The sequence below is a fragment of the Winogradskyella sp. genome (genome assembly GCF_028282165.1).
Taxonomy (GTDB): Bacteria; Bacteroidota; Bacteroidia; order Flavobacteriales; family Flavobacteriaceae; genus Winogradskyella.
The window spans coordinates 57,672-98,316 of the sequence record NZ_JANQIM010000037.1 but is presented as its reverse complement, the minus strand read 5'-3'; the positions used below and the strand labels follow the sequence as shown (position 1 = coordinate 98,316).

At 34.7% G+C, this 40,645-nt stretch carries 38 protein-coding genes (1 of these 38 running past the window's edge); 27 read left to right on the top strand and 11 right to left on the bottom strand.

Annotation, left to right across the window (positions count from 1 at the left end; all coding sequences use genetic code 11):
- The 4 genes from Q0972_RS15340 to Q0972_RS15325 form a co-directional block, all read right to left on the bottom strand.
- The coding region (locus Q0972_RS15340) for a DUF3857 domain-containing protein (RefSeq protein WP_299367290.1) at positions 1–1,041 on the bottom strand (1,041 nt) is incomplete at its 3' end.
- Positions 1,042–1,043: 2 nt separating this feature from the next.
- Complete coding sequence (locus Q0972_RS15335; protein ID WP_299367287.1) at positions 1,044–2,951, bottom strand: DUF3857 domain-containing protein; 1,908 nt, start codon at positions 2,949–2,951, stop codon at positions 1,044–1,046.
- 227 nt (positions 2,952–3,178) lie between these two features.
- A complete protein-coding gene (locus Q0972_RS15330; protein ID WP_299367285.1) occupies positions 3,179–4,453 on the bottom strand; it encodes a nitrate/nitrite transporter in 1,275 nt (424 codons plus the stop codon).
- Positions 4,453–6,096 carry an acyl-CoA carboxylase subunit beta gene (locus Q0972_RS15325; protein ID WP_299367282.1) on the bottom strand — a complete coding sequence of 548 codons (1,644 nt, stop codon included), beginning with the start codon at positions 6,094–6,096 and terminating at the stop codon, positions 4,453–4,455. Before Q0972_RS15325 ends, Q0972_RS15330 begins: the two co-directional genes overlap by 1 nt.
- A gap of 161 nt (positions 6,097–6,257) precedes the next feature.
- Between Q0972_RS15325 and Q0972_RS15320 the strand changes: the two genes are divergently transcribed.
- Genes Q0972_RS15320 through Q0972_RS15305 form a run of 4 tightly spaced genes read left to right on the top strand, consistent with a single transcriptional unit; the run spans position 6,258 to position 8,486 of the window.
- Positions 6,258–6,788 (top strand): NADPH-dependent FMN reductase, encoded by a 531-nt coding sequence (locus Q0972_RS15320; protein WP_299367280.1) that lies wholly within the window; start codon positions 6,258–6,260, stop codon positions 6,786–6,788.
- Between the two features lie 2 nt (positions 6,789–6,790).
- Positions 6,791–7,072 (top strand): GNAT family N-acetyltransferase, encoded by a 282-nt coding sequence (locus Q0972_RS15315; protein WP_299367277.1) that lies wholly within the window; start codon positions 6,791–6,793, stop codon positions 7,070–7,072.
- 48 nt (positions 7,073–7,120) lie between these two features.
- A complete protein-coding gene (locus Q0972_RS15310) occupies positions 7,121–7,558 on the top strand; it encodes a MarR family winged helix-turn-helix transcriptional regulator (protein WP_299367275.1) in 438 nt (145 codons plus the stop codon).
- Between the two features lie 55 nt (positions 7,559–7,613).
- The gene (locus Q0972_RS15305; RefSeq protein ID WP_299367272.1) at positions 7,614–8,486 is read left to right on the top strand and encodes a pirin family protein; all 873 of its coding nucleotides are present in this window, start codon (positions 7,614–7,616) and stop codon (positions 8,484–8,486) included.
- A 125-nt stretch (positions 8,487–8,611) separates the two neighbouring features.
- Here Q0972_RS15305 and Q0972_RS15300 read toward each other — a convergent pair whose 3' ends face one another.
- Together Q0972_RS15300 and Q0972_RS15295 are read right to left on the bottom strand one after the other, a co-directional pair.
- A complete protein-coding gene (locus Q0972_RS15300; RefSeq protein WP_299367269.1) occupies positions 8,612–10,015 on the bottom strand; it encodes a serine hydrolase in 1,404 nt (467 codons plus the stop codon).
- Between the two features lie 11 nt (positions 10,016–10,026).
- Complete coding sequence (locus Q0972_RS15295) at positions 10,027–10,992, bottom strand: ankyrin repeat domain-containing protein (RefSeq protein ID WP_299367267.1); 966 nt, start codon at positions 10,990–10,992, stop codon at positions 10,027–10,029.
- 205 nt (positions 10,993–11,197) lie between these two features.
- Between Q0972_RS15295 and Q0972_RS15290 the strand changes: the two genes are divergently transcribed.
- From Q0972_RS15290 to ettA, 5 genes are all read left to right on the top strand, one after another.
- Positions 11,198–12,271: a sensor histidine kinase gene (locus tag Q0972_RS15290; RefSeq protein ID WP_299367264.1), complete on the top strand. Its 1,074-nt coding sequence runs from the start codon at positions 11,198–11,200 to the stop codon at positions 12,269–12,271.
- 1 nt (position 12,272) lies between these two features.
- Entirely contained in the window at positions 12,273–12,974 is a 702-nt protein-coding gene (locus Q0972_RS15285) for a LytTR family DNA-binding domain-containing protein (protein WP_299367262.1), read from the top strand.
- 127 nt (positions 12,975–13,101) lie between these two features.
- A complete protein-coding gene (locus tag Q0972_RS15280; RefSeq protein WP_111683044.1) occupies positions 13,102–13,284 on the top strand; it encodes a CAL67264 family membrane protein in 183 nt (60 codons plus the stop codon).
- Positions 13,285–13,311: 27 nt separating this feature from the next.
- The gene (locus tag Q0972_RS15275; protein WP_299367258.1) at positions 13,312–13,563 is read left to right on the top strand and encodes a four helix bundle protein; all 252 of its coding nucleotides are present in this window, start codon (positions 13,312–13,314) and stop codon (positions 13,561–13,563) included.
- A 167-nt stretch (positions 13,564–13,730) separates the two neighbouring features.
- The gene (ettA, locus tag Q0972_RS15270) at positions 13,731–15,422 is read left to right on the top strand and encodes an energy-dependent translational throttle protein EttA (protein WP_299367255.1); all 1,692 of its coding nucleotides are present in this window, start codon (positions 13,731–13,733) and stop codon (positions 15,420–15,422) included.
- 65 nt (positions 15,423–15,487) lie between these two features.
- On the opposite strand, the gene Q0972_RS15265 is transcribed toward ettA, so the two are convergent.
- Complete coding sequence (locus Q0972_RS15265) at positions 15,488–15,712, bottom strand: hypothetical protein (RefSeq protein WP_299367252.1); 225 nt, start codon at positions 15,710–15,712, stop codon at positions 15,488–15,490.
- 502 nt (positions 15,713–16,214) lie between these two features.
- Here Q0972_RS15265 and Q0972_RS15260 point away from each other — a divergent pair.
- From Q0972_RS15260 to Q0972_RS15205, 12 genes are all read left to right on the top strand, one after another.
- A complete protein-coding gene (locus tag Q0972_RS15260) occupies positions 16,215–17,558 on the top strand; it encodes a microtubule-binding protein (protein WP_299367250.1) in 1,344 nt (447 codons plus the stop codon).
- Between the two features lie 78 nt (positions 17,559–17,636).
- On the top strand, positions 17,637–18,683 hold the full coding sequence (locus Q0972_RS15255) for a hypothetical protein (protein ID WP_299367247.1): 1,047 nt from the start codon (positions 17,637–17,639) through the stop codon (positions 18,681–18,683).
- Between the two features lie 53 nt (positions 18,684–18,736).
- Positions 18,737–19,096, top strand: a complete 360-nt coding sequence (locus Q0972_RS15250; protein WP_299367244.1) for a four helix bundle protein — start codon at positions 18,737–18,739, stop codon at positions 19,094–19,096.
- 45 nt (positions 19,097–19,141) lie between these two features.
- Complete coding sequence (locus Q0972_RS15245; RefSeq protein ID WP_299367241.1) at positions 19,142–21,103, top strand: AAA family ATPase; 1,962 nt, start codon at positions 19,142–19,144, stop codon at positions 21,101–21,103.
- A 4-nt stretch (positions 21,104–21,107) separates the two neighbouring features.
- On the top strand, positions 21,108–21,686 hold the full coding sequence (locus Q0972_RS15240; RefSeq protein ID WP_299367238.1) for an NUDIX domain-containing protein: 579 nt from the start codon (positions 21,108–21,110) through the stop codon (positions 21,684–21,686).
- 2 nt (positions 21,687–21,688) lie between these two features.
- A complete protein-coding gene (locus Q0972_RS15235; RefSeq protein WP_299367236.1) occupies positions 21,689–22,984 on the top strand; it encodes a DUF6638 family protein in 1,296 nt (431 codons plus the stop codon).
- 213 nt (positions 22,985–23,197) lie between these two features.
- Positions 23,198–23,554, top strand: a complete 357-nt coding sequence (locus Q0972_RS15230; RefSeq protein WP_299367233.1) for a four helix bundle protein — start codon at positions 23,198–23,200, stop codon at positions 23,552–23,554.
- 54 nt (positions 23,555–23,608) lie between these two features.
- On the top strand, positions 23,609–24,157 hold the full coding sequence (locus Q0972_RS15225) for a hypothetical protein (protein ID WP_299367230.1): 549 nt from the start codon (positions 23,609–23,611) through the stop codon (positions 24,155–24,157).
- A 114-nt stretch (positions 24,158–24,271) separates the two neighbouring features.
- A complete protein-coding gene (locus Q0972_RS15220) occupies positions 24,272–25,966 on the top strand; it encodes a hypothetical protein (protein ID WP_299367227.1) in 1,695 nt (564 codons plus the stop codon).
- A gap of 10 nt (positions 25,967–25,976) precedes the next feature.
- Entirely contained in the window at positions 25,977–26,738 is a 762-nt protein-coding gene (locus tag Q0972_RS15215; RefSeq protein WP_299367224.1) for a hypothetical protein, read from the top strand.
- Between the two features lie 206 nt (positions 26,739–26,944).
- Positions 26,945–27,457: a phosphoribosyl-AMP cyclohydrolase gene (locus Q0972_RS15210; RefSeq protein ID WP_299367221.1), complete on the top strand. Its 513-nt coding sequence runs from the start codon at positions 26,945–26,947 to the stop codon at positions 27,455–27,457.
- A 134-nt stretch (positions 27,458–27,591) separates the two neighbouring features.
- Positions 27,592–29,247 (top strand): SulP family inorganic anion transporter, encoded by a 1,656-nt coding sequence (locus Q0972_RS15205; RefSeq protein ID WP_299367218.1) that lies wholly within the window; start codon positions 27,592–27,594, stop codon positions 29,245–29,247.
- Here the strand turns inward: Q0972_RS15205 and Q0972_RS17930 are convergent.
- Both Q0972_RS17930 and Q0972_RS15190 read right to left on the bottom strand, forming a co-directional pair.
- Entirely contained in the window at positions 29,237–30,193 is a 957-nt protein-coding gene (locus tag Q0972_RS17930; RefSeq protein ID WP_367182408.1) for a GNAT family N-acetyltransferase, read from the bottom strand. The genes Q0972_RS15205 and Q0972_RS17930 overlap by 11 nt on opposite strands.
- A gap of 74 nt (positions 30,194–30,267) precedes the next feature.
- Complete coding sequence (locus tag Q0972_RS15190) at positions 30,268–31,281, bottom strand: formimidoylglutamase (RefSeq protein ID WP_299367215.1); 1,014 nt, start codon at positions 31,279–31,281, stop codon at positions 30,268–30,270.
- 110 nt (positions 31,282–31,391) lie between these two features.
- Here Q0972_RS15190 and Q0972_RS15185 point away from each other — a divergent pair, with 110 nt between their 5' ends.
- Entirely contained in the window at positions 31,392–32,279 is an 888-nt protein-coding gene (locus tag Q0972_RS15185) for a chromosome partitioning protein ParA (protein WP_299367212.1), read from the top strand.
- 26 nt (positions 32,280–32,305) lie between these two features.
- Here Q0972_RS15185 and hutI read toward each other — a convergent pair whose 3' ends face one another.
- Positions 32,306–33,574 (bottom strand): imidazolonepropionase, encoded by a 1,269-nt coding sequence (gene hutI / locus Q0972_RS15180; RefSeq protein ID WP_299367209.1) that lies wholly within the window; start codon positions 33,572–33,574, stop codon positions 32,306–32,308.
- A 93-nt stretch (positions 33,575–33,667) separates the two neighbouring features.
- Complete coding sequence (gene fumC / locus Q0972_RS15175; RefSeq protein WP_299367206.1) at positions 33,668–35,065, bottom strand: class II fumarate hydratase; 1,398 nt, start codon at positions 35,063–35,065, stop codon at positions 33,668–33,670.
- A 446-nt stretch (positions 35,066–35,511) separates the two neighbouring features.
- On the opposite strand from fumC, the gene Q0972_RS15170 reads away from it, so the two are divergent.
- From Q0972_RS15170 to Q0972_RS15150, 5 genes are all read left to right on the top strand, one after another.
- Positions 35,512–35,979, top strand: a complete 468-nt coding sequence (locus Q0972_RS15170) for a hypothetical protein (protein ID WP_299367203.1) — start codon at positions 35,512–35,514, stop codon at positions 35,977–35,979.
- Positions 35,980–36,104: 125 nt separating this feature from the next.
- Positions 36,105–37,070, top strand: a complete 966-nt coding sequence (locus Q0972_RS15165) for a hypothetical protein (protein WP_299367201.1) — start codon at positions 36,105–36,107, stop codon at positions 37,068–37,070.
- A gap of 105 nt (positions 37,071–37,175) precedes the next feature.
- The gene (locus tag Q0972_RS15160) at positions 37,176–38,978 is read left to right on the top strand and encodes an AAA family ATPase (RefSeq protein ID WP_299367197.1); all 1,803 of its coding nucleotides are present in this window, start codon (positions 37,176–37,178) and stop codon (positions 38,976–38,978) included.
- A 181-nt stretch (positions 38,979–39,159) separates the two neighbouring features.
- The gene (locus tag Q0972_RS15155; protein ID WP_299367194.1) at positions 39,160–39,810 is read left to right on the top strand and encodes a hypothetical protein; all 651 of its coding nucleotides are present in this window, start codon (positions 39,160–39,162) and stop codon (positions 39,808–39,810) included.
- A gap of 110 nt (positions 39,811–39,920) precedes the next feature.
- Positions 39,921–40,645 carry the 5' portion of a hypothetical protein gene (locus Q0972_RS15150; protein WP_299367191.1) on the top strand. The gene runs 238 nt beyond the window's last position, so the window shows 725 of its 963 coding nt (coding positions 1–725); the start codon lies at positions 39,921–39,923; its stop codon lies beyond the right edge, outside the window.

Here is a 40,645-nt window from a genome sequence, read left to right as displayed (position 1 = left end):
ATAATTGATATCTTCATGGTTAAAAAGACAGCTATATACTTTTGTGATTCCAATTTCCGAAGCTTGCTTTGTCCTAGAAATATAATTTAGTTCTGATAGCTGTTCGTCTCTTTTACGAATGATATTAAAATTTGAGGTGACATATTCACAAATATTGTTGATAATCTGTGCTTGGGTATCGGCAGGCTTTCCTTTTGCAAATTTTTGGTAATCCTTGATCAAGCTGCTATATTTTTTTGGTTTTATATCAATATAATTATCGATTAAGTTAGTTTCTAACCTGTCCCACATTTCAGAAGTAGATCCAAAACCACCAGCTGCGACTTGGTAAAACATCTTCATTCGGTTTGCTGTTGGGCTAGCAGACATCTCATCGGTCATAGCATCGATGTTGGTAATTGTAGCCGTTAAGGCCTCTTTGTTGCCTTCAACAGTCTTTGTTACCATTTTTGGGAAACCATTGTACTCTTTTACGCGGTAACTTAAAACACGTGGCTTTCTTAAAATGACTTCAGCCTCTTTAACCTCATAATTTTTTTGTACTACAACAGAACCTATACTCCTTATATGTTTTTCAAGCGTGTAAATAAATTCTAGTTGCGAGTCTTTTGTAACCCCTTCAATCGCAAATATTTTAAAATTCCCGTAGTTCTTTACATTTTCTAGTTCTTTAATGTTGTTTTTATTAAGCACCTTTACTCGGCCATCTTTTTGAGTAACCCTGGCTTTGATATCGATTACCTTTTTAACATTGCGCATTGGAATATAAACCCTATTGTGCGTTTTTATACCTTTATCTGTATTTACTCTTATGATACTATGAATGGTCTCATAAAGTTTGAATTTTGATGATATGGCTATGGCAGGTTGGTAATATTGAATAAGATATTTTTCTTTTATAGCTATTGATGGCAATTGTTGTTCAGTCTCTGAAAGCTCATAAAACTCCTGATTTTTTTTCCAATCGTGCTTTTTGTAGAGCTGAGCTGATGCTGTATAACTTAATAGCAGAACTAGGATTGTATTAAAAAAATATTTCATAGTTATTGTTTTTCAAGTATTATAGAGTGTTTACTCACTTTATTGAGGCCTTTGATAAACTTATTCCATTTATCCATTTTGACCACACTAACTTTTAAGGTATTTACCATTATCTGCTTGTTTATGACAATAGTATTTTGACCTGATAGTGCATACGTGATCTTAAAATTAAATTGAGGATTTTCAAACGTAACATCTTTAGGTAAACTATTGATTTTTAGGTTTTCTGGAATTTTTATTGTGGTAATGAAATTCTTTTGAAATTTATGTTCAATCTTTTTATCAAACTTCTTTTTCTCTGCTTTAACCACTTCCGATTTTAGGTTGTAATCTAGGTGGGGTTTTAAATAGATCAAATTATCAATCTCTTTTACGTAATCGTAAGTTTTAGAATTAAAAGCAATTTGAAGGGTATCGTTAATCAACTTAAGGTTTTGGTATGCAATTTCAGAGATTTTAGTTCTCTTTTTTCCAAATTTTAAGGCAGATTGTAAAAAGTCTAAGTCATCGTCATCTTTACGTTGGAGTTTATGTAACATATTTAGTTTTTCAAACCCTGTGAATTCTGCTTCATGATATCCTAAAAGTGCCTTATCCTCTATCTGTAAGTTGGAATGTATAGTAGTAACATTCTTTTCTGGGTCTATTTCTGGAACTTTAATGATTTTATATTCACTATCTGAGATGCCAATTAACGCCTCTTTGCCTTGAATGAAGGGCGATGGATAGCCAAATCCGAGGTACTTAGCCGTAGCATCTAAAAATAGATATTCATCGTTAAGCTTTACTGTGGTAATCATATGATTATCTACCATAGGAGTAGGTAATTCACTATAGGTAAAAGGTCTATTTCTTGTGCCGATCCATGTTAAGTACGAAGTAATGCCTGCATACTTTAGCATTTCATTTAAAATATTAGCCATATCCTTACAATCGCCATATTTATTGGTGTAAATATTTTTGGCATCTCTGGGGATAAACCCATTAAGGCCATCTTCAAAGGCGATGTAATTAATTTCATTTTGTATGAAATAGTAAATGGCCTTAATTTTTTCTTCATCGGACTTTAGACCTTTGATTAAGCGATGGGTCAATGTCTCTAGTTCTGTTTGGTCGGTTTTATTAATATCCTTTATTAATGAATTGTACCATAAATAGAGATCTTTAGGATTTGATAAAACGGATTTCTCTTTCCCTTTATAGTTATACGACTCTATGCGTATAAACACTTGGGGTAAATAGTATATTGGATTAAAATCATAATTTCTGTTAATCTTCGGAACAGATCTCAATATCCATTTATAAGTGGTGTGTTTGTCAGTCTTTGACGTTTTAAAATCTACATCAACACTGTCTAAATTGAATGTAGAATATGCTACTTTTACCGTATTTGGAAAACTTACACTAAGCTCTACAGATTTGATGGGAAAAGATTTACCAATAACAAATGATGGTAAAAAATGTGGGTCTTTTATTTTTTTCTTGTATTCTAGAAAAGTTGTGGATCCCTTAGTTACATTAGGAAATGAAAAACTCTTCTTTTTTCTGTCATTGAAAAAGATACCTCTAATTAAAACATCTTTGTCTTCAAATTCCTTTACAAATTGCTTAGTTGTTTTTCCATTTGCGATGGAACTTGTGTATGCATTTACTTGTTCGATAGATTCAAAAGAATCGTAATCAATGCTTTCGTTTGCATACGATAATCTATTGCTAGTAAGATAAAAATCCTTTTTTGTAAATGTTTCTGTAATGTTGAGCTTCCCACGAGATTCAGTAATGTCTAAATGTCTGGTTAAAGCCAAGGTTACTACATCATCCTTAGGGTACTCTAACTTTAAGGAATTTAAAGTTTGGGCTATATTAGCTTGTATTATGAATACTGATAAATAGGCAAAAACAAGTCTCAATAAAGTAGGTTTTTAAATAATGGTAAATGTAAAAAAATCTTACAATCACATGATGCTTTTGATCTAAATTTTGACAAAAATGACATTAAAACTATTAAGTGTTGTAAAAATCTTTATAGTTAGGCTTAAGCGGTATATGTCACTCACAACTAAACTTTTTTGTGGGTTATAGTTTTAGAAAGTTTAGTATAATTAAGAGCTACTAAAGTGAAGCTAGATTAAGACGATCAATTTGCTCTTTTTTGATGTTTATAGAATAAGTAGGATGCAACTAAACCAACAAATGCAAACAAGCCCATAACTCCGAAGGCATGCTGCAAACCTAACGCGCCTTCATTTGCGTCTAAAAAGTAACCCATCAATAAACCTGCAAAAATATCAGGAGTATAACCGACTACTGAAATAAAGCCAACAACAGTTCCTGTTATGGCAATTGGTATTTTGACTTCTTCAAGTGTGGCAAAATACAATACCCTTGCGGAATACACACCAAGTGCCATAGTTCCGATCGAAAAGGTAAAGAACAGTGTTTTGGAGTCATCAATAATTCCTAGGTAAAAAATGAGGCTTGTTAAAGTCATTAATAAAAAACCGATAATAATCCACAGTGAAGCCCGAGTTCTATCAGCAAGCAGACCGATAACAACACCAATTATAGGTCTCATGTACAACAGGTAAGTTCCGATTTTGGCAGCTTCGATTTTATTGTATAGCATCACTTCTTCAGCATATTGACTAAAAAGGTCAGTCATTTTGTAGCCATAATAGGCGCAAAGAATAATAATCATAATCAGCCAAACCGCACGATATTCAATAACATTTCTAAAATTGTTCAGAGTCAATAATTTAACAGGCTTTTGAGAAGAATCTGTTGTTGATTTCTCAAATCTTAAAAAGAAATACACAATAATACCAATAACCAGAACCGCCAAAGATGAGTAGCGGATCACTTCCTTGAAGGCTATTTGACGCTCTACTCGAGACGTTAATTCAATATCTTTTGTTATGAATAATGAAAATATAATGACACCTGCAGACCCAAAAAGAGCAGCCACCAAACCACGCCCGCCGTCTAAAAAACCAAAAGCAATACCTTGTTTATCAGACCCTCCCCAAATTCGGGTGGCCTTTATCATAGCTGCCCAAAACAGGAAAATGGTTGTAAATCCCCAAAAACCATATAGTAAGTGCAGATTAATAAGAGAAGGGTAGGTAGATAAGTAAAATCCACCCATCGCTGTCAGAATTAATGCAGAAGACATTAATACATTAGACTTAAAACGATCAGCTAATGGTCCGCCAAACAAATAGGATACCAAGGCCACAATGCCATAGACAGAAAAACAACTTCCTAATTGAGTTTGGGAAATAGAAAACGATTCTAAAAAGGTCGTTCTAAAAATACGCTGTAAAACAAAAGGCAAAATAAAAATAGCCTCAGCTGCCAAAATCAATAATAATATGACATACAAAGGCTGTTTCTTATTTTCTTTATGCAGCATTAAACCTGTAAAACACCTAAATTAAAAGGTTTTTCAATAGGAGCATGATTTGCAGCCTCAATGCCCATACTTATCCAAGTTCTGGTATCTAGAGGATCAATTATGGCATCTGTCCAAAGTCTTGCGGCTGCATAATATGGCGATACTTGGTTGTCATATCGCGATTTTATTTTATTAAATAAAGCTTCTTCTTTTTCTTTTGTAATGGTTTCGCCTTTCTTTTTTAGGGAAGCTGTTTCAATTTGCAATAAAACCTTTGCTGCGGATTTACCACTCATCACGGCCAACTCAGCACTTGGCCAAGCCACAATCAATCTTGGGTCGTAAGCCTTGCCGCACATGGCATAGTTTCCTGCACCATAACTGTTGCCAATAACAATAGTGAATTTTGGTACAACAGAATTACTAACAGCGTTTACCATTTTGGCACCATCTTTAATAATACCACCATGTTCGGATTTACTGCCCACCATAAAACCAGTAACATCCTGTAAAAATACCAGTGGAATTTTCTTCTGGTTACAATTGGCTATAAAACGTGTAGCCTTGTCTGCCGAATCATTATAAATAACACCACCAAACTGCATTTCGCTAGGTTTGGTTTTGGCGCCTTTGGTTTTTACTATTTGTCTTTGGTTAGCCACAATACCAACGGCCCAACCATCAATGCGAGCATATCCGGTAATAATAGTTTGTCCATAACCAGCTTTATATTCTTCAAATTCTGAGTTATCGACCAATCGCTTAATGATCTCATTCATATCGTATTGATCGGCTCGACTATTGGGTAAGATACCGTAGATGTCTTCTTGATTTTCTTTGGGCTTAACCGCTTTTATTCGGTTAAAACCAGCTTTTTCAAAATCACCAATTTTGTCCACGATATTCTTAATGGTATCCAAAGCATCTTTGTCGTACTTTGCTTTGTAATCCGTAACTCCTGAGATTTCGCAATGCGTAGTAGCACCACCAAGCGTTTCGTTGTCTATGGTTTCGCCAATCGCTGCTTTAACCAAATAGCTTCCTGCTAAAAATATGCTCCCAGTTTTATCGACAATAAGAGCTTCATCACTCATAATAGGTAAGTAAGCACCACCAGCAACACAGCTACCCATAACAGCCGCGATTTGGGTAATTCCCATACTGCTCATCACGGCATTATTTCTAAATATGCGACCAAAATGCTCTTTATCTGGAAAGATTTCATCCTGCATCGGTAAAAATACACCTGCACTATCAACAAGGTAGATAATAGGTAATCGATTTTCGATGGCTATTTCCTGAGCTCTAAGATTCTTTTTCCCGGTAATTGGAAACCAGGCACCAGCTTTTACGGTGGCGTCATTTGCAACAACCATACATTGTTTTCCTTTTATATAGCCTATTTTCACAACGACGCCACCAGACGGGCAGCCACCATAATCCTTGTACATGTCTTCGCCAGCAAAAGCTCCAATTTCAATAGATTTCGATTTGGGGTCCAGTAGATAATCAATACGCTCTCTGGCTGTCATTTTTCCTTTACTATGATGCTTTTCTATGCTTTTTTCTCCGCCACCAAGCCTAACTTTAGCCAATCGTTTTTTTAAATCTGAAAGTAATAGTTTATTGTGATCTTCGTTTTTATTGAATTTAATATCCATCAATACATTTTTATTTGCTACGAATTTACAAAACAATACCTTTAATTGTTGAAGCTATTTTCTAAATGAAACGTTAAAAATATATAACACGGAAATATATTCCTTGGAAAATAAAATTAAATATCATAGTTTTGTACTGAGAACAAAAAGAAATCCAAAAAATGAAGAAAATTATAGCATTAGCTGGAAGCAACAGCAGTACATCAATAAACAAGCAATTGGCTACTTATGCGGCAAGTCTAGTAAATAACGTGCAGGTTAAGGTTTTAGACTTGAATGACTTTGAGATGTCTATTTATAGCTCGGATAGGGAAAAGGAATCTGGTCATCCAAAAGAGGCAGTTGCTTTTGTAGACGAAATACGACAAGCAGACGGTATTGTAATTTCTTTAGCCGAACACAACGGTGCTTATTCTGGTGCTTTCAAAAATATATTCGATTGGGCAACAAGAGTAGAGCAGAAAACCTTTTTAGGAAAATCCATGTTGCTCATGGCGACCTCTCCTGGAGGCAGAGGAGGAGCTTCTGTTTTAGAGATGGCATCTAATCGTTTTCCAAGACACAATGCTAACATAGTCGGTAAGTTTTCATTGCCATCATTCCATAGTAATTTTACAGATGGAAAGATTATCAATGAAGAATTGAACAATGAATTATTGGAAGAAGTCAAACAATTTGAAGAAAGTTTATAGTTATGAATATTCAACAGATAGAAAATGAAAAGAAAGGTGAATTCTACTATGAGGTAGATGGTAACCAACTAGGTATAATGACCTATACTTATGCTGGAGCAGACAAAATCATTATTGACCACACTGAAGTCGATGAGTCTTTAAAAGGTCAAGGTGTTGGTTATGAGTTGGTTGAAGCTGCAGTCAACTTTGCTAGAGAAAATAACTTAAAAGTTATGCCACTTTGCCCTTTCGCAAATGCAGTATTTAAGAAGAGAACAGAATACAAAGACGTACTTTTCTAGAATAAGATTGAATAGAATACTGTGACTAAAAACTCAGTACAAATGCATATGGGAGACTTAGCAAAGGATATTAATTCAAAGTTCGAGAATAATAGAGTAAAAGCCTTGCTCAATATTATTTACACAGCTAATTGGATTAATAGTTGCCAAAATGAATTCTTTAAGGATTATGGTATTTCACCGCAGCAATACAATATTCTCAGAATTTTAAAAGGTGCAGGCGAACCCTTAAAAGTTCAAACGATAAAGGACCGAATGTTAGAGCGCTCACCTAATGCAACACGACTTATGGATAAACTTTGTGCCAAAAACTATATTGAACGCTTACCATCCGAACACGATAGACGTGTGGTGAAAATAGTAATTACTGAAGAAGGCAAAAAGCTATTAAGATCAATCCCCAAAAATTTAAATAAAGAGCTGCTTAAGAATTTAAACGAAGAAGAAGCAGAACAATTAAGTAATCTCTTAGACAAAATGCGATAGTGCAATTTTTTTAACCAAATATTTTCCATGGAAAATATAAAATAAAAGATTAAACATGAAAACAAACACCATAAAACAAATAGGACGTAGTGATTTTGTAAATATGGGGCCAATACGACTGCGTCAACCGCTACCAACACAACAAATAGAAATGATAGACCCATTTATATTGCTACATCATTATGGGCCTTATACTATAAGCCCAGAAAGTAATCCTTTTGATCTAGGGCCACACCCGCACAGAGGGTTCGAACCTATAACCTTTTTGGTACAAGGAGAGCAATTGCATCGCGATTCGCTTGGTCAAGAAAGTATAGTGAAAGCTGGCGACGTACAGTGGACAACCGCTGGGCGAGGGATTATCCACGCCGAGGGGCCAACCAAGGAGTTTGTAAGTAAAGGAGGTACTATTGAGGGTATTCAGTTATGGTTGAATTTACCTGCTGAGAAGAAAATGATACAGCCTAATTATCAGCATGCTAAAAGCGAAGAGTTTGAAGTGGTTAATTCGGCAGATCATAAGGTGAAAACTAAAATCGTAGCAGGTTTCTTAAATGAAAAACAAGGCAAGATTGTTACCCAAACTTCGGTCAATGCATTTATGATTGAAGCTAAAGAAGGTGGAGGAGAAACCATAAGTTTCCCGAGTTCACAACAGGGTATGTTGTACTTGCTGAAAGGAAAAGTAAAAGTGAACGATGAAACAACACTTCAGTTAAATGAGAACCAGTTGATTTATTTTAATCAGGATGGTGATGGCTTTACAATCGAAGCCGAAAGCGACAGTTTACTATTATTTCTGTCCGGAGAACCATTTAATGAAGAGGTGGCCACTTATGGGCCATATGTAATGAATACACAAACGGAGTTACTCGAAGCTATGCGCGATTACCAGATGGGTAAAATGGGATTTCTTCCTGTAAGTTAAAAACAAATAAATACTATAATAACATAGTTGCTATTTTGTTAATTATCGAAGTCCCGATGAATTAGAGTATTTCTCAATGAATTGTAATAGCAAGTATCCTATTTTCAAGGATACTTGCTATTTAGTTATTCGATGGTTACTATGGGTTGATCTTTTTGAGGGTTTTTAGAAAGTCTGTTGTAATATGCATACACATTTCCTAAATATTCACTTTCAGAATTAATATTTAAGTATAAGAGTCCATACGCAGTTGCCATGCAATAATCATTTTTACCGTTTAAACGAAAAATAGGATTCGATTTTAAAAATCCATCGTTCTGTGATGTTAAAAAACCACCTTCAGAATCCAAGGATAATTCACCATTATAGGTCTCCTTTTCTTCACCATTGAATGTTACTTTAACAGGAATTCTATCTAATTTAATTTGGTCTCTATTGATTGTTTCATTTAAAAAGATATTTGCAAATATATGCGCTGTTTCTTCAATTAGTAATTGACAACTGGCATTTATCATTATAGAGATACTCAAATTGTGTTCAGGGTAGTACGAGATAACGGTTCTTGCTCCAAGCCAGTTTCCGGCATGTTCAATGACCTTATTTTCAAACGGGTCAATTGATTTGCGCCAAGCAATACCGACATTAATGAGTTCTCCATTATTTAGTTTATGACTTCTGAACATCTCATTTACAACTTCTTTTGATATTAAATTATTTGTGTAAGCACTCATCATTTTTACCAAATCACTTGGGGTACTTCTAAATCCAGCACCAGGTATTTTATAACTTCCATTAGTTAACTTTTCTGATTTCAACTTTTTGTTTTTGATATAATAAAGCTTGGCATCCACAGACGTAAGCGTATTAATATTTTCAGCATAGGTTTGTGTCATATGCAATGGTTTGAAAATTTTCTTCTCTAGATAATCCATATAATCCATGCCTGAAGCACCTTCAATTACTGCGGCCAATAAGTTGAAAGCATATGTTGAGTAACTATAATTTGTGTCTGGAGTGAATAATAAGGGCTTTTTCATTAACTGTACAGTCGTTTTTATTGAATTATAATGCTTCTTTTTATAATTATTGCCTTTAGGTCTATGCTCTAAACCAGAGGTATGAGCGGCTAACTGCCTTGAAGTTAAGTTTTCATATGTCTTATCGATGTATGGAATGTAGGTTTTTATTGGTTCATCTAAATCTAATTTACCATCTGTTAATAAATGACCAATAGCAGTAGCAGTGATAACTTTAGCTACCGAAGCCGTGCGTAATTGTGTGGCTGGAGACATTTTAATATTCTCTTCAATATTTGCATAGCCAAAACCTTTGGCATATATAAGCTTTTCATCTTTGCTTACGGCAATGGAAATTCCTGGGATATGAGATTGTTTTATTAAAGCATTTGCAAGTTTCTCAACGGATTGGGCTACGTCATCAGAAACTAGGATGGTTTCATTTTGAGCGTCTAGTGTTATACCTATTAATAGAATATAGAAGAATAAAATATATGGTTTAGAATTAATCATAATTTGAAATTTTAATTTGTGGCACCTTTACTTATTAAAAAATCAACTACTTCAGTATGATTTTCTCTTTTTGCCATTTTTAAAGGACTTCTTTTTTCTGAACGCAAGGAAAATTTATCACGAACTGATTTATTGACATCAGCACCTTTTTCTACTAAATATTTTACTATATCTAGATGCCCGCTCCAAGCAGCTCTTATTAAAGGTGTTTCGTCACCCGGGACAAATGCATTAACATTTGCTCCAGATTCCACTAAAAATTTCACGATTTCTATATGTCCGTTTTTAGCTGCCATTATAAGAGGATTTCCATCTCCGTCACTTGCTTTATTTACGTCAGCACCTAATTTTACAATGGCTTTTACCATAACCAGATTTCCTTTATTCGTGGCTCTAATTAGTGCTGTACCATCCCCTAAAGTTTTTTTATTGATGTCACCTGAGTAAGTAATCAATAGCTTTAATATATCGATATTATCGCTTTCGCTTGCTAATAAAATGGCATTGCCATCTCCAATAACTCCTTGATTTGGGTTTGCTCCCTTCTTAAGCAGTAGACGGACTATTTCAATATTTCCACCTTTTACAGCAGACATTAATGGCGTTCCATCTCCTGTGATTTTTGCGTTGATATTTGCTCCGCTTTCAATTAAATACTTTGAGAATTCGTAATGACCGTTTTTACAGGATATCATCAAAGCTGTGGCATCATAGTCATATCTGTATGAAGTTTTTGCCCCATTTTCAATTAGCAACTTCCCAATTGAAAAATTTCCATTTCTGGCCGCCATTCCTAAGGGCGTCCTCGGCTGAATATCACTTTCGTAATAACAGTTTGGATTGATGCTTTGCAATAAAGATTCTACCTTCTCTTGGTTATTAGCTTTAACTGCAAGAAGAAGTTCTTTACATGGTTGAGCATTACTGGAAATAGCACTTAAAAATGCTATAAAAAATAGGTTTCTAATTTGTGTCATAATATTCGTTTTTGATTTAAGTTCAAAGAAACTAATACCATGAATTCATTTTTTTAAAAATCGACGAAACATGGATTTCTAAGCATATAAACAGTATATCGAGTCATTTTTTGTGTTGGTCATGAGAAATCATTAATCTGTCATTTGAAGTCTTGATTTGGTAGACTTTGATCATAAAAAAGGCACAAATAATTATCTTTAACTTGTGAAAAAAATTGTTCGGTCAATTGATACTATTTTTAAAAACAGAGTAGTTACGCATGTTCTGTTTTGGCTATCCTTCATTACCTTATTTACTATATCGGCGACATTGAACACAGGTGAACTAAAGTATAATATGTATAGCTATATAGCTTTGTTACCTTCTCAGATTATAGCTGCTTATTTATTGAATTATTTTCAAATACCGAGGCTTCTTTTTAAGAAGAAGTTTATTGGGTTTGCTATTTCAATAGTACTTAGTATATATCTACTTTCAGCATTTGGCAGATGGTCTATTGTCTATTTGGCTGAACCATTTATACGGAGTGATTTCACCCAAGAGTCAATAGTAGAAATCTTGTCTGACACGGCTTATCTTTTTTCTATCTATTTTCCGTCAGTATATATTTATGCATTTATAATGCTAATTATTAAAGTTTTAAAACGAAGATTTGATGAGAAGCAGCGCATAGAAATTTTAGAAAAGGAAAAAGTAGTTAATGAGCTTAAATTTTTAAAAGCTCAAATTCAGCCACATTTCTTATTTAATACTCTAAATAATTTATATGCCTTAACACTTTTAAAGTCTGATTTAGCACCTAAAGTAGTTTTAAAGCTATCTGAGTTACTAGACTTTATTTTATACCAAAGTGACCAGACATCTATACCTTTGATTCAAGAAATTGAGTTGATCAATGGTTTCATTGAATTAGAAGCACTGAGGTATGGGGATACATTAGATATAGTATTTGATCATAACTTAGATGATGGTAAAGCACAAATTGCACCATTACTATTATTGCCTTTGGTAGAGAATGCATTTAAGCATGGGGTTAGCAGCGATCCTATACATACTAGGATTTTAATAGACTTGTCTGTTAGTAAAAGACTTTTAAGATTTAGTGTTTTTAATAGTAAATTGAAAAATTTACTGAAACAAAAAGATTATAACAAATCGGGAATTGGGAATATAAACCTAAGAAGACAATTAGAGATTTATTATCCTAACAAACACAACATTGAGGTCAAAGAGACTTCAGACAGTTACTTTATTGAATTGAATTTAGATTTGAATTAAAATGACCATAAGATGTATCGCAATAGATGATGAACCTTTAGCTTTAGAAGTTATTAAGTCACATATGGATCAGATTCCGGATTTGGAGTTAGTGGCGAGTTTAAATAATCCTATTAATGCCGTTGAAATTTTAAATTCTAATCCTATTGATCTTATTTTCTTAGATATTGAAATGCCTATTTTATCAGGTATAGAATTTATAAAAACATTAAAAAGCCCACCTAAAGTCATTTTAACTACTGCTTATCGCAATTATGCTATCGAAAGTTATGAGCTAGATGTGGTAGATTATTTGTTAAAACCAATTTCGTTTAAGCGTTTTTTTAAAGCAATAACCAAGTATAAAAGCCTATCCGCAGTAAGAGATCCTTTAATTCAAAATAAAACCACAGAAGATTCACTAGACCATTTATATGTTAATTCTAATAAAAAACATATTAAAATATCTTTTTCTGAAATACTATATATAGAAAGTATTAAAGATTATATTAGAATCATCTTAGAAAACTCTAACGTTGTAACAAAGGAAACGATTTCTAATTTTGAAACTAAACTTCCAAAGCAATTTGTAAGAGTTCATCGCTCATACATTGTTAATATTTCTAAAGTTACAGCATTTACCAAAATTGATGTGGAGATAGGGGCAATAGAAATACCAATAGGAGCTATTTACAAGAATAGCGTTTTTGATATTTTAAAGTAAACAAGAGTCACTTGCCAATAACCAATTTGAAGTAGGAGGGACATTGTCTTTTGGAAGGTGAAAAAAATCAACTTTATTTCACGATATTTGTGATCCAACTAACTATCTAAATTAAAATTTTAAGATTATGGCGATGAATAAAAATACCGTACTTGCTTGGGCTACGGTACTAATGATAATCATGGGTGTTTTATTGATTCTCATGGGTGCTTACCGATACGATGATGTTGCAGGTTGGGGATTTGCAACCGTAGGTATTGGTTTTTTTGCAATAGCTTGGGTGTTTAATGCTTTAAAAGGACGTGTTTAGATGTTTAGAGTCAAAGGTTTATAGTCCATGGCGCGTATTGAAAAGTTTGAGGACTTGGAAGTTTGGCAGAGAGCTAGGAAGATTTGTCAGTTTGTCGATACCCTTATTAATTCTACTCAAATTATAAATAACTCTAGGCTAAGAAATCAGATGGAAGGAAGTTCTGGTTCGATTATGGATAACATAGCAGAAGGTTTTGATAGAGATGGAACGAAAGAATTCCATAACTTCCTGAGTTACTCCAAAGGATCTGCCAGCGAGTTAAAGTCTATTAGATAAAGGCTATATAAGTCAAACTGATTTTGAAAAACTATCCGAAATGTGTGAAACGGTTAAAAATAAAATTGGCGCATTAATGTACTATTTAAGAAACTCAAAAATAAAAGGACAAAAATTTAAAAAAAGCAATAATTAACTATAAACAATATACAATAAACTAACACATAATGAGCGACGATAAAAAAGTCATTTTTTCAATGTCTGGTGTCACCAAGACATTTCAATCGGCTAATACACCAGTACTCAAAAATATTTATCTCAGTTTTTTCTATGGTGCTAAAATAGGTATCCTAGGTCTTAATGGTTCAGGGAAATCGACCTTACTAAAAATTATCGCGGGTGTCGATAAGAATTATCAAGGCGATGTGGTGTTTTCTCAGGATTATTCGGTGGGCTACTTAGAGCAAGAACCGCAATTGGATGACGAAAAAACCGTAATGGATATAGTAAAGGAAGGTGCGGCAGAAACCGTAGCTATTCTGGACGAGTATAATAGCATAAATGAACAGTTTGGTCTTGAGGAAGTCTACAGTGATCCAGATAAAATGGAAAAGCTGATGAATCGCCAGGCCGAACTTCAAGATCAAATCGATGCTACAAATGCATGGGAACTTGATACGAAACTTGAAATCGCCATGGATGCCCTGAGAACCCCTGATGGTGATAAGAAAATTAGTGTGCTTTCTGGTGGGGAGCGACGTCGAGTGGCCTTATGCCGTTTGTTGCTGCAAGAACCAGATGTGTTATTATTAGATGAGCCCACTAACCATTTAGATGCGGAATCTGTTCATTGGCTCGAGCACCATTTGGCGCAGTATAAAGGTACTGTTATAGCAGTGACTCACGATAGATACTTTTTAGATAACGTTGCAGGTTGGATTTTAGAACTCGATAGAGGAGAAGGTATACCTTGGAAAGGAAACTATTCCTCCTGGTTAGACCAAAAGTCTAAACGGCTAGCACAAGAAAGTAAGTCAGCCTCTAAGCGCCAAAAAACACTTGAGCGCGAGCTCGAATGGGTGAGGCAAGGCGCTAAAGGTCGTCAAACCAAGCAAAAAGCACGTTTGAAGAATTACGACAAGCTGATGAATCAAGATCAAAAGCAGCTCGATGAAAAACTAGAAATCTACATACCAAATGGGCCACGTTTGGGAACAAATGTTATAGAAGCTATTGGTGTTGCCAAGGGTTATGACGATAAATTATTATATGACGATTTAAATTTTAATTTGCCACAGGCAGGTATTGTTGGCGTTATTGGACCAAATGGTGCAGGTAAGACTACTATTTTTAGAATGATAATGGGAGAAGAAGCTCCAGATAAGGGCGAGTTTAAAGTTGGTGAAACAGCTAAGATTGCTTACGTAGATCAAAAGCATGCAAACATAGATCCCGAGAAGACAATTTGGCAAAACTTTAGTGATGAACAAGAGTTGATAATGATGGGTGGAAGACAGGTAAATTCAAGAGCTTATTTAAGCCGATTTAATTTTTCTGGAAGTGAGCAAAATAAAACAGTAAAACTACTATCTGGAGGAGAAAGAAATCGCTTGCATTTGGCTATGACCCTTAAAGAAGAAGGCAATGTGTTACTTTTAGATGAGCCCACCAATGATTTAGATGTCAATACATTAAGAGCTTTAGAAGAAGGTTTGGAGAACTTTGCAGGCTGCGCTGTAGTGATTAGTCACGATCGATGGTTCTTAGATAGAATTTGTACACATATCCTAGCTTTTGAAGGTAATTCTCAAGTCTATTTCTTTGAAGGCGGCTTTAGCGATTATGAAGAGAACAAGAAGAAGCGACTTGGTAGTGACATTATGCCTAAGCGTATCAAGTATAAAAAGCTAGTCAGATAATGATTTGGCATTATTAAAAAAAAAGGCTAGCAAACGCTAGCCTTTTTTTTTAATATTTTTTATTGCTAATTATCACCATAAAGATGTCCACTTGTAAAATCTTTATAGGTATCGTCAACATCTTTAAAGGCATTGGTTTCCATCAATTTCTTGTTTTCCGCTTTTAACTTATACATCTTTATAATCGCAATAATTATGAATACAAGGAAAATAGATGCAACGGCTATCAATATCATAGTTAGTTGTGTGGTAGTCACTATTAAAGCCTTGGAAAGCAGTTTATTAAGCATATTAAATACGGTTAGATTTGGGTTCTATGGTGCTAATATAGAAAAAAAACCAAAGCCAAATACTTTATTTTGAATAATTTACCTTTTTCTTTTGAACAATTTTATCGTTAAAACGGATAAAAAATACGACGAAACGCAGTGTTTTCGGCTAAAAGGTCAATTTAGCTAAGTTGTTAACAACTTAAAAATTTAACATTTATAATGCTATCATATCAACCCAAAGCGATCTTTTCAAGAAAATTGTCAACTTTTGCACAGTACAAAATCATTGGTGTGTGATAATTAGGAAAGATTATTTCATTTTCTAAATGAATAAGGCTAATACTTATGGGGAAAAGACTAGTTTTTCGTGAAGAGGTTAGCCAATAAACAACATTTAAAATGGTGTAACAATTTTATGACTAATGCTACATATAATTTGATGGTAAAGTTTTTATAGTCTTAAAAAAATTGCCGAAATTGCTTATCCTAAAAATTGTTCAACTAAATAACACGATATAACATGTCTGATGATTTTGATTTATTAGAGACTAACTCGCAAGAAAAAACTGAAAAAGTAGAAGTCAATTGGGGAAAAGCCATAGACCAAATGAAGTCTAAATTGGCTCAGGAGGATGATCCAGAAAGTCGTCAGAAAATCTTAAATGCCACCTTAGACAATGTTGTTGATATGGCCGAAAAAGATCGGACAACACTTCTCGATGCTATTAAGGATTTAACAGATTATCAGGACGAGGTAGGGATTATGTTCGAAGGTTTTTCTGCACTAAATGCCGCAGAGCAAAAAATCATTGACGATGCCGTTAGACGTTTAGAACGAGCCAAAGTTGAGCTAGAAGATGCAAAAGCCAAACCAGATACTTGGTGGAATAATCTATGGGGACGTAAAAGCAAGATAAAGAAAGCAGAAGACGAATTAGCTGCTGCCCAAAAACAACGTGATGGTGCCGATAATAGAGCGAAAGCTATGTTTCAGCAGCGAATTGAAACGGCAGATGTACAAACCTTGCTAAATGAGTTATCATTTAAGAGCCAAGCAGCAATTAAACGTTTAAAGGATAGAGAGCTTGAAATTAAGGAAGTAGAGGAGAGTTTAAAAGTAGCTATCGTTGAAGCTAGTAACAATCATACCAAAGCACTCCAGAAGAAAGAAGAGGTTGAAGCTAGGCTCGAAGAGCAATATGCACTTTTAAAACAAGCAAGACAGGCCTTAGAAGAAGTCGCCGATAAACAATCGCCCGAATATTCAGAGGCTTTAGAGAAAGTTACACAACTCGAGCAAAAAGTAGAAGAGTTAGAAGGTCTCAAAAATGCTTACACAACTTTAGCAGCTTCTAAGGATAGTTTTGTTCACAAGCATAACTTAACCATTAAGGTATTGACCTCTTTGAGAAGTAATTTGCAGACACATCGTGCTAAACTTAAATCCGATACCGATGAGCGTTTAAAATATTACGATGGCTATGTTGTGGCCTTAAAAGCACGCACAGACCAGGAGTTTGCGGCTATTTTAGAACATTTAGGAGTGAAAACCGATGAACATATTGGTGAAACATTGGCTGCAATGCATACCGCTAGTGCAAAGGCACGTCAAGAAATGATGGATAATATTCCAGTACATGAGAAGGTGATGCAAGGCATTTACGGTAGTTATGCCGAAGCACTTAAGGATATTAGATCTAAGGATGCCGAAATTCAGAAGAACTTTGCTGATCGCTACGGTATTGATATGAAAGAGATTTTTACCGAATACTATAATGCCGATCCAAACGCACCAAGTGATGGTGGAGGAGAGCCAGAAGGTGAGCCAAAACCAGAGGTCAATGAGGACGATTTACTGTCGTAAATCAAAGCAATGAGTAAACAGTATCCCGTCAAAGTAACGATGTAACTCATCCTGTGACTGCAAACTGCGAACTAAACCATGATTGTAACACCACTAGATTCAGCAACTTTAGATTCTAAAGAGCAATATGTATTCTATCACAAAATGATAGATTTTACGCTCAAAGAACTCATAACTGCTGTTCAAGCCAAACAAATACTAAATCAGCAAGAGGTTTTGTTGTTTAAGCAATACACAGATTTACTATTGTATTCAATTGAGGCTATGCGAGTTAAGTATATGTACGATGATGATGAGAATATGAAGGTGGATCTAACAGATTCTAGTTTTCCAAATTATCTAGAGTTCCGTTACTTGTTCAATGATTTAGAACTTAGGGAAGAGTTTCTCAGTAGACTGACAGATATTGATGTTCTAAAAGAAGAATTCTTGGATACCTTAATGCGAAAAAAACAGCCTATTTCTAAACGAAAGTTATTCCAGGCGGCTTCGATAGTGTATTATACATCTGCAAGGAAGGAATATATTTTCAATCGTTTCGTGCAAGGCAAGATTATTGATGCACCCAAGGGTTCACCTGCTGCGCATTTAGTGAGTTGGAGCTTTTACGACGTCACACACAACAGACCATTTATTTGTTACATGTATTTTAACTATGATGGAAAAGATGTACAAGGCTATAAGGACGAGATTTACAGTGTTTTAAAGAACACATCGGATCGTGAAATGGCTTTAGATACCATGGCTTATGCCATTGATAAGCGATTACCCAAGGTATTGCCAAAGTTGATAAGGCGCATAGACCTGGGACCAATTCATAATGTATTTGCAAAGGATGAAAACGAAGTCACCCATGCCATATTAGATGGTATATCAAAGAAGACCATACCGCTTGAGTCTTTTGTAGTATCCTTTAAGGTAGACGAACTCAGTTCGCAAAGCCAATTTAAGGAAGGGAGTTTTTTTAGCAAGCAAGTCTTTCAAAAATGGGGGAATACGTTTAGACAACGCTATGTATTTGCACCACATAGAATTATACAGTTATTGTACAATAAAACACCAGAGATTATGAACAACCTGGCTATTCCACCAGTTGAATTAGCGGATTTGAAAATTGAAAAGTAAGTATATGAGTATGCAGTTTCAGTTGGCAGTATGCAGTAAGAGAATTGAGCAATATGTCATTTAAAACATTATTAGCATATCAAAAAGGTTTCAATCTAGCAATGGATATTTTTCATTTGACTAAACAGTTTCCGAAATCTGAAATGTTTGGATTAACATCGCAAATGGTTAGATCGAGTCGGTCTGTATGTTCGAATATTGCAGAGGGCTACAGAAAACGACAATATGAGAAACATTTTAAAAGCAAAATGTCTGATGCTGATAGTGAAAACTCAGAGACTCAATTGTGGCTGGACTTTGCATTAGCTTGCGAATATATTTCTGAAAAAGATAAGAATGAATTGCATTTAAAAAGCGAAGAAATAGGCAAACTCATCCACTACATGATGAATAACCCTGATAAATTTAAATAATAAAAGTGACTGTAGACTGGGCACTGCGAACTGAAGACTAAACAGATGGAACACAACTCAACCTTTCCTATAAAACAAAATGAACTCGATATGCTTCGTGATGAAGCGACATCTTACCTAAAGTCCATTCAATGGGAGCAAAGTCAACGGGCTAAGAATAGGGATAATGACGGTAAGGATGAGTCGATTCTTTTATATCTGTCCAGAGCCAATAATGGCAGTAGTGTTGCTGTGACCTCCGTTTCAAAAACCATTTTAGCCTTAAAGAAACGCTTGTTACCAGAATCGGTGGCAATTCCTATACATCTCAACCATGCTTTGTTTGGTGTACAAGAAGGTATTACACTTGGCTTATGGATTAAGGATAGTTATTATGATGCTTCGGGATTATCCACCTTGTACGAAAATAGATCAGCTCTAGACAATGCAGGAAAACGAGAATATGAAAGCAAAATGCAAACCGCCACGGCCTTTATGTTGTTTGCTACAGCCTATAAAATTTTGCATGATCTAAAACCCCATGCTTCAGACGACTTATCGGTAATGAAACAGAAGTTTGCCGGTATTCCAGAGGTCTCTTTAATTTCACCACTTAAAGGAATCTCTTGTCAATTGTTTTATTATGACAAGTATTTAGGGCATCCGGATATTATAAAGACAGATCAAGATGTTATTGACTTTACGGTTGTATATTTTGAAGCTTTAATTGACGAAATTCAGTTACGTAAAAGTACGCTAGAGTACACTGAAACCATTGTAGATAGAGCTTATAAACTAGAGAATTCCGATTTTGCGGTTGATGGGTGGAATAATGTCTTTCAAGGTACAGCGGTCAGTGTAGAATTCAATAAAGTACAGTTTGAGCAAATTGTCGGAAATAAAGATGCAAAGCACTTTGCTAGACGTTTAACGGAGCGTCTTTTGAGCTATGATTTTGAAGCCAAAAAGAATCCTTTCCAAGAGTTGGGCGGTTTTATGCCTGTGTTTATGGGCTATGGCATTCCAGGTACAGGGAAAAGTATGTTGATTGCCGCCATAGCTACACGACTGAAGGAACATAGTGAGAATTTAGAAATTCCATTTTTGTTTCATCCCATGCCAGATACAATTGTAAGTACTTTTCAAGGCGGCTCAGCAGAGAAGATGGTAGAGTGGATGAAACCCTTACAGGATCCAACACGCTTAATTTTTGCCCCTATTGATGATGCGGAAAATAATTTGCAAGAGCGAACGACACAAGGCGTCTCGGCAGGTGTGAAAGAAGTTATCGGTGTCTTTTTAAGATATACCGAAGGTGCATACGCTGTTAACTATGGTAATAGCTCCGTCGGTTTGTTCACCAATTTGCCCGAAATGTTAGATAAAGCCGTGATTTCGCGTGTACAAGGTCGTTTTAAAATAGATGGCGCACGCAATGAAAAGGATTTTGTAGACCAAGATTACCTATGGTGGCGAAAGCTGGAGGATACCATGCCCAATTTTATTAACATGGATAATCCTGAAGATTACAACTTTTTGGATGCCCAAAAAGTGGCGAAGAACCTTGGTGAAATCTTAGAAAAAATAGATAAGCCTACCGAAGAACGTGTGCTTGATACTTTTGAAAAGGTTGCTAAGAAATATGATGACGATGACCATATGTTCTATGCGCATTTATATACTGAGATTCAAAAGATATTTCCATTCTTTTCATCACGCGATGTAAGGAATATTCAAAAAGCGGTGTCCTTACGATTAACGGATTTTGATTTAGAACCCGATTGGTTCGAAAATCCTGAAATTTATTTCAAAAAAGATTACGATACCAAATTTGGTATGCTACAAGAATTGATGCGTACCAATATGAAAGGGCTTGACTTTAGTGACATAAGACGACAAGAAGTGGTGCGCTATTTAGATAATGTGGCTACTATTGCAGATACGGACTTTAAACGTAAAGTCGATGCAAGAATTGACCAACTAAATATTGAAACGGAAGCTAGAGCGCGTTTTGAAAAGCTGGATTAATCGCATGAAAAATATAAAAAACATAGAACACATCAACCTCTCCCACGATTGGGCGAAGTTGGATCGTATTGAGTACGATTTTCAATTTAAAAATGGTGAATGGAAACGCCTAAAACGTGAAACCTATAATCGCGGCAATGGCGCTGCTATTTTATTATATAACAAGAATAAAGGCACCGTTGTTTTAACTAAACAATTCCGAATGCCAATTTATGAGAACAACCCCAAGGATAGTATGTCCATTGAAGTCTGTGCTGGTGCTATCGACGGCAACGATTCGCCCCTTCAAACCATTATAAGGGAAACTGAGGAAGAAGTAGGCTATAAGATTGAAGAAGCCAAGCAAGTGTTAACAGCTTACACCTCGCCAGGTGCGTTGACTGAAAAGATGTATTTGTTTGTTGCAGAATATAATGACCAGATGAAAACAAATGATGGTGGTGGTTTAGAAAGTGAGCATGAAGAAATAGAACTATTGGAACTGCCATTTCAAAAAGCAATAGAAATGATAGAAAATGAAGAAATCATCGATGCAAAAACGATTATGCTGATTCAATATGCTCAGATACATCAATTAGTTTAAGTATGTCATTCCTGCGAAAGCAGGAATCTCAAGATAAAGATTACCGCTTTCGCGGCAATAAAATGGACAAATTAAAACAAGCAAATCTATATAGAAGTGAACTTATTCCCGTAAGCGGAAAGTTGGTGGAGCGTTACAATAAGTGCTTGAAAACTCTAGGATTTAAAGCAACAAAGCTCAAATCTTTTTCTATTGATGGTGTGGGTTGGAGTCCTGAGGTTGCAGAAGAAAAAAATGATGTTCATTATTTAAATCATGGTGATGCTAATCCACATGGCATCATTATCTCACCATTGCAAAAAGGAAAACCCGTTTATTTACCGTTTCATTCCTTCGATAGGGAAATGATGCTACATATCTTCAGAACACACGGAAGCAAAATAAATGATATTACGAGAGATTCTGCTATTTGTATTGATTTTGACCAGGATATTGACGTGTTTTATGAGCCCTTGGATGTTTTAAAATATGAAGATGTAAGTATTACTTTTAGACTAATAGATAATCTCGAAGAAAAGCAAAAAGAACAACTAAAACTCGTCGATAAGTTTAAAACAGAAAATAATTTTATTGATGAACAAATACATAAAGAGTTGTTGGATTCTGCAAAGACTTATGGCGATTTGCGCAATAGGGATTTAAACCTCGGTCCGTTGCATTTTTCTACTGATTCCTTTTATACGAGGGCCTTTGGTGGTGTTTACTTATTGAGGGACTTCATTAAGCCCATTTTGGTTTTTGAAAGTGATAAGGTCTATAAAGAAGCCATTAAAGATACCATTCATGATGTTCTGATATACCACATAAACCAACCAGAACTGGTCGATAAATTAAAGAGCCATATCATTATCGAATGTGATTTGGAGTATATGGTAACAACACCCAATTACGATCGCATTAAAAAATTTGAACTATACCAATTGCTTAAAGATGCAGAGCATCCGATAAAAGAAATCCTTGATAGCAAGTCCTTGTTTAGGAGTTATCTCAACAAAATAGATATCAAATCCCGAAAACAAATAATGGGAGCTGAGCTTTACCTTGAGAGGCTTGAGCGCAGTAATGCCTATAAAATTGAGGATATGGTAGATCAAGCCATATATTTTGCTTTGCATCAGCCACATTCATCACTGTCAACGAAGCATCGTGATTTAATACATAAACTGTTAGTTAACATTTCGCCCAAGGATGTTTTGTTTTTGTATTGGTACGATAAAGAACAGTTTTACAAGAGTTATGAGACATGGAATGATTCATTTAAGGATTGGGTGATAGAAACGATTAGTAGTAACATATAGTTAGAAGTTAGGAGTTTGGAGTACAAAATAATAATGCGCGTGTCATTGCAAGGACGTTTGGGACGAAGCAATCTTTTGAGTTTGGCATTTGGGTTTTTGGTTTTGGGTATTTGGAGTCGGAAGTGAGAAGTGAGAAGTTTGGAGTTTGTAGTTTGAAGTTTGAAGTTGGAAGATGTCTATAGTAACAAAAATTGATTTTTCTATACTAATATTATGAAGTTTAGGTTTGAAGATTTGTTAATTTGGCAAAAAGCAATGGATTTGGGAGATGATATGAATGAGCTTGCTGATTTGTTTCCTGATAAGGAAAACTTTAATTTATCTTCTCAATTACGAAGAGCTTCAGATTCTATAGCATTAAATATTTCTGAAGGATCTATTTTGCAATCAGGACCAGAATATAGAAAGTTTTTGGGATATTCGATTCGATCTATTGCGGAAGTAGTAACATGTTTGCATAAAGCAAATAGAAGAAATTATTTGAAAACAAAAACATTTGAGAACTATTATAAGGACTGTTTTGATTCAATGAATATGACTATAGCATTCAGAAATAAGATAAAACATTAATAAAGGTAATAACGAACTTCAGGCTTCGTTCTTCTACCTTCTAACTTTTTAAAAATGGGATTAGGAATTGACATCATAATTTTTGTTTCTGCTATTCTAGTAGGGATTTTTATATATTGGCGAGAATCTAATGGAAACGGCGCTTATCGATTTATCAATAAAATAATGAATAGTAAAGAACTCCAGATGAGTGACGATAACCCTAAAGGATTTATCTATAAGCAGCCATTTATACCAAGATTACTATTTGTAGTTATTTCGCTTCTAATTATTGGACTAATTCTCCAATTCTTAACGCCAATTAAAGTATTTACAAACTTCTATGGTTTATCTGGTTTAGCAACCTTTGCCACAGGAACTATAATTGGAACTTACTTGGCAAGTTTTGTAATAAAATCATCTAAAGTTATTGAAGAGAAAAGTGATTCCCTAGGCGATTTGGTGACTGATGCTGTGGAAAAAGGTAAAGACTTAATTGAAGATTTAAAACCAGATACCGATAAGATTGTTGAAGAACCCAAAGAGGATATGCAACCAGAAACCGAACCAGAAGTGGAAAAGAAAAGTGCACGTGACCGTTTGAAGGATAAAGGTTTGATGTAAAAATGTCATTACGATGAATGAAATGACAAAGTAATCTTTTTAAATTGCAAATTTAACTATAAATCAAAAGATTGCCACATCCCAAAACTTTGGGATTCGCAATGACAAATAACCATGATAAAAAACTATTGGAATAAAGGCGCAAAACAAAAGCGAATTGTCGTAATTGTTGGAGTTTTGCTCGTGCTCGCACTCTTCTTTTTCAGGGATGACTATCAACCCGTTTTACTATTTCTAAGAAAGTATATATTCATAATTCTTGTAAGTCTATTGGTTTTAATACTAGGCCTTAGAAAATTCAGAAAAACAGCTAGTACAGGTGGACGTTTAAGCATTTTAGGATTACTAATTATATTTTTTGGGCTACTATATTTTTTGGGTTGGAATCAAGGACTCTATGACTACATGAAAACCTATAATGTTTTTAATCACCTTAATAGAGTAGAAATAGATGAATTGCCTTTAACGCAAAACGAGCGCATTCAACCCTTACGCAATATTTTCTCTATGGCTAACGAGAGTGTGGGTGAGACAAAAGATGTGTCTTTACCACATTTAGTAAGAATCGGGACAGAGAATAAATGGACAATGGCCATTCAGCCAAGTGAAAAATATGTGATGCAACGATTTAGTGACAATACGGAAGAGGTGTTTTCCGTGAGCAGTACAACGCCATTTCCAAGGTTTTCAAATGAAAACCGTATTGAGGTCATTTTTTCAATAGGCGAATCACTGATGTTTAGTAGAAATACATATAATGCTGTAGTGCAGCGATTCAATCCTTGGATGTTATTTAATTATGAGCCGAGCGATACCTTTTATATGAAGAATGACGAAGGCGCTTGGGTACAGGTAGTGAGTTTAATCAAATGGAAAGGCTTTTTCTTCCCTTATCCAACATTTGGTGGCGTTATGATTGTAGACAATGGCGACCACGATTTTAATGATTATCTAGAGCGTATTACCATAGGCAAGGGTACTTTTGTGAGTCCAGATGATATCAAAAACTATAACTTCTTAACGAAGCAAAATACACTATCGGAGAAAGTATCGCAATTACAAGCAGAATCCTTGAAGTTCTTAGGCGGTTTTAGTGATCCATTACCTTGGAATATGGAAACAGCCGTTAAGATTCCTCTTATGCCAAAAGATCAGAATCAACAACCTTATGTCACCGATTTTGATTTTGCCGGAAGTAATTCGGATGCTTACAGCGGATTGTACCATTGGTTTGGTTTAGAACCTGTTGGCGATGAACGTACAAGCTTAAGTTATAGTGTTTTTGTTCCTGCAGATGGAACCGATAGGTTATATTATTACGATCATGCAACAAAAAAACAGGGTTATGCCGGTGTGTCTGCCATGCCATTAAAGGTTAAGGAATCGCGTAAGGAATACGATTGGAATGCAAGTACACCAGTAGAATTTAGGCCTTATATTAAAGATATTGCTGGTAGAAAGCGCATGTTTTTCTTGGGAACCATTTCTTCTATAAGTGCCCAAAACGCCCAACAGTTCGACGGTTCTGCTACACCAGATTTGGTATTGATAGATAGTGAATATCGCGATGTGGTTTGGATTGATGTAAAACATCCAAGTACTTGGGATGAAACCGTTTATAATCAACTAAATGAAGCTTGGCGATCTGAGGAAGGTATTGGCTATTACTATCAAGAAATACCGAAAGATGAGGATATTATTGAGCAAGCCATAGACTCTTTAATGGCCATTCCTAAAGTGGATGATAACACCAAACAGATTGAGGCATTGCAACGTCAGATCGATTCTTTAAAAGCTATCGGGAATTAAAAATGACAAATTGGTTATATCAAGGTTTAAGCTTTTTAATTTTTATTTCTACAAACGTAAAAGGCTAAGCGAAGACATTATTGAAATAAGTTTTGATAATTATTTCTGCGATGACGTTGGTCTATATGCTATCTACCGTGATCATAATTTTGAATTCAATTTTGTTTCATTAACTGAAAAAAAGGATTGGGAACAACTAGTATTATGGACTTTTAGGTTAACTTTATTTAACCTATTAACAACCAAAAGTTTACAACTTGCAAAATTTGAAGATGAAAAAATTTACATAAACGGGCTTTTTAAAAAAAAGCATAAAGGTTTCTTTTTTCATGTTTTGAATAATCAGACTAAAGGAACGGACAAGTTTTCTAGTTTGGTTTTAAAATTAGTTTCTAAAGCTAATGTAGATTATGGGAGATCTGTTAGTTTACATCATTACATACGTTTTATTAATGATTGGTATCTAAAAACGGGTGCCGAATACAACAGACCAGAAAAGCGATTCATTATTGAGCTTATTAAGGATTATGCTAAAGATTATAAATGGATAAATATTGTTTCACACAAAAAAATCTTAGGCATTTATAAACAACATGAAGTTGTAATAAATAGGATTCATATACCAAGACTAAATATTCACCACAAACAACTCGAAGACTATTATAACGAATGTGTATTGGAACATTATGTGTTAAGACAGTTTACTTCAACACTTAAAGAAGCTTTACAAATTGATTTTAATAATCGTTACCCTAAAGGTGATGGTGATTAATATTTTATTCTTTTCTAATCAATTCTATTAATGCTACTTTAAACGTCCTAGGCCTTAGGCTTTTAAAATCATAAATTTACGTTAATATTTCCTATCGCTATTTTTGTAAAATTTGTTTAACGTTTATTTTTATTGTCTAATATTTTAACAGAAATTCTTAAACAAAAAATCATTATACATTAACAATTTAACGTAAGAACTAAAAAATGAAACAAGAAGAAAACACATTGACAGTTTATTCTACAGATCCCATTACAGAAGCCGAGGTTGTAGCGGCACAGAAAGCTTGGGGTGAAGGTATTGTGCATATTGGAAAAGTATTCACCGATGGTGGTGATTACGAAAAAGCGGCATCTGACCACATTCAAAATCATTATGCTTATGATTTGGGTATGGTGCTATTTAAGCCCACATTAGCTTCAGAAGATCAATTTAGAGGTACCTTCGATGCTGCCTTGTCTTATTTTGTTGGTGGAAATGAAACGTATCCAGAAGATGGCGGATTTGCAATAAAACCTTGGACAAAAGTACGTTGGAAAAATATCGGTATCATTAATGGCGGAACAAACATGGCTGTTGCTATGGGAAACTATTTCTTTACAACAACGGATGGTGATGAAGTTAAAGTAGAATATACCTTGGGATATGTAAAAGATAGAGAAGGTAAATTACGAATCGTAGTTCACAAATCTTCTTTGCCATATAACCCAAATAACTAGAATGATAGTTAATTGTTCCTAATAATTATAATTGACCTTTCAGGTTAGAACATTATACAATCTGCTAAGTTTATTAAAGTTCTATTTTTACCTGAAAGGTTTTACTTTTATATTTCACTAACTAATCCGTACTTATGATTTCAAAATATTACGATTTTAAATATTTTAAGGGAGACTTAACAGGTGGTTTAGTCGCAGGTGTTGTAGCCTTGCCATTAGCTTTGGCTTTTGGTGTACAATCCGGACTTGGTGCTATTGCAGGTCTTTATGGCGCCATAGCTGTTGGAATTTTTGCGGCCATATTTGGTGGCACGGCGACACAAGCCAGTGGACCAACAGGACCAATGACCGTGGTTTCGGCTGCGCTCGTAGCTGCAGCAATTGAGCTTACAGGAAGCTTAGAAGCAGCCATGCCTATCATTATTCTTACATTTTTGCTTGGAGGTATCTTTCAAATTATATTTGGGTTTCTAAACATCGCCAGTTATGTAAAATATTTTCCTTATCCCGTAGTCTCTGGCTTTATGAGTGGGGTTGGACTAATTATCGTAATACTTCAGTTATTCCCTTTTGTGGGGCTCGATTCCGCAAAATCCACTTGGTTGGTTATTCAGGATTTACCACGTTTGTTTTCGGATTTTAATTGGCAGGCACTCTCATTGGGAGCTTTAACAGTTGTGATTTACTATGTATTTCCTTACATCACCAAAGTCATACCAAGTGCGTTAGTAGCTTTAATCGTCGCTTCTGTTGTTGGCTTTTTTCTTAAGTGGGATGTACCTATCATTGGTGATATTCCATCAGGATTACCTTCTTTGCAGATCGATGGTATTTTTTCAATAGATGCAAGTGCTTATATGCTTATAGGCGAATATGCTACCGTACTGGCAATTTTAGGCTCTATTGATTCTTTGCTAACTTCAGTCATTGCTGACAATATGACCAAAACTAAGCATAACAGTAATAGAGAGTTGATTGGTCAAGGTATCGGAAACTCAATAGCAGCAATTTTTGGTGGTATTCCTGGTGCTGGTGCAACCAAGGGAACTGTAGTTAATATTAACTCAGGTGGTAGAACCCGTGTTTCTGGAACTATACATGGTTTGGTGCTTTTGGCCGTGCTCCTTGGTTTAGGCAAATTAGCAGGTTATATTCCTCTGTCTGTACTTGCGGGCTTGTTAATCCCAATAGGGTTTAAGATTGTGGATACCAAGGGATTAAAGCATTTGTTGGCAGTACCTAGAGCCGATGCGTTTGTCCTAATCCTGGTTCTTCTAGTAACAACATTTGGCAGTTTAATACAAGCCGTTGGAATGGGTCTATTATTAGCTTGTCTTTTATTTATGAAGCAAGCAAGTGATATTGGAGAAAAAGGTATGGAAGTCGGAACTTTAGCTGGTTTTGATGGTGAAAAACCATGGCAAGATGAAGTTGAATTCTATAATAATTACAAGGATAAAGTATATATTAAACATTTATATGGGCCACTATTTTTTGGATTTACCTCTCATTTTCAGAATGAAATAAAGAATATACCAGAAGAGGTAAAAGCCTTGATTATTCGGATGGATCGTGTACCGTATATAGATCAATCGGGTTTATACGCCTTGGAGAATGCAGTTATGGACTTGGAAAAGAAGGGAGTTAAAGTATTGCTTACCGCCCTACAAGAACAGCCCAAAGATAAGTTGATCTCTATAGATATTGTACCCGATTTGATTTCAGAGGAACACATCTTCGAGAATATCAAAGGTGCATTCGATTATCTAAAGGTAAAATTTAAGCTTTAAGTTCTAATCGCATCTTTATATTAGAGCGTTTATAAGGTCTATTCTTTTCTAACTCCAATTCCTTAAATCCATACTTTCGGTATAGATAGATGGCATTTTCCAGTTTTGTATTAGAGTAGAGCATTAGTGCTTTTAATTCTTTGACCTTTGCAAAATCTATGCAATGCTGTAATAGTTGTTGACCAATTTTCTGACCGCGCTGGTGAGGTAATACAGCCATTTTAGTAAGTTCTAAGACACCTTGTTCTTCGGTTGGCATAAGGGCAACGGTGCCTACAACGTGTTCATTCTTTAACGCGAAGAATATAAAACCACCTTTATTTATGATATACATTTCGGGCTTGCTAAGAACGTCTTCATCAAAGGGTTCCACATAAAAGAAAGTTTTTAGCCATTCAATATTGAGATCGTAAAAGGCTTGTTTGTATTCGGTTTTATAATCATTTATTGTAATTTGACCGGCAATACTGGCCTCTATATTATTTAGTATCATCGTATTAAAGTCGATTGTTTTAAAACTATCTTCCAGTAGATTTATTTGATCTATTAAGGAATCTGATTTATGATTAACTGTTTCATCTACCGTTTTTTCTATAGCATTCCAGATAGGTTTTATATTAATCAATAAATTCTCTCCCTTTTTGGTTAAAAGAATGATTTTCTTACGCTTATCTGTTTTATCGTTGCGTTGTTTTATATATCCTTTTTTGTTGAGCTTATTTACAAATTGAGTAATAGCTGGCTGGGTGAATTTTAGCTGCTCCACGAGTTCTGTGTTTGTAATGCCGTTATAATGACTAATGGTCTTAAAAACAGGGAATAGGTAAGGGTCAAAGTCTATATTATAAGCGTTATATACAAGTTGTGTTTCGCGCATCATATATTCACTTACTCTTTTTAATCTCGAGCCTAGACCCAGCGCTCCGTAACCTCTTAATGCATCCATATTAAATAAATATTTATATAAGTACTTATGTAAATGTAGCAGTTATTTAAAACATCACAAAAATAATCTATAATTTATTTGCAATTTGTCCTAATAAAATCAGTGATTAAATAGGTGATGAGTTTACCGACTTTTTGTTGCGATTTTTTTCTTGGTGCTGCTTCACAAATATGTAAATAAGCCGCTCTTTCATGTTTTCCGAAAAAATGTACAAACTGTCTGGCTTGTTTTGTGCTAAAGCCGCTCGGTGTTTCTGCGCTACTTGGGATGTTTTCTATGGCATCGCAATCTATTTCTACTCCAAAATACTTTCCTGAGATATGCCCAATAGCTTTTTCCATTTCAGAATTAAAACCTAACTCATTTCTAACTTCAAGAGCTTCGTAAGTATTGTACTTTATGTTTTTTATCTTCTTTATGGTTTTATACAAGGTGTCGGATGTATAATTTTCATGCAATCCAAAAACAAAATAGTTTTTTAAAAAGCCTTCAGCAAAGGCATAACTAAAACCATTACCACTATGTCTACCTTCTTCTGGTCTAAAGTCTGTATGGGCATCAAAATTAATAGCATTCACCTTGTCATTTTTTGCAAGAGCCAATCCTTTGATATTGCCGTAGGCATTATTGTGCCCTCCTCCAATGATAATTGGAGTTTTACCTGCCTTAACAATTGACGATACAAGGTAAGCCACATCTTTATCAATAGTTTCTACCAGTTCTCGGGCTTTTGATATTGACTTTTTATTGGATTCCTGATTGACGATTTCCCGATCCGTACCATAATCCAAATGCCCTAAAACCAGGACACGTTTAGCCTTAGTAAAGTGGGTACTTTGGATATTTAACAAAACTTTTATTGTAGCTCCCCATGCTTTGTAAGTCCCTGTTTTTCCGTAATTTGCATAAACTCCGATATCTTCCGTAATACCAAAAATGACGTAGTCAACATCTAAATTGTTAATGTCGTCGTATATGTTAGTGAGATTAGATAATAATCGAACATGTTCTCCAAATTTTGATTCTCCTTTACGAGTCTTTAAAAGTGTATCGCGATCTTTTGAAGTAAATAATACGAGATTTTGCATTTGGATATTTGATAAAGATTTAAAATAAAAATACAGCTTTATTTAAATAATTAAAGCATTTTAGTTTAATTTAAAAACGACAACAAACAATAACTTAAACACTAAAATTTATGGAAAGTTCACAAAAATCTAGCATAGGACTTAAAGTAGGATTAGGTATACTTTTAATACTGTTTTTAGGAACTGCGTTTTATGCGTCAAAATTGTACTCTGATAGTAAAGAACAAGAAAAGGAGCTCATTTCTGAAAAACAACAAGTGATGAATGATCTCAACAATATGGCAAAACAATATGACCAAGCTATTGCAGATAGCGAAGTTAAAGATCAGGATTTAATTGCTGCTAGAGACCGTATACAAGGTTTAATGGATTCTTTGAAGATATCCCAAAATAGTGTCAATAGTCTGTTTAGATACAAGAAAAAATTCTTGGCCTTACAGGAAGAAATGGACGAATTATTAGAAGAGAATGATCGTTTAAAAGTGGAAAACCAATATTTGGCAACATCTTTAGACAGCACTCAAGTTCAGTTGGCAGAACGTACGGTTTTTACAGATTCCTTATTGGTACAGAATACAGAATTGGCGAATGTAGTTGAGGATGCATCTGCATTACAAACTGTTGGGCTAGTAGGTATGGGAGTCATTGAGAGAAGCAGTGGTAAGCAAATACCAACAGAACGTGCACGTAGAAGTGATAAGATTAAGATCTGTTTCACCGTGGCTAAAAATACACTGACAGAAGCAGGTGATAAAGAGTTATATGTACAGGTAATTGACCCTAATAATAATGTTTTAGGTACAAATAATCAAATTCAATTTGAAGATCAGGTGTTGAACTACAGTTTAATAAGCCGATTCAATTATGAGAATAGAAACCTTAACATATGTGAATATATTTCACAATCTAATGATTCTAAATTTGAAAAAGGGCGATACCAAATAAGCGTATTTAATGACAAAGAATTGATTTCTTCTTCAGAGTTTATTCTGAAATAAGAAATATTCGTTTGACTGATTGATAGCTAAATCCGGAAGTTTTCTTCCGGATTTTTTATATCCTTAAGTTGACCATTGATTACTACTTGTTCTACAGGATTATGTGCAAAAGCATAAGGAATTTCGCTGTAGTGATTCAATGGTTTTGTAATGATGACGTTTGCCTTTTTTCCTCTCGTAATACTACCGTACATATTGCTTATGCCCATAGCATATGCACCATTAATCGTCGCTGCATTAATGGCTTCTTCTGGAGTCATTTTTAACTTTACACAAGCAGCACTTACCACAAAATTCATATTGCCACTTGGTGCCGAACCGGGATTATAATCCGTTGCAATGGCAACCGGTAAGCCAGCGTCGATAAGTTGCCTCACAGGTGTGTATGGAATACCCAAAAAGAAAGAGCAACCTGGTAAAGCTACTGGCATAGTATCGCTTCCTTTTAGGGCTTTTACGTCATCAGTATTCAATTCTTCTAAATGATCTACAGATAAAGCCTTGTATTTTACACCCAAAGCAACACCACCGAGAATATTGAATTGATTCACATGAATTTTTGGTATGAATTTATGCTTTTGGCCAGCTTTTAAAATGGCTTCCGTATCATCTAGATCAAAATAGCCATCTTCGCAAAACACATCGATATGATGGGCGATATTCAGTTTAGCAGCTTTAGGGATGAGTTCTTCAGTAATAAGTTTGATATACTCACTTTTTTTATCACGAAAATCTTCAGGAATAGCATGGGCAGCCAAAAGGGTAGGTGTGATTTTTGCCAAGCTTTCCTGTTTAATGCGCTTAATGACACGAAGCATTTTAAGTTCGGCATCGACGGTAAGGCCATAACCGGTTTTAATCTCAAAGGAGCCTGTTCCCATTTTAATGAGTTCTTCGAGTCGATTTATGGATTGCTCATATAAATCATCTTCTGAGGTCTCTTGAAGCACTTTAGCAGAATTCAAAATACCACCACCACGTTCCGCAATTTCGGCATAACTCAAGCCATTAATCCGATCGACAAACTCCGAAGTTCTATTTCCAGCATAAACGATATGTGTATGCGAATCGCACCATGAAGGCAGTACAATTTTACCAGTAGCATCCACAATAGTTTCAGCTTCAATACCTTCACAATACTTCATATCACCATATTCTATAATGGTATCGTGCTCTATATACAGATACGCATTTTCAAGTATAGAAAGGGTCTTCATCTCTTTACCCTTAAGGATTAAGACATTATGATCATGTACCTGAAGGAGTTGCTTAATATTTGTGATGAGTATAGACATAGGGATGGCTTTTTGTAAAGTTGTCGATTTTTTTTCAATAAAAAAAACGTTACCCTCGGAAGCGCAACGTTTTTAATCTTCATGATGATATGATTATTTTAGACTGCCTACCATATCCTCTGGTTTTACCCATTCGTCATATTCCTCTGCCGTCACATAACCCAAATTAATGGCTTCTTCTTTTAAAGTCGTACCATTTTTATGGGCTGTATTGGCGATTTCAGCGGCTTTATAATAGCCGATTTTAGTATTTAATGCGGTAACTAACATCAATGAGTTATTAAGTAATTGCTTAATCACCGCATGGTTAGGTTCAATACCTATTGCACAGTTTTCCTCAAAGCTTACACAAGCATCACCAAGCAGTTGGGCGGATTGCAGAATATTAGCGGCCATTACGGGTTTAAAGACATTAAGCTCATAGTGCCCTTGGGTACCACCAATACTGATGGCAACATCGTTACCCATCACTTGGGCGCAAACCATAGTCAAGGCTTCACATTGGGTCGGATTCACTTTTCCTGGCATAATGGAGCTTCCTGGCTCGTTGGCAGGAATAATAATTTCACCAATACCAGAACGCGGTCCAGAGGCCATCATTCTAATGTCATTGGCTATTTTGTTTAAGGATACAGCTAATTGTTTTAAAGCACCATGGGTTTCTACTATCGCATCATGGGCGGCTAAGGCTTCGAATTTGTTTTCTGCAGTCACAAAAGGCAAGCCCGTAAAATCGGCAATGTATTTGGCGACCAAAACATCGTAACCAGCAGGCGTGTTGAGTCCTGTACCCACAGCCGTGCCACCTAGAGCCAGTTCGCTTAAATGCGACAAGGTATTTTCCAAGGCTTTAAGACCGTGATCTAATTGTGATACATAACCCGAAAACTCCTGACCTAAGGTTAAAGGTGTAGCATCCATAAGGTGCGTACGCCCTATCTTTACACAATCCTTAAATTCCAAAGATTTTTTATGCAATGTATTTCTTAATTGTATCACACCTGGAATGGTCGTTTCTACCACTTTTTTGTAGGCGGCGATATGCATCCCAGTAGGAAAGGTGTCGTTAGATGATTGGGATTTGTTGACATCATCATTTGGCTGAATCGTTTTATCACCTTCACCAATCACCTTACCAGCCATTTGATGCGCTCTATTGGCAATGACTTCATTGACGTTCATATTGCTTTGCGTCCCAGAACCGGTTTGCCAAATCACCAAGGGGAATTGATTGTCGTGCTGACCCTCCAAAATTTCATCACAGACTTGGGCGATGAGATCGCGTTTGTCTTTATCTAAAACGCCTAAATCGCAATTGGTATAAGCGGCTGCTTTTTTAAGGTAGGCAAAGCCGTAAACCACCTCTAAAGGCATGGAAGCTGGTGCTCCGATTTTAAAATTATTACGCGAACGCTCGGTTTGTGCGCCCCAAAGTTTATCGGCAGGGACTTTCACCTCGCCCATAGTATCTTTTTCTATTCTGTATGACATGATGTGTATGTTTTTAAGGAACTACAAAATTACAGATTTAGAACGTTTAAAAGCTGAAGAATGTCATAATAATGAGTGAAACCCTATTTTAAAAAAGTTGCATGTCAACGCAATTAACATAGTAAGTTAAACCTGTCTATGCTGACAGGTAGGCGTATCCCGCTCAAAAAACGGGATCTAGGGTTAGTACATGTAAAAATACGTAGTTCTACGTATTGACTTTGGTATTTCAAGAAGCTAACTTAGCTACAACTTGTAATATGTATAAGTTGAGTTAGTGTATTTAGTAAAATGCATAACCACTATTTGTAAATTCCTTTGTAGATATAAGGGTTTTGAACTTATATCTGGGTTGTAAATCTGGCATCAAAATACAGATATATTTACGAGTTGACGTTCATTATAAACTACAAAATCATGAATATTAATCTTTAAAATCAACCAAAATGGAAATTAATGAAATTCTTGAAACAAAGTCATTTAGAGAAATGGACAATGAATTAGACATCTTTAAAGTAGATGGTTTTATCTCGTCAGATTCAAACGAAGACTATTTTAGATTATATCCAGCCGAAACGGACAAGAAACATTATTACTTGATAAAAAAAGATGATATTGCGGGAGAAATCTACGAGTGGACTACTGAAGAGAAGTCTAAACAATTATTCATTGACCAACCTAGATTCAGAATTCCTTTAAAAATTGGAACTGAAATCATTGAAGTTAAAATGTCTACTATGAAAGTTGGCGTCAAAGGAGAAGATGCTTCTGCAAAAGCTTGTTGTAAAACTTCCTGTTCAGGAACAAAACCTGATGGAAGTAGCTGGACTAGTAGTTGCGGGACTTGTGGATGTAAAACTTGTATTCCATCTTCTTGTAGTGAAAACTCTTGTTCTGCTGGATGCGCTAGTTAATAAATAACGAAAGACCAACAATGGCTATAAGTAATTGCTACAACTTGGGTGCTACTTGCGAAATTACGTGATCACCTACACAACTACTCATAGCCAAGACCGTTGTGCGTAATTTGACAAACGAAATGAAAAGAATAGTCTTAATAATCATAGTCTTAATAATAACAGGAATCTTTTTGGAAGTTTTATCTTCCAACCAAAGTCTCGTTTACAAAGAAATATCTTATTTGAATTCTGATGGAATTAAAGAGAATTCGTTGATAATTGACAAACCTATTTTGAAGAGGTTCTATGATATAGGCGTTTATCTATCTTTTTCATTAGCATTCGCAATTTTTATATCAACATTCATATCTTCAAAATTAAAAGAAGAACAACTTAAGTCCAAAAAAGCAGAATTGGAATCATTAAAAGATAATCTCTACAAAGACATACATAATGCTTTATTCCAAAAAATAATTCCAAAAGAGTTGTTTCAAACAGTAAAAGACGAAATAATTAATGCGGAAATTATTAGAAAAGATGCTGAATGGATTTTAGACTTTAGTGTTGACGATAATGAAAATATTACTTGTAGATTAACTTCAATTATGAAGTCTTACAATAATACAAACCAAATTATAAAGAATCCTATTTCCGCAGTAATAGCAAATCACAATCCAAGTGACACATCAATTGAAAAAGTGATTTGTTCAATCAAAGGTAAACAGACTGTTTATTATGAAAAAAATAACAAGCCTGAGGAAAATAAAGGTGTCGAAATTGAAAAAATTGATGATAAAATGCATAAAATTCATTATGACTTGGAAATCCCGCCAAACAACTATGTGGACTACACTATTATTTACAAAATAGAACATTCTAAAAGACTACAAGATGAGTTTTTTACTTGGCTTCCTGTAATTAATTTGAAGATTATCGCAACCTATCCACCTGAATACAATTTTGAAATTTTTAGCATGCTTTCTCCAAGCTTAGAACTAAAAGTAAAAGATGATGATAGAAGCATTTATGAAGCTGAAGGCGGAATTCTTCCAAGACAAGGAATTGTATATTATTTGGATAAAAAAACTACGCACAACAATGTATAACTGCAGTTACGGTGCATTCGTCTACGTCCGAACCCACTCGGAATTACTAAAGTCAGTACTAAACCGAAAACTGATAGTTATACTTCACCGTTAGAGACAATAAGTATGAAACTACATAGATTAAAAATAAATGGATTTAAGCGACTTGAGGATATTGAAATTTATCTTGAAGACGCCACATTTTTAATTGGACAAAATAATTCTGGAAAAAGCTCAATACTGAAAGCTATCGGTGTTTTACTTTCCGCAACAAAAACACTACCAAGTTCAGATTACTATTCGGTTGTTGACGAAGAAACTGGAGAAACTAAACCACAGACCACTAAAGTAGTTCTTGAAGGCGAGTTTAGAAACTTACCTGAGGAGTCAAAGACTTGGAGAGGGTTTAAAGGACGTATTTTTGAGTATGATAGTGATACGGAAACTGGACTTTCAGTTACTTATAGAAAAACGTATGAATTAGGAAAAGATGTGGTAATAGAGTTTAAATCTAAAATACGTAATATAAAAGCTGATTTTAAAGATTGTAAAAAACCACAAGATTATATAAACAAAGGAATTCAAGAAGAAATCATTTCTGATTACTTTCCAGAACTAGATAAAAATATTGGAAAAAGTAAAGCAGCGCTAGAAAAACTTGAGCAACTTGATGAAATTTGGGATATTATAGAAGAAGATACTTGGTTTCAAAATCCTGGTGGTATTCCTGGAAATGTTCTTAAAATGCTACCAAGATTTTTATTGATACCTGTTGATACTTCAATAAACGAAATCCAAGGTGGAACATCAGGTGTTTTAGGTAAAACCTTGAACGAACTTTTTCAAATAGTAAGGGAAAATTCTGATAATTTTAAAAATGCTCAAGAGTATTTAGAGAAGCTTTCTAAAGAATTAGACCCTGAGGATGTTACATCGGAGTTTGGGAAAATGATGACGGAATTAAATTTAGTCTTGACTAGAATTTTTCCAGAGTCTCAATTACACGCTACCACTGATTTAAGTGATCCAAATAAAGCACTAAAACCAAGTTTTAATATTGAAATGTCTAGCAATATAAAAACTTCAGTAGAAAATCAAGGAACAGGAATGGTTAGAGCTGCTGTTTTTGGTATGTTACGATTTAGACAAAAATGGCTTTCAGATAAAGAAGATGAACATAATCGTTCTTTAATAATTAGCTTTGAAGAACCAGAAATTTATTTACATCCAAGTGCAGCTAATCAAATGAGAGATACAATTTACGAATTGAGTAGTTCAAATTCTCAAATTGTTGCATCAACCCATTCACCATATTTGATTGATATTTCAAGAAAACCAAAACAAGTATTAAATCGACTGATAAGAAATAAAAAGTCTGTTAGATGTAGCACATTTTCAGTATCCGATGCCTTTTTAGAACTACAAGAGGATGATAAATCATATGTAAAAATGATATTAAAAATTGATGATTATATATCGAGAGCATTTTATACAAACAATATAATCATAATTGAGGGTGATACAGAAGATATTCTTATTAGAGAATCGTTAGTAAGATTACCTAAAGAAAAATATTTGAGAATTATATCAAATTTTGAAGTCCTTAAAGCAAGAGGAAAAGCAGCGATTATTGGTTTGGTAAAATATCTCACATCTATGGGAATAAAACCAATAGTCGTTCACGACAGAGATAATGGAATTGAGGGTGCTGTAAAATTTAATCAACCAATTAAAGATGCGGTTGGAACTAATGGAAGGATAGTTGAAATGTATGAAAATGTGGAGGATGAAATCGGATATGAAGCAACCTATGAAAAGCCTTTCAAAGCCTTTGAACAAACTCAAAAATGGGGAGAAAGTTGGGAAGATATTCCAGAAAATTGGAGAAACAAAATGACAGAAATTTTTGGAACTTATATTACAGAATAACTACTATCCCTAACAATGCGTATTAATAATAGCAGTTTAAGTGCTAAAACGATAGTATAAACATAAATTAAAATGTCAGTGCAATCCCGATCCCGATAGCTATCGAGACTAAAGGTTTGTGAGTAGAAGTCTATAACTACTTATGTACGAGATCGTTGAGCATAATAAAAATTAAGAAAAAATGAATGGAAAAAGTGATAAAAAAGTTTGGAATAGTCTGGAAATCGCAAAATTAATAGTGAGCTTATTCGTACCTATTAGTCTTTTTATATTAACGTATATTATAAATAATGATCTAAAAAAATCACAGCAATATCAGGAAAACATTATCCGTCAAAACAAATCTATTATGGAGAATAATAAGAGAATATACGAACATAGATTTGAAATTTACAAAAAAATAAAAATCCCAATTAATGAAATATTTAGTTATATCTACTATGTTGGGAAATGGAAAGAACTTAGTCCGGAAAAAATAATTATGAATAAAAGACTATGTGATGAGATTATGTATTCCAATGAACCATTATTTAACAAGAAATTTTTTGAGTCTTATGAGAACTTCATGAGAAATGCTTTTGAAACTTATAACGGTATGGGAGCAGATGCAAAAATAAAATCAGAGTTTTGGACACATAAAAAATTTTATATCGGAAAAGTTAGCTGGTCTAAGTCATGGGATGATGCATTTGTCAAAAATATGAGTAATGATTTGAATTCAAGAATGAATATTCGAGAAGCATACAATGAATTATTAACCAATCTATCGACAGAATTATCTTTAAAAGAAAGAAAAGTTAACCAAGAGTTTAAAGATTTCAAACCAGAGTAAAATTACTATGCCCAACGATGGCTATAATTGCTAACGCCAGTTCGCTGAACTCGTGTCACAACGAAATCATAGCCTGAACCTTTACCTTGCATTAAGAACACATAAAGAATATGGATATACTGAAATTAGTTAAAGAACAAATTAAGCAGATTTCTAATGGAAAGGAACTGGTTGGTCTTAACTCAGTATTAACACATATTGAACGTGCTGAATTTCTTCTTGAAAAAGGAATAGAACACCAGGATGAAGCGTATTTTACTGATGTTATATATCGAACAAATCAAGGATTTGAAGGAATGCTCAAAGAAGCATACGTCTATCTAACAGGAAAGACTGATACAAGTGAATTGACACCATTCAAAATCGAAAAATACTTAACCGATAATGAAATTTTTAAAGAACGTGTCTTAGAACAATTTACCAACTATCGACAAAAGTGGAGAAACCCATCAACGCACGACCATAAACTTTTTTTCAGTCATAGCGAATCCTTTTTAGCAATAATAAGTGTCTCAGCTTTTATTCATCTGTTATTGAATCAAATAATCGAAAAGTTGGCTTTTCAGGCTGAATCAAAGAAGTTAAAACAATCAAATAAAGACATTAAGAGTGAGATTAAGAACTACTCCAAAAAAGACAACTTATTAAAACTCTCTGGAATACTTGCGAAATTTTCACATGATAATCCAGAGATTAGAGATATAAGGAATGAATACGAACTGATTGGTAAAATAGAAGCATATATCAAAGCAGCTGACAGTGATTTTGATATACAAGTTGAACCTCTTTTGCAAGCAGGAGAGAGATTAAAGTTGAGACCAGACTTTATCGTCAA

What these genes read in the sequence shown, in the direction of transcription:
- Q0972_RS15190 (WP_299367215.1), bottom strand. Translation starts at nt 31,281, where the DNA reads ATGCAAAATCTCGTATTATTTACTTCAAAAGATCGCGATACACTTTTA.
- Q0972_RS15225 (WP_299367230.1), top strand. Translation starts at nt 23,609, where the DNA reads ATGGGATTAGGAATTGACATCATAATTTTTGTTTCTGCTATTCTAGTA.
- Q0972_RS15310 (WP_299367275.1), top strand. Translation starts at nt 7,121, where the DNA reads ATGGGAGACTTAGCAAAGGATATTAATTCAAAGTTCGAGAATAATAGA.
- Q0972_RS15165 (WP_299367201.1), top strand. Translation starts at nt 36,105, where the DNA reads ATGAAAAGAATAGTCTTAATAATCATAGTCTTAATAATAACAGGAATC.
- Q0972_RS15160 (WP_299367197.1), top strand. Translation starts at nt 37,176, where the DNA reads ATGAAACTACATAGATTAAAAATAAATGGATTTAAGCGACTTGAGGAT.
- Q0972_RS15265 (WP_299367252.1), bottom strand. Translation starts at nt 15,712, where the DNA reads ATGCTTAATAAACTGCTTTCCAAGGCTTTAATAGTGACTACCACACAA.
- Q0972_RS15220 (WP_299367227.1), top strand. Translation starts at nt 24,272, where the DNA reads ATGATAAAAAACTATTGGAATAAAGGCGCAAAACAAAAGCGAATTGTC.
- Q0972_RS15240 (WP_299367238.1), top strand. Translation starts at nt 21,108, where the DNA reads ATGAAAAATATAAAAAACATAGAACACATCAACCTCTCCCACGATTGG.
- Q0972_RS15320 (WP_299367280.1), top strand. Translation starts at nt 6,258, where the DNA reads ATGAAGAAAATTATAGCATTAGCTGGAAGCAACAGCAGTACATCAATA.
- Q0972_RS15285 (WP_299367262.1), top strand. Translation starts at nt 12,273, where the DNA reads ATGACCATAAGATGTATCGCAATAGATGATGAACCTTTAGCTTTAGAA.
- Q0972_RS15325 (WP_299367282.1), bottom strand. Translation starts at nt 6,096, where the DNA reads ATGGATATTAAATTCAATAAAAACGAAGATCACAATAAACTATTACTT.
- ettA (WP_299367255.1), top strand. Translation starts at nt 13,731, where the DNA reads ATGAGCGACGATAAAAAAGTCATTTTTTCAATGTCTGGTGTCACCAAG.
- Q0972_RS15330 (WP_299367285.1), bottom strand. Translation starts at nt 4,453, where the DNA reads ATGCTGCATAAAGAAAATAAGAAACAGCCTTTGTATGTCATATTATTA.
- Q0972_RS15300 (WP_299367269.1), bottom strand. Translation starts at nt 10,015, where the DNA reads ATGATTAATTCTAAACCATATATTTTATTCTTCTATATTCTATTAATA.
- Q0972_RS15235 (WP_299367236.1), top strand. Translation starts at nt 21,689, where the DNA reads ATGTCATTCCTGCGAAAGCAGGAATCTCAAGATAAAGATTACCGCTTT.
- Q0972_RS15275 (WP_299367258.1), top strand. Translation starts at nt 13,312, where the DNA reads ATGGCGCGTATTGAAAAGTTTGAGGACTTGGAAGTTTGGCAGAGAGCT.
- Q0972_RS15230 (WP_299367233.1), top strand. Translation starts at nt 23,198, where the DNA reads ATGAAGTTTAGGTTTGAAGATTTGTTAATTTGGCAAAAAGCAATGGAT.
- Q0972_RS17930 (WP_367182408.1), bottom strand. Translation starts at nt 30,193, where the DNA reads ATGGATGCATTAAGAGGTTACGGAGCGCTGGGTCTAGGCTCGAGATTA.
- hutI (WP_299367209.1), bottom strand. Translation starts at nt 33,574, where the DNA reads ATGTCTATACTCATCACAAATATTAAGCAACTCCTTCAGGTACATGAT.
- Q0972_RS15260 (WP_299367250.1), top strand. Translation starts at nt 16,215, where the DNA reads ATGTCTGATGATTTTGATTTATTAGAGACTAACTCGCAAGAAAAAACT.
- Q0972_RS15255 (WP_299367247.1), top strand. Translation starts at nt 17,637, where the DNA reads ATGATTGTAACACCACTAGATTCAGCAACTTTAGATTCTAAAGAGCAA.
- Q0972_RS15315 (WP_299367277.1), top strand. Translation starts at nt 6,791, where the DNA reads ATGAATATTCAACAGATAGAAAATGAAAAGAAAGGTGAATTCTACTAT.
- Q0972_RS15295 (WP_299367267.1), bottom strand. Translation starts at nt 10,992, where the DNA reads ATGACACAAATTAGAAACCTATTTTTTATAGCATTTTTAAGTGCTATT.
- Q0972_RS15250 (WP_299367244.1), top strand. Translation starts at nt 18,737, where the DNA reads ATGTCATTTAAAACATTATTAGCATATCAAAAAGGTTTCAATCTAGCA.
- Q0972_RS15210 (WP_299367221.1), top strand. Translation starts at nt 26,945, where the DNA reads ATGAAACAAGAAGAAAACACATTGACAGTTTATTCTACAGATCCCATT.
- fumC (WP_299367206.1), bottom strand. Translation starts at nt 35,065, where the DNA reads ATGTCATACAGAATAGAAAAAGATACTATGGGCGAGGTGAAAGTCCCT.
- Q0972_RS15185 (WP_299367212.1), top strand. Translation starts at nt 31,392, where the DNA reads ATGGAAAGTTCACAAAAATCTAGCATAGGACTTAAAGTAGGATTAGGT.
- Q0972_RS15170 (WP_299367203.1), top strand. Translation starts at nt 35,512, where the DNA reads ATGGAAATTAATGAAATTCTTGAAACAAAGTCATTTAGAGAAATGGAC.
- Q0972_RS15205 (WP_299367218.1), top strand. Translation starts at nt 27,592, where the DNA reads ATGATTTCAAAATATTACGATTTTAAATATTTTAAGGGAGACTTAACA.
- Q0972_RS15245 (WP_299367241.1), top strand. Translation starts at nt 19,142, where the DNA reads ATGGAACACAACTCAACCTTTCCTATAAAACAAAATGAACTCGATATG.
- Q0972_RS15305 (WP_299367272.1), top strand. Translation starts at nt 7,614, where the DNA reads ATGAAAACAAACACCATAAAACAAATAGGACGTAGTGATTTTGTAAAT.
- Q0972_RS15280 (WP_111683044.1), top strand. Translation starts at nt 13,102, where the DNA reads ATGGCGATGAATAAAAATACCGTACTTGCTTGGGCTACGGTACTAATG.
- Q0972_RS15155 (WP_299367194.1), top strand. Translation starts at nt 39,160, where the DNA reads ATGAATGGAAAAAGTGATAAAAAAGTTTGGAATAGTCTGGAAATCGCA.